Annotated in this window: 52 protein-coding genes, 1 tRNA gene and 1 pseudogene (2 of these 54 running past the window's edge); 22 read left to right on the top strand and 32 right to left on the bottom strand. The window is 61.2% G+C overall.

The window, feature by feature from the left end; genetic code table 11:
- On the bottom strand, positions 1–747 hold the 5' portion of the coding sequence (locus tag QNM96_RS07655; protein WP_283835480.1) for an MBL fold metallo-hydrolase. 21 nt of this gene lie to the left of the window's left edge; 747 of the gene's 768 nt are visible here — the first part of the coding sequence; it begins with the start codon at positions 745–747; the stop codon falls past the left edge of the window.
- Between the two features lie 62 nt (positions 748–809).
- On the bottom strand, positions 810–1,547 hold the full coding sequence (locus QNM96_RS07650; protein WP_283835479.1) for a fumarylacetoacetate hydrolase family protein: 738 nt from the start codon (positions 1,545–1,547) through the stop codon (positions 810–812).
- A gap of 663 nt (positions 1,548–2,210) precedes the next feature.
- On the opposite strand from QNM96_RS07650, the gene QNM96_RS07645 reads away from it, so the two are divergent.
- Positions 2,211–4,556, top strand: a complete 2,346-nt coding sequence (locus QNM96_RS07645; RefSeq protein ID WP_283835478.1) for a PQQ-dependent sugar dehydrogenase — start codon at positions 2,211–2,213, stop codon at positions 4,554–4,556.
- 44 nt (positions 4,557–4,600) lie between these two features.
- On the opposite strand, the gene QNM96_RS07640 is transcribed toward QNM96_RS07645, so the two are convergent.
- Positions 4,601–5,449, bottom strand: a complete 849-nt coding sequence (locus tag QNM96_RS07640; RefSeq protein WP_283835477.1) for a sugar phosphate isomerase/epimerase — start codon at positions 5,447–5,449, stop codon at positions 4,601–4,603.
- Between the two features lie 258 nt (positions 5,450–5,707).
- Between QNM96_RS07640 and QNM96_RS07635 the strand changes: the two genes are divergently transcribed.
- Positions 5,708–8,038: a PQQ-dependent sugar dehydrogenase gene (locus QNM96_RS07635; RefSeq protein WP_283835475.1), complete on the top strand. Its 2,331-nt coding sequence runs from the start codon at positions 5,708–5,710 to the stop codon at positions 8,036–8,038.
- A 158-nt stretch (positions 8,039–8,196) separates the two neighbouring features.
- On the opposite strand, the gene QNM96_RS07630 is transcribed toward QNM96_RS07635, so the two are convergent.
- From QNM96_RS07630 to QNM96_RS07620, 3 genes are all read right to left on the bottom strand, one after another.
- On the bottom strand, positions 8,197–8,604 hold the full coding sequence (locus QNM96_RS07630; RefSeq protein ID WP_283835474.1) for a hypothetical protein: 408 nt from the start codon (positions 8,602–8,604) through the stop codon (positions 8,197–8,199).
- Positions 8,601–8,951 carry a hypothetical protein gene (locus QNM96_RS07625; RefSeq protein ID WP_283835473.1) on the bottom strand — a complete coding sequence of 117 codons (351 nt, stop codon included), beginning with the start codon at positions 8,949–8,951 and terminating at the stop codon, positions 8,601–8,603. Before QNM96_RS07625 ends, QNM96_RS07630 begins: the two co-directional genes overlap by 4 nt.
- A 301-nt stretch (positions 8,952–9,252) precedes the next feature.
- Positions 9,253–10,053, bottom strand: a complete 801-nt coding sequence (locus tag QNM96_RS07620; RefSeq protein WP_283835472.1) for a TatD family hydrolase — start codon at positions 10,051–10,053, stop codon at positions 9,253–9,255.
- A gap of 250 nt (positions 10,054–10,303) precedes the next feature.
- Here QNM96_RS07620 and QNM96_RS07615 point away from each other — a divergent pair.
- From QNM96_RS07615 to QNM96_RS07605, 3 genes and pseudogenes are all read left to right on the top strand, one after another.
- Positions 10,304–11,671: pseudogene (locus QNM96_RS07615) on the top strand (inositol-3-phosphate synthase).
- 160 nt (positions 11,672–11,831) lie between these two features.
- Positions 11,832–11,906 (top strand) — tRNA-Glu (locus tag QNM96_RS07610).
- A 454-nt stretch (positions 11,907–12,360) separates the two neighbouring features.
- Positions 12,361–12,630 carry a helix-turn-helix transcriptional regulator gene (locus QNM96_RS07605; RefSeq protein ID WP_283835471.1) on the top strand — a complete coding sequence of 90 codons (270 nt, stop codon included), beginning with the start codon at positions 12,361–12,363 and terminating at the stop codon, positions 12,628–12,630.
- Positions 12,631–12,758: 128 nt separating this feature from the next.
- Here QNM96_RS07605 and QNM96_RS07600 read toward each other — a convergent pair whose 3' ends face one another.
- Positions 12,759–14,780 carry a PAS domain S-box protein gene (locus QNM96_RS07600; RefSeq protein WP_283835470.1) on the bottom strand — a complete coding sequence of 674 codons (2,022 nt, stop codon included), beginning with the start codon at positions 14,778–14,780 and terminating at the stop codon, positions 12,759–12,761.
- Positions 14,781–14,932: 152 nt separating this feature from the next.
- Here QNM96_RS07600 and QNM96_RS07595 point away from each other — a divergent pair, with 152 nt between their 5' ends.
- A complete protein-coding gene (locus tag QNM96_RS07595) occupies positions 14,933–15,160 on the top strand; it encodes a DUF5795 family protein (RefSeq protein WP_283835469.1) in 228 nt (75 codons plus the stop codon).
- Between the two features lie 68 nt (positions 15,161–15,228).
- Here QNM96_RS07595 and QNM96_RS07590 read toward each other — a convergent pair whose 3' ends face one another.
- Positions 15,229–16,065 carry a UbiA family prenyltransferase gene (locus QNM96_RS07590; protein ID WP_283835654.1) on the bottom strand — a complete coding sequence of 279 codons (837 nt, stop codon included), beginning with the start codon at positions 16,063–16,065 and terminating at the stop codon, positions 15,229–15,231.
- Positions 16,066–16,482: 417 nt separating this feature from the next.
- Here QNM96_RS07590 and sucC point away from each other — a divergent pair, with 417 nt between their 5' ends.
- Both sucC and sucD read left to right on the top strand, forming a co-directional pair.
- Positions 16,483–17,634 carry an ADP-forming succinate--CoA ligase subunit beta gene (gene sucC / locus QNM96_RS07585; protein WP_283835468.1) on the top strand — a complete coding sequence of 384 codons (1,152 nt, stop codon included), beginning with the start codon at positions 16,483–16,485 and terminating at the stop codon, positions 17,632–17,634.
- The gene (sucD, locus tag QNM96_RS07580; RefSeq protein WP_283835467.1) at positions 17,631–18,503 is read left to right on the top strand and encodes a succinate--CoA ligase subunit alpha; all 873 of its coding nucleotides are present in this window, start codon (positions 17,631–17,633) and stop codon (positions 18,501–18,503) included. Before sucC ends, sucD begins: the two co-directional genes overlap by 4 nt.
- Before the next feature lie 24 nt (positions 18,504–18,527).
- On the opposite strand, the gene QNM96_RS07575 is transcribed toward sucD, so the two are convergent.
- On the bottom strand, positions 18,528–19,019 hold the full coding sequence (locus tag QNM96_RS07575) for a pyridoxamine 5'-phosphate oxidase family protein (RefSeq protein ID WP_283835466.1): 492 nt from the start codon (positions 19,017–19,019) through the stop codon (positions 18,528–18,530).
- Positions 19,020–19,348: 329 nt separating this feature from the next.
- On the opposite strand from QNM96_RS07575, the gene bioB reads away from it, so the two are divergent.
- Both bioB and QNM96_RS07565 read left to right on the top strand, forming a co-directional pair.
- The gene (gene bioB, locus QNM96_RS07570; protein ID WP_283835465.1) at positions 19,349–20,515 is read left to right on the top strand and encodes a biotin synthase BioB; all 1,167 of its coding nucleotides are present in this window, start codon (positions 19,349–19,351) and stop codon (positions 20,513–20,515) included.
- Positions 20,516–20,545: 30 nt separating this feature from the next.
- Positions 20,546–21,640: a transcriptional regulator gene (locus QNM96_RS07565; protein WP_283835464.1), complete on the top strand. Its 1,095-nt coding sequence runs from the start codon at positions 20,546–20,548 to the stop codon at positions 21,638–21,640.
- Between the two features lie 77 nt (positions 21,641–21,717).
- On the opposite strand, the gene QNM96_RS07560 is transcribed toward QNM96_RS07565, so the two are convergent.
- Together QNM96_RS07560 and QNM96_RS07555 are read right to left on the bottom strand one after the other, a co-directional pair.
- Positions 21,718–21,891, bottom strand: a complete 174-nt coding sequence (locus QNM96_RS07560; protein ID WP_283835462.1) for a DUF1059 domain-containing protein — start codon at positions 21,889–21,891, stop codon at positions 21,718–21,720.
- Between the two features lie 547 nt (positions 21,892–22,438).
- Entirely contained in the window at positions 22,439–22,702 is a 264-nt protein-coding gene (locus QNM96_RS07555; protein WP_283835460.1) for a glutathione S-transferase N-terminal domain-containing protein, read from the bottom strand.
- Positions 22,703–22,898: 196 nt separating this feature from the next.
- Here QNM96_RS07555 and QNM96_RS07550 point away from each other — a divergent pair, with 196 nt between their 5' ends.
- From QNM96_RS07550 to QNM96_RS07540, 3 genes are all read left to right on the top strand, one after another.
- Positions 22,899–24,533 (top strand): hypothetical protein, encoded by a 1,635-nt coding sequence (locus QNM96_RS07550; protein ID WP_283835459.1) that lies wholly within the window; start codon positions 22,899–22,901, stop codon positions 24,531–24,533.
- Between the two features lie 106 nt (positions 24,534–24,639).
- Positions 24,640–25,395 (top strand): ABC transporter ATP-binding protein, encoded by a 756-nt coding sequence (locus QNM96_RS07545; protein WP_283835458.1) that lies wholly within the window; start codon positions 24,640–24,642, stop codon positions 25,393–25,395.
- 71 nt (positions 25,396–25,466) lie between these two features.
- Positions 25,467–25,772 (top strand): hypothetical protein, encoded by a 306-nt coding sequence (locus QNM96_RS07540; protein WP_283835457.1) that lies wholly within the window; start codon positions 25,467–25,469, stop codon positions 25,770–25,772.
- Positions 25,773–25,788: 16 nt separating this feature from the next.
- Here QNM96_RS07540 and QNM96_RS07535 read toward each other — a convergent pair whose 3' ends face one another.
- The 3 genes from QNM96_RS07535 to QNM96_RS07525 form a co-directional block, all read right to left on the bottom strand.
- Positions 25,789–28,458, bottom strand: coding sequence for a cation-translocating P-type ATPase (locus QNM96_RS07535; protein ID WP_283835456.1), 2,670 nt, complete (start codon positions 28,456–28,458; stop codon positions 25,789–25,791).
- 95 nt (positions 28,459–28,553) lie between these two features.
- Positions 28,554–29,354: a sulfite exporter TauE/SafE family protein gene (locus tag QNM96_RS07530; RefSeq protein WP_283835455.1), complete on the bottom strand. Its 801-nt coding sequence runs from the start codon at positions 29,352–29,354 to the stop codon at positions 28,554–28,556.
- A 122-nt stretch (positions 29,355–29,476) separates the two neighbouring features.
- Complete coding sequence (locus tag QNM96_RS07525) at positions 29,477–30,130, bottom strand: helix-turn-helix domain-containing protein (protein WP_283835454.1); 654 nt, start codon at positions 30,128–30,130, stop codon at positions 29,477–29,479.
- 84 nt (positions 30,131–30,214) lie between these two features.
- Here QNM96_RS07525 and QNM96_RS07520 point away from each other — a divergent pair, with 84 nt between their 5' ends.
- Both QNM96_RS07520 and QNM96_RS07515 read left to right on the top strand, forming a co-directional pair.
- Positions 30,215–31,117: a ribonucleotide-diphosphate reductase subunit beta gene (locus QNM96_RS07520; protein ID WP_283835453.1), complete on the top strand. Its 903-nt coding sequence runs from the start codon at positions 30,215–30,217 to the stop codon at positions 31,115–31,117.
- Positions 31,118–31,312: 195 nt separating this feature from the next.
- Complete coding sequence (locus QNM96_RS07515) at positions 31,313–32,734, top strand: MATE family efflux transporter (protein WP_283835452.1); 1,422 nt, start codon at positions 31,313–31,315, stop codon at positions 32,732–32,734.
- Positions 32,735–32,765: 31 nt separating this feature from the next.
- On the opposite strand, the gene QNM96_RS07510 is transcribed toward QNM96_RS07515, so the two are convergent.
- Genes QNM96_RS07510 through QNM96_RS07500 form a run of 3 tightly spaced genes read right to left on the bottom strand, consistent with a single transcriptional unit; the run spans position 32,766 to position 36,737 of the window.
- Positions 32,766–33,599, bottom strand: coding sequence for an undecaprenyl-diphosphate phosphatase (locus tag QNM96_RS07510; RefSeq protein WP_283835451.1), 834 nt, complete (start codon positions 33,597–33,599; stop codon positions 32,766–32,768).
- Positions 33,600–33,657: 58 nt separating this feature from the next.
- Positions 33,658–35,562, bottom strand: coding sequence for a glutamine--fructose-6-phosphate transaminase (isomerizing) (gene glmS, locus QNM96_RS07505; protein WP_283835450.1), 1,905 nt, complete (start codon positions 35,560–35,562; stop codon positions 33,658–33,660).
- A gap of 2 nt (positions 35,563–35,564) precedes the next feature.
- Positions 35,565–36,737: a sugar phosphate nucleotidyltransferase gene (locus tag QNM96_RS07500; protein WP_283835449.1), complete on the bottom strand. Its 1,173-nt coding sequence runs from the start codon at positions 36,735–36,737 to the stop codon at positions 35,565–35,567.
- 119 nt (positions 36,738–36,856) lie between these two features.
- Between QNM96_RS07500 and QNM96_RS07495 the strand changes: the two genes are divergently transcribed.
- From QNM96_RS07495 to QNM96_RS07475, 5 genes are all read left to right on the top strand, one after another.
- The gene (locus tag QNM96_RS07495) at positions 36,857–37,708 is read left to right on the top strand and encodes a TatD family hydrolase (RefSeq protein WP_283835448.1); all 852 of its coding nucleotides are present in this window, start codon (positions 36,857–36,859) and stop codon (positions 37,706–37,708) included.
- A gap of 131 nt (positions 37,709–37,839) precedes the next feature.
- A complete protein-coding gene (locus tag QNM96_RS07490) occupies positions 37,840–38,418 on the top strand; it encodes a DUF2150 family protein (RefSeq protein WP_283835446.1) in 579 nt (192 codons plus the stop codon).
- Between the two features lie 104 nt (positions 38,419–38,522).
- Complete coding sequence (locus QNM96_RS07485; RefSeq protein WP_283835445.1) at positions 38,523–39,149, top strand: GNAT family N-acetyltransferase; 627 nt, start codon at positions 38,523–38,525, stop codon at positions 39,147–39,149.
- Between the two features lie 179 nt (positions 39,150–39,328).
- Positions 39,329–41,011 (top strand): methylmalonyl-CoA mutase family protein, encoded by a 1,683-nt coding sequence (locus tag QNM96_RS07480; protein WP_283835443.1) that lies wholly within the window; start codon positions 39,329–39,331, stop codon positions 41,009–41,011.
- A gap of 75 nt (positions 41,012–41,086) precedes the next feature.
- Positions 41,087–41,407 (top strand): hypothetical protein, encoded by a 321-nt coding sequence (locus tag QNM96_RS07475; RefSeq protein ID WP_283835440.1) that lies wholly within the window; start codon positions 41,087–41,089, stop codon positions 41,405–41,407.
- 57 nt (positions 41,408–41,464) lie between these two features.
- On the opposite strand, the gene QNM96_RS07470 is transcribed toward QNM96_RS07475, so the two are convergent.
- Together QNM96_RS07470 and QNM96_RS07465 are read right to left on the bottom strand one after the other, a co-directional pair.
- Entirely contained in the window at positions 41,465–42,037 is a 573-nt protein-coding gene (locus tag QNM96_RS07470) for a hypothetical protein (RefSeq protein WP_345782527.1), read from the bottom strand.
- Positions 42,038–42,239: 202 nt separating this feature from the next.
- Complete coding sequence (locus QNM96_RS07465; protein ID WP_283835436.1) at positions 42,240–42,824, bottom strand: thymidine kinase; 585 nt, start codon at positions 42,822–42,824, stop codon at positions 42,240–42,242.
- 135 nt (positions 42,825–42,959) lie between these two features.
- Here QNM96_RS07465 and QNM96_RS07460 point away from each other — a divergent pair, with 135 nt between their 5' ends.
- Positions 42,960–43,616, top strand: coding sequence for a hypothetical protein (locus QNM96_RS07460; RefSeq protein ID WP_283835434.1), 657 nt, complete (start codon positions 42,960–42,962; stop codon positions 43,614–43,616).
- A 96-nt stretch (positions 43,617–43,712) separates the two neighbouring features.
- Here the strand turns inward: QNM96_RS07460 and QNM96_RS07455 are convergent, their stop codons facing one another.
- Positions 43,713–44,648, bottom strand: coding sequence for an A/G-specific adenine glycosylase (locus QNM96_RS07455; RefSeq protein WP_283835433.1), 936 nt, complete (start codon positions 44,646–44,648; stop codon positions 43,713–43,715).
- Positions 44,649–44,756: 108 nt separating this feature from the next.
- Between QNM96_RS07455 and QNM96_RS07450 the strand changes: the two genes are divergently transcribed.
- Positions 44,757–45,080, top strand: coding sequence for a hypothetical protein (locus QNM96_RS07450; RefSeq protein ID WP_283835432.1), 324 nt, complete (start codon positions 44,757–44,759; stop codon positions 45,078–45,080).
- Between the two features lie 24 nt (positions 45,081–45,104).
- Here QNM96_RS07450 and QNM96_RS07445 read toward each other — a convergent pair whose 3' ends face one another.
- From QNM96_RS07445 to QNM96_RS07390, 12 genes are all read right to left on the bottom strand, one after another.
- Entirely contained in the window at positions 45,105–45,929 is an 825-nt protein-coding gene (locus QNM96_RS07445; protein WP_283835431.1) for a cohesin domain-containing protein, read from the bottom strand.
- A gap of 278 nt (positions 45,930–46,207) precedes the next feature.
- Entirely contained in the window at positions 46,208–47,044 is an 837-nt protein-coding gene (locus tag QNM96_RS07440; protein WP_283835430.1) for a class 1 fructose-bisphosphatase, read from the bottom strand.
- Between the two features lie 79 nt (positions 47,045–47,123).
- A complete protein-coding gene (locus QNM96_RS07435; RefSeq protein WP_283835429.1) occupies positions 47,124–47,585 on the bottom strand; it encodes a PTS fructose transporter subunit IIB in 462 nt (153 codons plus the stop codon).
- The gene (gene ptsP, locus QNM96_RS07430; RefSeq protein ID WP_283835653.1) at positions 47,582–49,282 is read right to left on the bottom strand and encodes a phosphoenolpyruvate--protein phosphotransferase; all 1,701 of its coding nucleotides are present in this window, start codon (positions 49,280–49,282) and stop codon (positions 47,582–47,584) included. Before ptsP ends, QNM96_RS07435 begins: the two co-directional genes overlap by 4 nt.
- Positions 49,283–49,286: 4 nt before the next feature.
- Positions 49,287–49,577, bottom strand: a complete 291-nt coding sequence (locus tag QNM96_RS07425) for an HPr family phosphocarrier protein (protein ID WP_283835428.1) — start codon at positions 49,575–49,577, stop codon at positions 49,287–49,289.
- The gene (locus QNM96_RS07420; protein WP_283835426.1) at positions 49,574–50,050 is read right to left on the bottom strand and encodes a PTS sugar transporter subunit IIA; all 477 of its coding nucleotides are present in this window, start codon (positions 50,048–50,050) and stop codon (positions 49,574–49,576) included. Before QNM96_RS07420 ends, QNM96_RS07425 begins: the two co-directional genes overlap by 4 nt.
- A 41-nt stretch (positions 50,051–50,091) precedes the next feature.
- Positions 50,092–51,291 (bottom strand): PTS fructose transporter subunit IIC, encoded by a 1,200-nt coding sequence (locus QNM96_RS07415; protein ID WP_283835425.1) that lies wholly within the window; start codon positions 51,289–51,291, stop codon positions 50,092–50,094.
- Between the two features lie 230 nt (positions 51,292–51,521).
- Positions 51,522–52,448: a 1-phosphofructokinase gene (gene pfkB / locus QNM96_RS07410; protein WP_283835424.1), complete on the bottom strand. Its 927-nt coding sequence runs from the start codon at positions 52,446–52,448 to the stop codon at positions 51,522–51,524.
- The gene (glpR, locus tag QNM96_RS07405; protein ID WP_283835423.1) at positions 52,445–53,212 is read right to left on the bottom strand and encodes an HTH-type transcriptional regulator GlpR; all 768 of its coding nucleotides are present in this window, start codon (positions 53,210–53,212) and stop codon (positions 52,445–52,447) included. The genes pfkB and glpR overlap by 4 nt, the downstream gene beginning before the upstream one ends.
- 141 nt (positions 53,213–53,353) lie before the next feature.
- The gene (locus tag QNM96_RS07400) at positions 53,354–54,142 is read right to left on the bottom strand and encodes an aldolase (RefSeq protein ID WP_283835422.1); all 789 of its coding nucleotides are present in this window, start codon (positions 54,140–54,142) and stop codon (positions 53,354–53,356) included.
- A 436-nt stretch (positions 54,143–54,578) separates the two neighbouring features.
- Positions 54,579–56,483, bottom strand: coding sequence for an OB-fold nucleic acid binding domain-containing protein (locus tag QNM96_RS07395; RefSeq protein ID WP_283835421.1), 1,905 nt, complete (start codon positions 56,481–56,483; stop codon positions 54,579–54,581).
- Positions 56,484–56,601: 118 nt separating this feature from the next.
- Positions 56,602–57,671 carry the 3' end of an NADP-dependent malic enzyme gene (locus QNM96_RS07390; protein ID WP_283835420.1) on the bottom strand. Its footprint extends 1,183 nt past the window's final position, so 1,070 of the gene's 2,253 nt are visible here — the last part of the coding sequence; its start codon lies off the right edge, out of view; the stop codon is at positions 56,602–56,604.

Raw genomic sequence — 57,671 nt, 5'->3', positions numbered from 1 at the left:
CTCGAGCGCGACAGCCGACCGCTCAGGATCCTCGAGAACCACGGGAACGTTGCGAGTCGCCACGTCGACGACGAAGGCCTCCTCGTCCGTCTCGATCGAATCGAACGTATCGTAGTGAATCGGACAGACGAGCCGTGGGCTCATCCGCTCGGCGAGCGCCGCGGCCTCGCGTCTATCCATCGTGACACCGCCGCCGATCGGCGGGAAAAAAACGTCGACCTCCAGTTCCTCGTGGTACTCGAGGGCGTCAGTATCGCCCGGAACGAACGCTTGCACGCCGTCGATGGTGACCGCGTAGCCACAGCCTTCTCCCTCCGGATGGGGCGGCGACCCGTCTTCGAGCGTGTGAGGGCCGTCCGGTTCGTTGTAAGCAGGCGTCGTAAACAGATCGAGAGGTCCAAGGACGAACGATTCGTCGGCGCGGACCCGTTCGACGTCACAGGGGAGCTTCGCCGGGCGATCGACGGTCCCACGGCGTCTCTCGCCCTCGCACCGGTCGTCCCCCTGGCCGTCTATCGACTCGTGGATAACGACCATCGCGTCGTCGCGAGCGACCCGCCGGATCGCGTCCGGATCGTAGTGGTGCTCGTGTGTGACCAGAATCAAATCGCCGTCTCGCGGGTCGGCCTCCTCGAGCGCGCCATCCCGAACGGGGTCGACGTAGATAACCGCGCCCGTCCGCCCCTCGAGTCGCACGGTCGCGTGGCCGAGCCAGTCGATCGTCACCGCGCCGTAGCTGACGGTCATGAACGGGTGTTCGGCCGACGCGTCGAAAAACGTTCGTCTCCGAATGTATTCCGTCGTCCGGGTTAGGGAATTCGAACCGAGTGCGAGAGCGTTCCGACGCCTTCGACTTCGATTTCGACCTCGTCGCCGTCCGAGAGCGCGCCGACGCCCTCCGGTGTTCCGGTCGCGATCACATCGCCTTCCTCGAGCGTCTGGTAGGTCGTGATTTCGGCGATTAGCTCCGGAATCGGGAAGATGAGCTGATCGAGCGAGCCGTCCTGTTTCAACTCTCCGTTGACTCGCGATTGAACCGACGCGTCGTCGGGCACCTCGTCCGGCGTCGCGAGAACCGGGCCGATCGGGGCGGCTCCGTCGAAGGCCTTGCCCCGGACCCAGTTGCGCTCTTCGGACTGATCGTCTCGGTTCGAGAGATCGTTGACGCAGGTGAACCCTGCGACGACATCCATGGCGTCGGATACCGGGACGTGCCGGCACTGCTCGCCGATGACGACTCCCAGTTCGGCCTCGTGGTCGATCCGGTCTTTCCCCGCCGGGACGGTGACGGTGTCGCCGTGGCTCGAGACCGTGTTCGGCGGCTTCAAGAAGAGCATCGGACGATCCGGGAGATCCGATCCCATCTCGTCGGCGTGGTCGGCGTAGTTGCGTCCGATGCAGACGATCTTCGAGGGGTCGGTCGGCGGGAGGATGTCGATCTCCTTGGCGTCAAAATCGTAGCTCTCGTTCGCGAAGTGGACGGTTCCGTTCTCGAGTTCGCCTCTTCGAACTGCACCGGCCGGGTCGCGGAATCGGACGTATTTCATACGCCGAGGTTCGGCGTAGGGATAGAAAAACGTTGAGAAGCCGGACGTTCGTCGAGACTCAATTCGGAGTGGTAATTGACGGGGCCAGAGCAGGGGCCGAGGATACGTCTCGCAACGCTCGCGAGACGTGCGACCCACCGGAAGAGCGCGCTCTTCCGACCTCGTACTCGCTTCGCTCGCGCGAACGAGGAGGCGGGCCTGCGTTGGATGTTGTGGTGTGGCCTAGCGGAAAACGGGCGAACCCGCTGGCGCTTGCTTGGGCACCACAGCGAACTGAGAACTTTCGTCATCATTGCGGTCTCTCGAGTGATCAGAACGCAGTTTCGATACCCCTCGAGAACCTGCGTGAGATCCCTCATCGACCGGGAGTATGCACCGCCTGACGATCACTCAATCCGGACGTGCGAGACGAAAACCAGCCGTTAAATCGGTGAAGTATCCACAGCGACGCTGTTACTCGCGAAATCGTTGTCGTATCTTATTGGCCTCCCCGGAGACTGCGCGCGTAGGACGGGTGGACTCGCGGCGGGAGCCGGGCAATCGAATCAGGGCGAGACAACGATTTCACGATTGCTCCGGATCCGACTGCACGAACGCGATTCCAGTTCGACGCGCGGCTGTTTCAGTTGTCTGCGTCGCCCGTCCACCACTTCACGAGAGACCATGAATCCACCAACCGAACGTACCAACAGCGAGCACGCCAGGAGCACGGCACAGACGCGACGAACAGTTCTTTCGGCGTTGGCAGCCTCCGGAGCCGCGGCCGGCCTCGGAAGCGTCGTCAGCGCGCAGGAAGCCGAGGCCGAACAGATTGTCCTTCTCGGGCCGACGCCGGGATGGATCGGCGTCGAACCCGACGAGATCGAGGATGAGGAGAACCCGACCCTCGAGCTAGAGGCGGGCCAGACATACGAGGTGACGTGGGAGAACAGCGACGGCTTGCCCCACAACTTCGCCATCCTCTCGGCGGACGGCGAACAACTCGTTCGCAGCGAGATCACCGAAGAGACTGGCGAGGTACAGACCGTCGAGTTCGAGGCCACCGAAGAGATGGCCGAGTACTACTGCGAGATGCATCCGGATACGATGCGCGGCGACCTCGTCATCGGTGACGCACAACCGGAAGACGAGGATCCGGAACCGCTCGAGGACATTCCCGTCGCCGGCAATTTCCCCGAGGGCGAACGCATCGGCCTCCAAAAGGTCGCGGAGGATCTCCCCGGCTTGACCGGCATGGAGTACATCGAGGGCGACGAAGAAAACCGGAACTTCATCGTCACACAGACCGGTCAGGTCTATATCCACTACGAGGACGAAGCGGCGGTCGACGACGACCTTGACGACGAGGCGGAAGACGACGTCGAGGTGGACGACGAGGAAGACGAGTACGAAACGGACGACGATCTCGAGGAAGACGCCGACGAAGAACCTCGAGATCCCGATGAGGACGAAGAACCGGTCTTCGAAGACGATGAGAACGACGAAATCGACGAAGACGACGACGTTGCGATTGACGACGATGACGACGTTGAAGTTGAGGAAGATACCGACGTTGAAATCGACGACGAGGACGACGAAACCGACGACGAGACGGATCCAGAGGTCGCGACGCCGGATGACATGGAGCTGTTCATCGACCTCAGCGACCGCATCGTCGACCTCGGTATTCTCGACCTACAGGACTACGACGAGCGCGGACTCCTCGGGCTGGCGTTCCACCCCGACTTTCAGGAGAACGGCCAGTTCTACGTCCGATACAGCGGCGAACTTCGCGAGGGAACGCCGGAGGACTACAATCACACCGACGTCCTCGCGGAGTTTCAGGTGAACGACGACGGCGAGGCAGACCCCGACTCCGAGCGGATCCTGATGGAGATCCCACAGCCCCAGGATAACCACAACGGGGGCGCGCTCGCGTTCGGCCCCGACGGCTACCTCTACGTCGCGATCGGCGACGGCGGCAACGTCCACGATATCGGACTCGGCCACGTTGAGGACTGGTACCCCGAAAACGAGGGCGGCAACGGACAGGATACCCAGGAGAACCTCCTCGGCGGGATTCTCCGTATCGACGTCGACGCGGAGACCGAGGCCGAAGCGAACGGACCGGACGACGGTGCGTACGGCATCCCCGACGACAACCCGCTCGTCGAACTCGACGATCAGCTCGACGAGTACTACGCGTGGGGCTTCCGGAACCCGTGGGGGATGACGATCCAGGACGACGGCACGATATTCGTCGCCGACGCCGGCCAGCACCTGATCGAGTCGGTTTACATCGTCGAGTACGGCGGCAACTACAGTTGGAACGTCAAGGAGGGATCGATCTGTTTCAGTCCCGAAACGCCGATCGACCCGCCCGCAGAGTGTCCCGATGAGACGCCAGAGGACGTCCGTGGCGGCGAACCGCTTCGGAACCCGATCGCGGAGTACCAACACCAGCGCGGCACGGAGGCATTCATCGACAGTTCGGTCGTCGTCGGCGGCTACCGCTACGACGGCGAAGACATCCCCGAACTACAGGGTAAGTACGTCTTCGGCAACTGGAGCGCCGAAGGCGTCGTCGCCGCGGACGGCGAACTGTTGACCGTCACGCCACCGGGCGACGAGGAACCCGAAGAAGTCGAACCCTTCCCGGAGCGCTGGGATCTCGAGGAGCTGGTGATCGAAAACGCCGAGAACGAGTCGCTCAACCGGTACGTCTACAACGTCATGCGCGACGAGGCCGGCGAGTTGTACGTCCTCACGAACTCGGACTACCGACCGGACGCCGAAACCGGAGAGATCTACAGAATCGTTCCCGAGGACGAGGGCGAAGATGTTCCGGCACCCGAAGACGCCGAAACGGTCGACGAGGACGCGATGCCCGACGAAGATGAAACGCCCGAGGAAGCCGACGACGAGACCCCCGAGGACGAGGAGATGCCCGACGATGAAGAAGTAGCCGAGCCGGACGACGACGCCGAAGACGACTACGAGGCAGACGACGGCAACGAGAGCGACTACTAACTGCCAGCCTCGCTCCGTTCCGCTGTCGGTCCCGTTCGACGTTGCTACACGTACTCCTTGAGCGCCGCGTACGCCTCCTCAGCCGCCCGATCCGGTTCGTCGGGATAGGTGTACAGCTCGAGGGTGGCGAACCCGTCGTAGCCGACGTCGTCGAGCGCATCGAAAATCGCGCGAAAGTCGAGGTCGCCCTCCCCGGGGATCCGGTGGTAGTGTTTCCCTCGTCTGCCGCCCACGATGTCCTCGAGGTGAATTCCCGTAATCGATCCGGCGCAGTCGTGGATGCTCTCGACGACGTCTTCGCCGTAGACGGCGGCGTGGCCGAGGTCGAGGTTAACGCCGAGGGACTCGCGGCCGACCTCCTCAATGAGCTCGAGCGTTTCCGCCGTGTTCTCGATCAGCAGCTCCGGTTCGAACTCGATACCTACCTCGACCCCGTTAGCCTCTGCATACTCGAGTATTTCCTCGAGCGACTCGAGGAGTAATGCCCGAGCGTCTTCTGGGAGTGTGCCGGGGAGCGGGCGACCCGTCGCGAGACAGACCGCCGGCGCGTCTACCGTACTCGCGAGGTCGATCGCTCGTTCGGTGTACTCGATGCGCCAGGTTCTCGCCTCCTCGTCGGCTCGGATGACGCTCGGTTCGAAAAACGACGACGGCGGCGCGTCGTCGTAGTATCCCATCGCCGTGTTGGCGTTGATATTCGAGACCGCGAGGTCGGTTTCCTCGAGTGTCTCGAGGAGCGACTCCCGGTCGGCGTCGGTAAAGTGTGGAAAGTAGGCGTGGGGCTCGTCGCCGAGGATTTCGACGCCATCGTAGCCGTACGCCCCGATGCGGCGAACCGCTTCGGGGAGGGGAAATCGCGTATAGGCGTTCGTCGAAAAAGCGAGGTCGGTCATATCACCGGTACCACGGTGAGATACTAATTCGTTGGCCCGAAATCGCCTATTTCGTCGTGGAACGACAGTTCCGACCGGCGACACGTGGCCAAACCCACCACTGGGGCCCGATCCGTGGTCCGAACGAACGAAAATGCACAGCGAGCGGTAATAAGCGATGTATACCGTTCGAGTGGTTCCCGATTGTGGAAGTCTGCGTTTTCGTTCCAAAACGATGGCTCCGCTTATTCTGCCAGTTATCTATTGCTAACTGGCATCATGGCACAACGAAATAGCGATGCAAACAGTGAGAGCACGTGGGACGGCGTCCCGTTCGCCCCGACGCGGCGGACGGTGCTGAAATCCGCCGCGGCAACGGGCGTAGCCGCGTCCTTGGCTACCGTCGGGACGGCACAGGAGGGCGAAACGTTCGAACTCGACGGATTCTCCGAGGGCTGGGTGGGCCAGGCTCCCGACGAAATCGCCGAGGAGGAGAACCCAACACTCCAGCTCGAGGTGGGACAGACCTACGTCGTCGAGTGGACGAACGCTGACGGAACACCGCACGATTTCGTCATCTTGAATGCGGAGGGTGACGCGATCGACGGCACCGAAATCGTCACGGAGCAAGGAGAGGTCGTCACCTTCGAGTTCGAGGCGACCGAAGAGATGGCGGAGTATTATTGCTCGGTTCACCCGGCCGAGATGCGCGGCGACATCGAGCTGGCCGACGTCGAGGAACCCACCCCGGACGAGGAACCCGACGATGAGCTTCTCATCGAGAAGGGGCCGACGGTCGGCCTCGAGACCGTTGCAGAGGGACTCGACTCCCCGATAGATTTTCAGGTCGCGAACGAGGAAGCCGACCGGCGGTTCATCGTCGACCAGCCCGGACAGATCTACGTCCACGGCCCAGACGGCCTCGAGGACGAACCGTTCCTCGACATCGCGGATCGAGTTTCGATCGACGTCGACGATTTCGACGAACGCGGCTTGCTCGGCATCGCGTTCCACCCGGAGTTTCAGGAGAACGGGCGATTCTTCCTCCGCTATAGTGGCCACCGCGGGACGGTAACGCCCGCTTCCTACAGCCACACGTTCGTGGTTTCCGAGTTCCAGGCCGGCGAGGACCTCGAGTCGGCCGATTCCGACTCCGAACGCCGACTGATGGAGGTTCCCGAGCCACAGTTCAATCACAACGCCGGGCCGCTCGCGTTCGGCCCCGACGGCTATCTCTACGTCGCGATCGGCGACGGCGGCGACGGAGACGATACCGGACCGGGCCACCCGGAAGACTGGTACACCGAAAACGAAGGCGGGAGCGGACAGAACACTCGAGACACGCTCCTGGGCGGGATGCTCCGGATCGACGTCGACACCGAGGAGTTCGACAAGCCCTACGGCATCCCCGAGGACAACCCGCTCTACGAGATGGACCTCGAGGAGACGGAGGACGAAGAACCCGAAGAGGAAGAAGGCGTAGACGAGGAGGTCGACGAAGCTGATGAGGAACTCGAGGATGACGACGAACTCGAGGATAACGGGAACGGTCTCGAAGACGAGAACGACGAGGAAGTCGAGGTGGACGAGAACGGCCGCGGGGATGAAGTCCAGGAAGAGACGACCGATGAGGAGATCGAGGTGGACGAAAACGGTCGAGAAGACGAAGTAGAAGAAGACGACGAGGAGGTCGAAGACGAACCCGAACTAACTGGCGAACCTGGTCACGCGGAGTACTACGCCTGGGGAATGCGCAATCCGTGGGGAATGTCGTTCACCGACGACGGCGAACTGCTTGCCGCCGACGTCGGACAGCTGCTGTTCGAAATCATCAACCACGTCGAGCGCGGCGGCAACTACGGCTGGAACGTCAAGGAAGGCGTTCACTGCTTCAGCACCGACAACCCCGGCGAGCCGCCCGAAGAGTGTCCCGACGAGACGCCCGAGGACGTACGCGGCGGCGAACCGTTGCTTGATCCCGTGATCGACTACCCGCAAGAGTACGACATCCAGAACATCGGTAGCGCCGTCGTCGGCGGTCGAATGTACACCGAAGGCGGCCTCGAGGACTTGCAGGACGGATACATCTTCGGCGACTGGAGCGAGAGCTTCGAGGAACCGCTGGGCAAACTCTTCGTCTCGCACCCGCCCGACGGATGGCAAGACGGGGACCGGCCGACGGACGCCGGAGCCGAGTCCTTCGCCGATCAGGTTCCCGAAGGCACCGACCATCCGCTGTACGAGGAGGAACTCTGGGAGGAACTCTGGCCTGTCGAACAACTTCGTATTGACGCCGACGACGACCTCGTCCGCGACGAGGACGAACTCGACCGGTTCGTGCTCGCGTTCGGCCGAGACGCGGAGGGCGAGATATACGTCCTCACCACCGAGGAAAACTTCCCGAGCGGCGGCACCGGCGAAGTCCACCGTCTCGTTCCAGCCGACGAAGACCCAGCGGAACCGGTCGACGAAGCACCAGATGACGAAGATCCGGTCGACGAACCCGAAGCGCCGGAAGACGATGAAATAGATCCTGAGGAGGATCCCGAAGACCCAGACGAGGCTCCCGGTGAAGACGACGAAACGGAAGGATCGGACAACGGTTCCTGATTACCCGGCCACATTTTCTTTTGGAACCCGCCGAAATCGCCAACCAGGTATTTGTGCGTCACCGTGTCGCGAGCGGTTAGTACGATCCCGACTCCGCATTTCGGTATTCGAACCAACGCGCCCAACGAGCGAGAAGGCAAACCGGTCGACCGTCGATGCTACGCTGCGATAAATCCGAGGGAGTAGAGTTGCCAGACGAAGCCGACGCCGAGGGCGGCCAAAAACGTCTGGTGGACACGAGCGCGGAGCGACCAGTACCGGTATCTCCAAGCGAGTAACGCCCCGACGGCGGTCGAGAGAGTGAAGACGACGAGCAGAGACGGGAGCGCGAGCGCGATTCGCATCGGGACCGGTCGCGTGATGAGCGTGAGCTCACCGCCTCGTTCGATGACGGAGACGAACAGGAGGACGAATCCGATGGACCCGAAACACAGCCCGACCCCGGACGCCCTCGCGATCCACGAGAGGCTGGTGATGCGGCGCTCAATCCCGTCGATAATCAGCCTCCGAAAACTCGAGTCGATCGCTCGAGTTGCCGCGTTTTCCACGCCGGATCGGTCCGTCATTCGGACCTCCCCGTCCCGCTTTCGTCGCCATCGACGGGCCCGCCCCATCTTCGCCGTGCTCCCGTCACACCCCAGCCGACGAGCGAGAGGGCGAACCCGGCCAAGGAGACACCGACAACGACGCCGCTGACAAGCTGCCGTTCGTGGATCGGGACCGGCTGGTAGACGCCGGCCGGTTCGCTGCTCATGTGCATCGCCGTCACACCGTCATCTCCGACCTCGAAGGCGATGGCGTCGTGTCCGTCGACATCACGAAACACGTGCGGTTCAGTTTCGACCCACTGCCGAGTGTCGCCGTCTAAAGACCCGGTCGAGATTCGCCCGTTCCCGGCCGGCTCGACGGACACGCGTTCCAGGCGGTCGACTATCTGGAGCGGACCGCTTTGGGGGAGGAACGAAACGCCGTACTCGCCGGCGACCGCATCAGCTCGTTCTCTCGAGCCCGGTTGCGGTGTCGAACTCGGCTGTGGTGTCGAGTCCGACGTCTTCGTCGCCGTCCTCGCCGGACTCCGTCTCGAGGCCGCCGCCGGCCACGCTATGTCCACCCGCGTTCCTCGAGGGGCGACATCGCGTCGCGGGCCGTCTCGACGGGCGTTTCCCCGAGGGCGTCCGCTCGAAACGCGTTCGTAGTAAAGCCGAACTGTATCCTTATGGTTCGTACTCGAAGTTCGGCGACTGGTCGAAGAACTCGTAGGGATTTTCGAAGACGACTTTTCGGACCTCCTCGCGATCCCAACCGCGGTCGATCATCTTATCGCGAGCTTTCGGCACGGCGAGCGGGTCGGAGGGATCCCAGTCGGCCGCGCTGTTGAAGATCATCTTGTCGGTGCCGTACTCCTCGAGGAGATCGATCGCCGCCTCGTCCTCGATCTTTCCGGGGTAGAGGGTAAAGCCGATCCAGCAGTCCGAACGCGTCGAAATGTCGATCGTGTGTTCGGTATTGTGATCGATGATAATGTTGTCCTCGGTGAGCCCCATTTCGTCGATGATCTCGACGATTCGTTCCGTCCCCGCGGGCTTGTCGGTATGGGGCGTGTGGATGATGACCGGTAGTTCGCGCTCCTCGGCCATCTCGAGCTGTCGGCGGAACGCCCACTCCTCGTCGTCGGTGACCTGGTCGAAACCGATCTCGCCGACGCCGACGACGGGGTCGCGGTCGAGATACTCCGGCACCCGTTCGAGGACCTCCTCCGCCATGTCGCGGTAGTTCGCTTCCTTGGGCTCGAGGCCGATCGTGACGTAGTGGTCCATTCCGGCGGTTCGGTCGGCCCGGTCGGTTTCGTGTTCGATGATCTGCTCGAAGTAGTCGAAGAACGCGCCGGCGTTGTGTTTGTCCTGCCCGCTCCAGAACGCCGGTTCGACGCAGCACTCGATTCCCGCTTGTCGCGCTCGCTCGTAATCGTCTGCCGAGCGCGATACCATGTGCATATGTGGGTCGATAATTCGCATATCCGTACTCGCTGTCGGCCCCGCTTTGAGGTGTGCCTTCGTTCGATCGAAAACGTGCAATTGCACGGCGATTTTCGCGGGAAAAACGACTTTACTCGCGCTATGTCGGCCATAACAGAATCCGTTCGGTCCCGACCCTTCTCGAGATGCCCAGTAGCCACTCCACGATCAGTCGCTACTCCGAATTGGGGCCGGAGAAACCGGTCGAATGCTCCTCGAGAACCGCTTCGAATTCACTTCGTGATCTGCGATGATACGGCACTCGGCGACCGATGGCGCTTCGAATGCCGCGGATCGGACCCGAACCGGCGTCTGGCTCGTCGGCGCTCGAGGCAACGTCGCGACGTTGTCGATCGTCGGCGCACGCGCTATCGCTTCCGGCGAAACTGCAACGACGGGAATGGTGACTGAGACAGCTCCTGTGTCCAACCTCGAGCTTCCGCCAGTTGACGAACTCGTCTTCGGCGGCCACGACATTAGCACCGACTCGCTCCCCGAGCGCGCTCGCCGCCAGTCCGAACGAAACGGCGTTCCCGACGCGGGGACGCTCGAGTCCGTCGAAGCCGACCTCGAGGCGATCGACGACCGGGTGGCGGTCGGAACCGCGATCAACTGCGGCGCGGCCGTCTCCGAAGGGAGCGAGCAACTGGATGAACAGCTCGCGATCCAGGAAGTAATCGAGCAGATGAGATCCGACTACGTCGCTTTCGAGGATCGGCACTACCTCGACCGAGTGGTCGTCGTCAACGTCGCCTCGACGGAACCGGAACTCGAGGACCCTGACGCGTACGAAACGCAAGCCGCGCTCGAAGGAGGTGATCGACGCGGACGACCGCGACTTGCCCGCCAGCATGCTCTACGCGTACGCCGCGCTCGTCGACGGGCACCCGTACGTCAACTTCACGCCCAGCACCGGGAGCGCGCTCGGCGGCCTTCGCGAACTCGCGGCCGAAACCGACGTCCCGCACATGGGACGTGACGCAAAGACCGGCGAAACGCTGGTCAAATCCGCGTTCGCACCGATGTTTGCCGGCCGGAACCTCCGCATGCTCGCCTGGGAAGGCCACAACATTCTCGGCAACGAAGACGGCCTGGTGCTCGAGGATGAGGCGAACAAGGCCGGCAAACTCGCGAGCAAGGGCGATGTCCTCGAGTCGATCCTCCCCGATATCGAGCACAACCGCGTTCGGATCGACTACACGCCCTCGCTCGCGGACTGGAAAACCGCCTGGACTTCATCCACTTCGAGGGCTTTCTCGAGACGGAGATGAAGATGCAGTTCACCTGGGAGGGATCCGACTCCGCGCTGGCGGCGCCGCTCGTGCTCGATCTGGTTCGGCTGATCGCCTTCGCCGACGAGCACGGCGAAGGGGGACTCCAGCCCCACCTCGCCTTGTTCTTCAAAGCCCCTCTCGGCGACGACGAACACGACCTCTCGAGAGTCAGCGGCTCTCACGGACGGGTCGACGAAGCCGCCTACGGCTGTTACGGGTTCGGCGGTCCGGCCGCACCGACGATCGACCCGGACGAGACGGTGGCGGTGACCGCCGTCGCGCCGACGATCGCGAAGTTGCTCGGGCTCGAGGAGGACGCCCTCCCGCGTTCCGTCGAGGACTGATGGTGTGTGACTCGCGACGTTCGGCCTCGGACGAACTCCCGGTGCGTCACTCCCTCCCATTGGAGGAGCGGAACGGAACGCTTTTTACTAGGCCCCGGCAACGATTGGGTGTAGCTTCACGAGGCCGCACCGAACGACGGTACGGTGACGAAGCGACAGAGCTCCGTTGGTGTAGTCCGGCCAATCATTTCGGCCTTTCGAGCCGATGACCAGGGTTCAAATCCCTGACGGAGCATTTTCGACGAACAAATTCGTGACCCGATACTGTGACACAGGGTTTGAATGAGACCAGTCGCGCGGAGCAGGCGGTGAAACTCGAACCACCTGATTCCGAGACGACTTACATCCCGTTGCAGTGTTGATTGTACAGGTCAATTCCCCTACGTTATTCCTTCGAACCAGTTTCTGAACGGACTGTATGACCACGACACGAATCGTCGGCCCCTAAGCACGGGCTATCCAACGCACCTGCGGAGTAAAGAGTACCTAACCGGGGTTGACAGTAATGGAGGAAGCAACGAACTTGCCCACAGATCGATAATATGGATGCGCCGAGATGGGATCCAATCACACAGTCACTGTCAGCGTAGATTACCCGTTGATGTGCTGTGCTTAACAACTCGAACGATTCCCTACGATCCCGTACGAAAATAATAACAAATACTAGATCAGTGGCAGGGATTCGTGGAATGAACGATCTCACCGGGTTTCAACGAGACTTGTTGTACGTAATCGCCGGCGCCGATCAACCGTCAGGTCAGGATATCAAAGAGGAAATCGAGAAGTATTACAGCTCAGACATTAATCATGGTCGACTGTATCCGAATCTCGACACGATCGTCAATAAAGAACTCGTCGAGAAAGGGCAACTCGATAGGCGAACGAACTACTACGCCATTACAGACGCTGGTGAACAGGAGATAACCGAGCGCCGCGAGTGGGAATCACAATTCATGTGAGAGATCGTTCCAGTCGGTGATAGCCCATTCGCCGATCGGTCTTCCCACCGGTAGTCCCGTTAGTGAGTGGAGTCTCTGGAGAATCCTCTGGTGTGCCAATCTAGTCGACCCTGTACGAATGCGTTCCGTCAGTCGTCCCGCTTTGGAATCGTAACGGAGAACGTTGACCCGGTTCCCGAAACGGATTCGACTCGAATGTCCCCGCCGTGGCGGTCGGCGATCTTTTGACAAAGCGAGAGGCCGATACCCGTTCCCGAAAACTCCGCATGCGAGTGAAGTCGCTCGAAAATATCGAACACTTGATCGACGTGTTCGTCACTAATACCGATCCCGTTATCGTCGATCGATATCCGCCACGCCGTCGATCGTTCCGAAGCCGTGATCTCGATGCGGACCGGCTGTTCGTCCTGATAGGTCATGGCGTTCGAGAGCAGGTTCTGAAAGAGCGCCTCGAGTTGTTTTTCGTCCCCGACGACCGTCGGAAGCGGTTCGACGACCATCTCCGCATCGGTTTCTTCGATTTGTACCGTGAGGTTCGTCCGAATCCGATCGATGACCTCGTCGAGATCGACGGCTTCGAACGGGTCACCGCGCGTCTCCACGCGGGAGTACTCGAGGAGTCCGTCGATCATGCCTTGCATTCGTTCCGCACCGTCGACGGCGAACTCGATGAACTCGAGCGCCTCTTCGTCCAGTTCGTTCTCGTATCTCGACTCGAGAAGCGTGAGATAGCTCGAGACCATGCGAAGCGGCTCCTGAAGGTCGTGAGACGCGACGGAGGCGAACTGCTCGAGTCGCTCGTTCGACGCCGCGAGCTCCTCAACGGTTTCGTTGAGCCGGTACTCGTACTCGGCGCGTTCGATTGCCGACGCGAGAATCGTCGCGACGCTCTGGACAAAATTAATGACGTGGTGGGTAAACCTCCGAGGTGCCGTGTCGTGGACGCCGAAGACGCCCCACGGATCGTCAGACGGGCCGATTACGACGGTTATTCCGCTTCGAATGTCGTGATCGGAAAGCAAGGGGTTGTCATCGAACCGATCCTCCTCTTCGAGGTCCTCGACGATGATTGGCCGAGCAGTATCCAGCGTGTAGCCCGCCTGTGAATCGGCGGGAAGGGGGGAGAGCGTTTCGGTTCCGACGAGGCCGTCGTCCCAGCCGGCTCCGTCGCGAAGCACCAGCGTGTCATTGTCTGTATCTAACTCGAGGACTTCACAGTGAGACGTGTCGAGTGCCGCCGTAACGAGGTCGACGGTTTTCTCGAACAACTGGTCGAGTTCCGAGGACTCGAGGGCTCGCTGGCCGAGCAAGGCGACCGTTTCCTGTTGGACCGCTTTCGCCGAGAGTTCGCGTTCAGCCCGCTTGCGATCCGAAACGTCTCGAAAGAGGCCGACGAAGTACCGATCCCCGTCGTACATAAAGTCGTTTAGCGAGATACCGAGCGGAATCTCGTAGTCGTCTTTGTGCTGGCCGGGTAGTTCGACGTACGTCCAGTTGATGTGTTTTTCACCGGTCTCGAGGTATCGACTGAGCGCCGTGAGGTGATTCTCGCGGAGACGTTCCGGAATGATCTCGACCTTGCTGGCACCGACGAGCTCTTCGGGTGTGTACCCCAGAATCCGTTCGACAGCCGGGTTCGCGTACTGCAACACGCTGTCCGAATCGAGGACGATGATTCCGTCGGGCAAGGCTTCCGCCAGCGCCGCGAACGTCTCGCCGGACGCGAGTTCGATCTGGGACGGCGAACCGGCCTTTCCCTGGCGTTCCGTGATTGCACCGAGGACCGCTGGGCGACCGCCTTCGGACGTGCTATCTACCCGACGGAGAGAGAGGGTACACGGAAAGACACCGTCGACCGTCTCGAGTCTAACCGTCGTCGTTACCGACTCCCGAAATTCGGAGACGAGTTCGTCAATCGTCCGCCGGTCGGTAAAATCGCCGTTTTTAACGAGGGAGGTGAACGGATTCCCGACCAGTTCGCTCGCTGTCTCCCCGACCATCGAACAGAACTGACGGTTGACCGTTGCGATCGTTCCGCGCTCTGTCAACTGGAAGCTGGCGACATCGATATCCGAGAGAAGCCCTTCGATAACGTCGCTCGGACGACCGGTTGTAGAACTGTTATATGAATTGAAAGAACCCGGGCCCATTATCTAATCTCGAGCAGTAGCTGGCTTAAGAACTCCGATATGGGGACATAATACATAGAATTATAATGATGATATTAGTGTATAGTTAGTGTCTCTGACGAATCGGTCGGGGCGTTGAAAAGCTTACGGGCCTCGCACACAGACGAGTGAGCATGGCTGCAAATCGAGTCGTTCAAGGACGAATGGTCAACGCACAAAAACTGGCGGAACTGATCGAGGACGACTCCGTGATGGAAACCGATTCCATCGAAGAGGCGGACCGGTCCTGTCCGGAATGCGGGGAAAACGTCCTGAAAGTCGGCTACATGCCCTCGGTCACGGAGTTCGTGACCGGCTGGAAGTGCCAGGAGTGTGACTGGAGCAACACCGACAGGGACTGATCGAGTCGACTGTCGAACACACTAACCTCGGGCGCTCTCGTCGAGGTAGCACTCGTAGAACGGAACACTCACCAGACCAGAATGTCTAGAACGAGCACGCAACAGACGAGAACAATCTGTTCGCCGTCGACGACGAACCCGTAAAAGAGCGGCCCTCGATCGCGGGTTGCAAACGGAATGTAGCCGCCCACGTAGGCGTTAAAGGCCAACAACACGAGAAACGTCGAGGGGATCAAAGCGGCGAGCGCGGCGACGAGAACGCTCGAGGCGATAGCGATGTTCAATCCCTGTGAGATGAGTCGAGTTCGCTCCGGGTTGAACACGACCGGAACCGTTCTGATCCCTTCCTCTCGATCGCCCTCGATATCCTTGATGTCGAAGATGATGGCCGCGACCGTTAACATAGCGGTCACGTAGCCGGCGAGAAAGAGAAGTTCGGGTTCCTCAAGGACCTCGTAGTAGACGCCAACGCCGAGCGGAATGAGCCCCCAGGCGAGGCCGACGGTCAGGTTTTTTACGAGGAAGACTTTCTTGAGCCGAAAGTGCGAGTACGCGATCGCGACGAGCAACGGGATGACCATGTATCCGGCACCCGGGAGATCGAGGACGACCGCGACGCCGATTGCGACGAGGTAGAGTCCGACCCCGAGCGTCAGCAGGAGCCGTCCGTACCGTTTCGTAAACGCCGCGCGATCGGGGACGTTGCGTTCGTCCTCCTCGAGATCGGTGAATCGATTCAGGCTGTAGACGAACATGGTCGCGGCGAAGACGATGAACAACGGGATCGGATCGATCCGCAGGTCCAACAGGACCATCGTAACGAGTGCGATGCTCGTCGCAGAAAGCGAGATGTGAACGTTGCTGTGAACCAGCAAGAGAGCGAGTGCTTTCGGCTCGGAAAGGATCGAACCGAACCGCTCGAACGCCGTAGAGCGCGTCACGTTCTCGAGTAGATGCCGGTGAGGAGAACTGATTAATGCTGGGGTGATGGCAGGCTCGAGGCGGCCTATTTTCGTTCGGTGGTGTCCGATGATCGGGGACTAATTGTAGTGCGCTCCCAGTCGGCGCCGAACGCAAAATTGGCCGGTTTCGAGACAATTCGTGTCCAATGATAACAGGAATCTTCCGCAGGATCGTCCTCCCTCATAAATCCAAAAACGTGGTTCACACAATCAGATGACCGGTATCTTTTAGAATATCTCGGCGTGGAACCGATGGTATTGGCCTAATATAAACTTACGTGGGTGCGTGACAGGGCAACGGCTCTCGCGAGTGGAAACTGCCATGATTTAAGCGACGTGGGAACAGCCGTTCGAATGGATATGAAGCTACACGAGTATCAGGCGAAGCAAGTCTTCGCCGACGCCGGGGTCCCGACGCCGGAGTCGAAGCTCGCCTCCGACGTCGACGGCGTCGTCGCCGCGGCCGAGGAGATTGGATACCCAGTCGCGGTCAAAGCGCAGGTACAGGTCGGTGGCCGCGGGAAGGCAGGGGGAATCAAGCTCGTCGACGACGAGCAGGAAGCCCGCGAGGCTGCCGACTCGATCCTCGGAATGGATCTCAAGGGCTACCACGTCGACCGCGTCCTCGTCGAGGAGGCAGTCGACTTCACGAACGAACTCTACGTCGGCATCACGATGGACCGGGGCGAGGGCAAACCCGTCGCGATGGTCTCGACGAAAGGCGGCGTCGACATCGAAGCCGTCGCCGAGGAAACGCCGGAAGCAATCGCGCGCGAACACATCGACCCCTCGTTCGGGATGCATCCCTACCAGGCCCGGAAGGCGGTCTACGACGCCGGCGTTCCCGGCGAGATTGCACGTGATGTCTCGAGCGTTCTTACCACCCTCTACCAGCTCTGGTCGGACCGGGACGGTGCCGACGCGGAGATCAACCCGCTGATGGTCACCAGCGACAACGACGTCATCGCGGCCGACGCCGTGATGAACATCGACGAGGACGCGCTGTTCCGACAGCCCGAACTCGCCGAGATGGAAGACGAGGCAGCAAGCGGCGACGCGCTCGAGCAGAAAGCCGACGAGTACAATTTCGACTACGTTCGACTTGAGGGCAACACGGGGATCATCGGCAACGGTGCCGGCCTCGTGATGACCACACTCGACCTCGTGGATCACTACGGCGGTGAGCCCGCCAACTTCCTCGACGTCGGTGGTGGCGCGAAAGCGGACCGGATCGCGAACGCGCTGGACATGGTGTTCTCCGACGAGAACGTTGATTCGGTCGTGTTCAACATCTTCGGGGGCATCACCCGCGGCGACGAGGTCGCCAAGGGGATCAACGAAGCCCTAGAGCAGTTCGACGAGATCCCGAAGCCGGTCGTCGTTCGACTGGCCGGGACAAACTGGGAGGAAGGCATGGAAATTCTCAACGAAGACCTCGTGACGGTCGAGCAGACCCTCGAGGACGCGGTTCAGCGTGCCGTCGAGTACGCTGATGAGGTGAACGAACAATGAGCGTATTAGTCGACGACGACACGCGCGTGGTGGTACAGGGCATCACCGGCGGGGAAGGCAAGTTCCACGCCGAACAGATGATGGAGTACGGGACGAACGTCGTTGCCGGTGCGGTTCCCGGCAAAGGCGGTCAGGAAGTCGCCGGCGTTCCTGTCTACGACACCGTCGATGAAGCGGTCGAAGTGGAGAACGCCGACACGTCTGTCATCTTCGTCCCGCCAGCGTTCGCCGGCGACGCGATCTTCGAGTCCCTCGATACGGACCTCGACCTTGCGGTCGCGATCACCGAGGGAATCCCGACCCAGGACATGGCTCGAGTGAACAAGCGACTCACCGAGACCGACACCCGACTCATCGGCCCGAACTGTCCCGGTCTCATCACCCCCGGCGAGGCCAAACTCGGCATTCTGCCGGGCAACATCTTCGCCTCGGGCGACGTCGGACTCGTCTCCCGTTCGGGGACGCTAACCTACCAGGTCGTCGATAGCCTCACCAACCGCGGTATCGGCCAGACCACCGCGATCGGCATCGGCGGCGACCCGATCATCGGCACCGATTTCGTCGACGCCCTCGAACTCTTCGAGAACGATCCGGACACGAAGGCAATCGCCATGTGCGGCGAGATCGGCGGCGAGGACGAGGAGGAGGCCGCGGCCTATATCGACGAGCACGTCGACACGCCTGTCGCTGGCTTCATCGCTGGCCGAACGGCCCCGCCAGGAAAACGCATGGGCCACGCTGGTGCGATCGTCTCTGGCTCCGGTACCGGCACCGCAGAGAGCAAGATCAACGCGCTCAACGACGCCGGCGTTCCGGTCGGCGACACGCCCGAGGAAGTCGCAGATCACGTCGAGAGCTTCCTCGAGTAATCCGGACGGCTCGTTCGCGATTTTTCATTCGGTCTTTTTCACACTGTTTTCGAACTCGCGCATTCGCTGAGAGAAATCCCAGCCATAGACCACCGACGGCTCGATGGTGATCGTCACTTCCTCGCGGTCCCCGCTGAGCAGGGTTTGGGCGAGCGTCGATTTGGGCCCGCCGAGATATCGGTTGACGAGCGATCGGAGGACGTCCTTTTCGGGGTCGGGCTCGATCGTTGCGGTCCCGCGGCCGCGGACACCCGTGTACGGAGGCTGGTTCGTGGATATTTCGAACGAAACCTCGGGATTTTCGGTGAGGTACGTAACTACCTTCGCCTCCGCCCCGGTCGCACACTCGAGAACCCACTCGTCACTACCGTCGTCGCCGGCCGCTCGAGATCGGTACCACATCGAGAGCATCCACGGATGTCCCGACGGTGTCCGACAGCCGATTCGAATCGGGATCGTCTGCACCGAAAGGAAGCGCGCAATCGTCTCTCTCGAAAGGGAGCCGCGGACGTTCATACCTACTCCGACGACCAAGAAGGGTATAGAATTCGTCCCTCAAAAAGTAGGCTTACTCGCCTCGATCCGACGGCGTCGGCGACTCCGAGTACACTCGAGCGAGCAGTTACCGGTTTCCGTTTGGGCCTCCCGCCACGCATAACGCGTCCGAATCACAAATTTCACTGAGGGGGTAGATAGTTGGAGGGTTCTCTGTTTGGACGCGTACGGTTCAACAATTCACCGACTCGTTCGTTCGGACCCGCAATCAAACCCACAGACCGCAGCCCACATTTCTCGAGAGACGACTGTCCCCAAGAATTATATCTTCGTCAACCGTCCTAGAGATCGTGGTTTACGAGACGCAGAATCAGACGATCGACGACGCACTCGAGCGGGTGTTCGCCGGCGAGCGCCTCGATCGAACCGACGGACTGGCACTGATCGCACAGCCGGTCGAACCGCTCGCGGAGGCGGGGGCCGCAGTGCGAGATCGCTTCGGCGACGGCACCGTCGACTCCTGCTCGATCGTCAACGCGAAGGCGGGCAACTGCGCGGAAGACTGTGGGTTTTGCGCGCAGTCGGTCCACTTCGACACCGGCATCGACACCTACGACTTCCTCGGCCCGGAGAAGATCCTCGAGGCCGCCAAACGCGCCGAGCGCGACGGCGCACAGCGGTTCGGGATCGTCGTCGCCGAACGCGGCGTTTCGAAGGAACACCGTCCGGAGGAGTGGTCGGAGGTCATAGAGTCGATACGCGCTGTTCGCGACGAGTGTGCCCTCGAGGTCGACGCCTCGCTGGGAATTCTCACACCCGAAGAGGCCGAGATCCTCGCCGAAGAGGGGATCAATCACTACAATCACAACATCGAGACCTCGCCGCGATACTTTCCCGAGATCATCGATTCACATAGCTTCGAGGAACGGGTACACACCCTCGAGGTCGCCAAGGAAGCGGGGATGGACCTCTGTGCGGGAGTCATCCTTGGGATGGGCGAAACCCCAACAGATCGCGTCGACGCGGCGATCTCGCTCCAGGAAATCGGCATCTCCTCGCTCCCGGTCAACGTGCTCAACCCCGTCGCGGGGACCCCACTGGCCGAACAGGGCGTCGAAATCAGCACGGAGGAGATCATCAAAACCGTCGCGGTTTACAAACTGCTCCACCCCGAGTCCCGGGTTCGGCTCACGGGCGGGCGCGAGGTCAACCTCGAGCCAGAGGAACAACACCTCCCGCTCGAGGCCGGTGCGGACGGCCTGCTCACCGGCGATTATCTGACCACCGAGGGACAGTCGGCCGGCGAGGATATCGAAATCATCGAGCGGGCGGGACTCGAGCCGAATCAGTCCGTCAACGAGTTCGATCCGGCGGAAGTGAAAGCTCGAGAGCGGCGGGCGACCGAGGAATCCGTCGCTGAGACGGCGGCAGGGACGGCCACCGAGGCGGCGGCGGGAACGACCACGAGCGCAACGACCGAGGCGGACGCGAGGAACGCAGAATCGAGCGACGACTAAGAGACGACCGACCACACAACATACTCAACGATGAACGACACGACGTTTGCGGTGCTCGGAACGGGAGGAATCGGCCGACGAACGCTCGAGGTGAGCCAGCACAAAGACGGACTCACGCCGGTCGCGGCGTGTGATCGTCACGGCGTCGCGATCGACTTCGACGGATTAGACGTCGACGAACTGCTCGAGGCGACGGAGGGGAACATCGACAGTGGGCCACAGAGTACTACTTCTCGAGACGACGACTCGCGAGACGAGACCCTCGAAACCGACGGCGGGGCAACCGCCACTCCCGGCGTCAAACAACACGGCGAGAACGCGGGCGTCGTCGCCTCCGAGCAGGCCCGCCCCTCGGAGGATTCGATCCAGGATATCATCGACCACGGCGACGGCATCGACGCCGTCCTGCTCGCGCTGCCGAACTACGAACACGACTTCATCCCACGGGTCGCCGATCGGTTCCTCGAGGGCGGGTACTCCGGCGTCATGGTCGACGTACTCAAGCGTTCTCGAGTCATCGGAATGCTCGACGACCGTACAGAAGCGTTCGAGGACGCCGGAATCACGTTCGTCTGCGGGGCAGGTGCAACACCGGGGCTTCTCACCGGGGCAGCGGCGCTCGCCGCACAGTCGTTCGTCGAGATCGAGTCGGTCGACATCTGGTGGGGCGTCGGCCTGAAGTCAGGGTACGAAGACAATCGCGGAACGGTTCGCGAGGATATCGCCCATCTGCCGGAGTACGATATCGAGACTGCACGCGAACTCTCGGAAGAGGAAATCGAGGCGATCATCGACGACCACGACGGCGTCATCGAGTTTACGGATATGGAACACGCGGACGACGTCTTGCTCGAGCGTGCCGGGATCTGCGACGCCGAAGACGTCACCGTCGGCGGTATTCTCGATGTCGAACACGACGAGAAACCGACGACGACGACCGTCTCGGTGACCGGAACCACCTTCGATGGCGAGACGGGAACCAACACGTTCGAACTCGACGACGCCACGAGTATGGCGGCGAACGTCAACGGGCCGGCGATTGGTTACCTGAAGACGGGTGTTCGTCGAAACCGATCCGGTGAGTACGGCGTTTTCGGCCCGGCTGAACTGATGCCCGGGTTTTGATCGGGATTCAAGTAGCTGTTCAAGACCACTATAGCGAAGAGAGAAGAGAGACCTCGTGAACCGACTTTGGCCGGTCGTTAGACAACTTGTAGATGGTCCTCGTGAAGTTCCTCGTCCGAAAATTCCTGTCCGTGGACCTCCTCCATGTGTTTCTGAGCCAATTCGACCGCTTCCTCCTCGTTTTCCGACTGGATGATGAACCGGCACGTGTCCGATACCGACTCGCAATCGAGTTTGTGTGCTTTTGCCATCGAAATCACTTCCACTCTTTCCGCGTAGAGCGCTGATCGGTACTTGTAGTGTGTTCACTGGCACCAAGTACCAATGAACCTAGCACGAGCGATTACTTAATTATTGCTGACAGAGGTATTTCACGTCCAGATCAATATATTCATTGATCATAATGGATCCAGTTGGTTCTCGGCAGCTCTCTCGTCGTCTCCTGTACGGAACGTCGAAACCGTCGCCTCGCCGGAAGTCGCATCCCTGGACAAGGTGATGGTAGTGCCTTGTCCAGGTGGAAAACCCATGGTATTCGCCCTGACGGTCTCACGGTCACATCTGGAGTTCGGGCAATTGGGTAGGGGTACCGTACCGCTATCGCGTTCTGGCCCTTTGCGGGCCATCGGAGTACACGCGAGACTATTGTAACACTGTTTGCCAAGAACTCGCAAGGGTTGGCAACTCCGTCTCGAGGAGGGAAATTCCTTTCGAGGCAGAAAACCGCGTTGCTGATTCCCGTCGGCAAGTGCCGGCTTCTCTGGCGACAAGAGTGAAGCTCAGCTACCTATAGCCCCCTCAGCTGTAGTGCGTCTCGAGGTATTCGATGATTTCGTCGCTGTCGTATCTGCTCTCCTCGCGGTCGTGATCGACGAGGTACGGGATCTGGTCTTCGTCGCCCAACTCGGTCAGCGCCCGGTACGTCTGCTCGTTGAGAACGTCGCCGCCCTGATCGCCGGGGAGTCGGGGATTGTGAGCGACGTAAGAGACACCGAGCTCAGTGAGTTTCTCGCGAACGTTCGAACTGTGCGGACAGCCTTCGGCCTGATACAACTCGAGCATTGTTCGTTGAACGTGGAGTACCCGGGTAAGCCTTGAGCAGGAAACAGACGGCAACGCGAGGGACGACTCACGCTTTCGTGTCGCTCTCGAGATGTTCTCCGAAGTCGGTCCAAATCCGATGGCAAAGAATATGTATCATTCTTCTCAATACTCCATTACACCTGACATGATCCGTCACGGGAGCCGCTGAACGATTATGAGATGGCTCCGCATCGAAGAGGGCGTCCTGATCGCGCGCACCGAGTGGAGACGCAGCCGGCGCGAATCCGACTCCGGAAACCTGTGGACGGGTCGACGCGCTTTCCTCGTGCTGGCGCTGGCTATCAGCGGAGTGCTCGGCGTGAGTGCACACGCCGTCGGAACGACGATCGCCTCGGCGCAATCAATCCGCGTCGACGAACTGGAACTCATCGCACCCATCGCGTTTGTCCTGCTCGTCTGGCGGTGCTCGGAGATCACGCACCGGCGGTTCGAACGCCTCGATGCCGACTTCTTGTTGACGACCGTCCCGGCGAGAGCGGGTGCCCTGGGGTTGCTCATCTTCGTGTTCGCTCGAGCGGCGCGTTACCTCGTCGGGCCGACGGTCGCCGTTGCAGTCGGCACCGCGATTGGGCTTCGATCGCCGCTGGTTGCGTTTACGATCACGGCGGCGATTGCCGGGCTGGTCGCGGTCGCCGTCTGTGTCGGCGTGGTCGGCAGGCTCGCCGTCGGGTTCGTCGGACAGCGATTGGCTCGAGGAGGATTCTACAGGGATTTGTTCGTCGTGTTCGGCTGGCTCCCGTTTCTCGTCGCGTGGCTCGTGCTCCAGGAGACTTCGCTGTCGCTCGTCCCGCTGTTTGCATCCCTCGAGTCCGTTCCGATAGCGTGGTTCGTCGACCTCGCGTTCTTCGGCGCGACTGGTCTGGGTGCTGATAGCGCTCGCGGGGTGGGTGCAATCGGCGCAGTCCTCGTGACAGTTCCCGCTCTCGCCGGCGCGACGACCGTCCTCGTTCGGCGCACCTGGGAGCGCGAACCGGACGATTCGACGCCGACTCACGGCTCGCGCTCGCTCGTCACGCCGGGACGACTCGAACGACTGTTCGGCGATTACGTATCGCGTCCCGCGCTCACCGTCGCCCGCGAGCGCTGGCTCATGGAGCGACGTGTTCCGCGAGGACTGCTATCGATGGGGTACACGTTTCTCTGCGTCTTTTTCCTCGCTTTGCCCGCGCTGATCCTCGGCGGGAGCGCGAACATCCCCCTGTTGTATTTCGCGCTCATGGTCGGCCTCTCGGCCGGAATCGCGTTCGGTTCCGATCCGGTCGGCACCGAGTACCGCGTCATGCCGATGCTCTTGACGACGGTCCCGGCGCGGCAGTTCGTCACCGGTCTCGTCTTGCTCTCGACCGTCGCCGGTGCTGTTTTCGCGATCCTGATCGCTCTGGTCGGATTCGCCAGCCCGGTCGGTGTTTTCGAGACGATTCTGATCGTCATCGGTACCGTCGCCTTCAGCGCGTGTACCGCTTGCGTCAGCCTCGCGGTCGGGATGGACGTCGAGCGCTACGAGTACGTCACCGTCCCGTTTTTCTTCACCGACGTGCCGATATACGCGGAAATGGGATCGAAGGGGTTCCGCCGACTCGGGAAGATCTTCGGAGTCGTGTCGCTTGCGGCGATACCGGCGTTACTGGGAAATATCGAGCCGGTCTACGAATGGACCGCAACCGTCGGAATCCCAGCGAGATTCGTGCAATTCATCTCGATACCACTGACAATCGGTCTCACTATTTGGATCGCAATGTCCGCATACCAGACCGCAATCGAGCGATATCGGGCGTATCAGATACGGTGAATCGGATGACACAAAATGCACTTCACAACAGTAGGTGGCGACGTATTTTACGAACGATCGAACAGACTCAAAAACCGGACCAACCAGTCAGGAGCCCGATACCGAAATGAGTGATACCCACGCGATCGCCACGAACGAACTGACCAAGGAGTATCTCGAGACGACGGCCGTCGACCAACTCAGTCTCGAGATCGAACCGGGAGCGATCTACGGCTTTCTCGGGCCAAACGGCGCGGGGAAGACGACCACGATCAAGATGCTGACCGGGTTGATACGACCGACCAGCGGCTCCGGCCGCGTCGGGGGAGCCTCGATCACCGACCGAGAGGCGCTGATCGACCACATCGGCTATCTCCCCGAATCGCCACCGATTCACGAGGAACTCACGGCCCGCGAGCAACTCGAGTACCACGGCGGATTGCGCGGCATGGAACCCCGGGAAATCGAGGAGCGGATCGACTCGCTGCTCGAGCGACTCGACCTCGCCGAAGACGCCGACAACCGGATCGTGACCTACTCGAAGGGAATGCGCCAGAAGACGGGGCTCATCCAGGCGATCATGCACGAACCGGACGTCGTCTTTCTGGACGAACCGACCTCCGGGCTCGACCCGCGGGCGGCCCGAACCGTTCGTGCGGTCATCACGGAGTTGGCCGAATCCGGGACGACCGTCTTCCTTTCGACGCACTTGCTCCCGGTTATCGAACACCTCGCCACCGAGGTTGGGATCCTCTACGAGGGCGAACTCGTCGAAGCGGGAGCGCCCAAGGAACTCGTCGAACGCATGGAAACCGGCGAGGATTCGACGCTCGAGGACGTCTTCCTCGACGTGACGACGACCGACGAAGAACGATCCGAGTGACCGACGCGGTCGGAAGACATGACCAAAATATAAGTTGTTGAATGGATTTTGTTCAACCAGTTGACTCGAAGATGATCGGAACGACACCGGACCGCGAAATCGTCGATTGGGAACGATCCGAGGACGATGGAACGCCGGTCTACACCATCGAATACAGCGGCCCTGTCACTGAGCCGAAGGTCCAGTCCTCGACGCTGTTCGGGACCAGTACCGGCGGCCCGGTTCCGGCCGAAGACCGCAAGATTCAGCTGCCGGACGGCGAGGCGCTCCCGGCGAACGAACTCTCCTTCGACGCCGACGGAACGACGCTTTACGTCCGTCACGGTGGGGAGTCGACACTCGGTCGAATTCGTCGAACGTTGTTTCCGTGGTTGTAAACTGAGTACGAACGATCTATTCTTCCTCGAGCAGCGCTCGAGAGGAGTTCGTCACGACGAGCAGGCTGCTCGCACCCATCGCGACCGCGGCGAACAGCGGATTGAGCAGTCCCGTCACGGCGAGGGGGATCGCGATCCCGTTGTAACAGAACGCCCAGCCGATGTTGCCCTTGACCCGCCGGTCGGTCGCTCGAGCGAGTTCGAAGACCGTCTCAACCGACGTGAGATCGTCGTCGACGAGTGCGACGTCTGCCGCGTCGGCCGCCATCGCCGTCCCCCCGCCCAGCGAGATGCCGAGATCGGCGGCCGCGAGCGCCGGCGCGTCGTTGGTCCCGTCACCGACCATGACCGTCCGCCCCGTTTGTTTCAGCCGCTCGACGGTCTCGGCTTTCCCTTCCGGCGGGACGCCCGCAAAGACCCGATCAACCGCGTCGTCCTCTCGAAATCGGCCCGCCGCTCGAGCGTCGTCGCCAGTCAAAACGACGACGTCGATGTCGGCCTCGGAAATCGCGGTCAGCGTCTCGTGCCACTCCTCGCGGAGTTCGTCGCCGACGACGATCACGCCCTCGGCTGTCCCGTCGCGACCGACTGCAACAGGAACCCGCCCCGTCTCGCGACCGCTCGCGATTCGTTCACGGATTTCCGTCGGAACGGTCCAGCCCAATTCAGCAAATAGGTCGGGGTGACCGACCACGATGTCCTCGCCGGCGACGACACCCGAAACGCCCTTGCGATGGCTTTCGAAGGAGTCGACGAGATCGTCGGACGGGTTCGTTCGGGCTGACTCGGGGTCGGAATCCGATCCCACGTCACCCTCGATCGAACCTGTCGGCTCGCCCTCTATTCGCCGTTGCTGGCGTTCGTACGCCGTGATTTCTCGCGGTCGTTCCTCCTCCGCGAGGCGCTCCTGGGACGGTCCATCATCCGGAACTTCCTCTCGAGGTGTTCCGCCGTCCGTAATCCGATCCGGCCGATCCCAGGCGGTCGCGATAGCCTGACCGATGGGATGGGCAGATCGGGACTCGAGGGCCGCGGCCTTCTCGAGGAGGTCATCGTCGATGTTTGGTCCGTCTCCGTCGCCCGAATCCGGTTCGATGACGCTCATCTCGCCCGTCGTCAGCGTTCCGGTCTTGTCGAAGACGACCGTGTCGGCGTTGCGGATGCGTTCGAAGACGCTGTCATCGAAGACGACGATGGAGTTCGCTAGCGCGTCCCGGATGCCGGCGGCGACCGCCAGCGGCGTCGCCAGTCCGAGCGCGCACGGACAGGAAACGATCAGAACGGTCAGCCCGACGAGCAACGCGCCGGCGAAGCCAGCGCCGAGTATGAGGTAGACGGCGGTGACGACGACTGCGAGGACCAGGACGAGCGGGACGAAGATCGTCGCCAGTTTGTCGGCGAGTTTCTGGATGCCGTGGGTGCCGCTCTGGAGGTCCCAGACGAGTTCGGTGATCCGGTCGAGGCTACTCGTCGCATCGGGACCGACGCGAACCGTCACCGCGCCATCGGAGACCATTGAACCGCCCACGACTGCGTCCCCCTCGGCCTTTCGAACGGGGAGGGACTCTCCGGTGACGACCGCCTCGTCGACCGATGCGTCGCCGTCGACTACCTCGCCGTCGATCGGGATCCGCTCGCCAGTTCGAACCAGCACGTGATCGCCTGCCTCGAGCTCCTCGAGCGGTACGTCTTCGGAGCGGTCCTCGAGTTGGTCGGCGTCCGTCGACCCGCCGCGGCGAACCCGTCGAGCCTCGTCGACCTGTACGGAGGTCAGATCCGAGAGCCGCTCGGTTGCCTGGCGTTTGAGCGATGACTCGTAGTAGCCGCCGACGGTGACGATGACGATGATGGCGACGGTCACGTCGTAGTAGATGTGGTCGCCGCCGACGATGATCGAGAGCGTACTGTAAAGGTAGGCGCTGAGTGCCGCGATGGCCACGAGCAGGTCCATATTTGGTTGACGGGTCTTCGCGCTGACGTACGCACCCTGTAGGATCGGCTTGCCGGTGATCGCTAGAATGATCGTCGTCAGCGCGGCGATGACGAGGTAGAACACCGTCGCGCTCTCGCTGGCCAGCGCGCTCTCGATGAACTCCGTCGTCTGCTCGTCGTAGAACAGCCCGCCGAAGTAGACCGGATAGATGAGGACGATGTACTGGAGCATCACCATCATCCCCATCAACACGCCGACGATGACCCGTCCCATCGCCCAGTTGTCCGCCTGCCGACGGCTGAACGCGTCGTCGCGGGAATAGGCGCTGTAGCCGAGCCCGCTGATGGCGTCCTGTAGCTCTTCTTCGGAGACGGCATCGGGGTCGTGGTCGATCCGAACCGTGTCCGTCACGTAACTCGAGCTGGCCCCGCTGACGCCGTCGGTCGACATGGCCGCCGATTCGATGAACGCCTCGCAGGTCGCACAGTGCATCCCGTCGACCTCGAGAAACGTCGCATCGTGGTCGTCCGGTATCTCTGTGCCGGGCTCGAGTTCCTCCCCGCCTTGTTCAGCCTCGTTCCGCCGTTCCCGAACGTCGGCGGCGTCGACGTCCTCGAGATCGCCGAGCGCGTCGTAAACGTCTCGACAGCCGACACAGCAGAACTGGTTGCCGTCGCCGTCGCTGACATCGACTCCCTCGGTCGGGAGGGCACAGAGCGTACAGCCGGGCGCGGATGGGTCGGTTGCTGTCATCGGTGAGTTTGCGGTTCGATTAGTTCGTGGTGATTCGATCAGTTTGCGGTTCGTTGTTTCGTGGCAATTCGGTTGGTTCGTGACGATCCGATTAGTTAGTGGTGTTCGTGATCTCCCGCCCCCGGAGCGTCGATACCGTCGTAAAACGGCAGTTCCGGGTGCGGAACGGGGTAGCCGAGACTCATCAACCCGTGGGCGAGCAACACGTAGCCGAGGACGACGAACGCGACGCCAAGCAAGCGGTGGACCCGGCGTCGGTGAACCGCGTCGACGGCGTCGATGACGGTTCCGTAGGCGAACACCGCGGGGATCGTTCCAATGCCGAGCGCGGCGAGTGCGAGGCCGCCACCAAGTGGTGAGCCAGTTGCGAACGCGTACAAAAACGCCGGATAGAGGATCGGACACGGGAGCAGTCCGTGGACGGCTCCGAGCCCAACGATTCCGGGACCGTTCGCGAGCCGGTCGACGTGCGTTGCGAGCCAGGCGCTGACCCGCTCAAGGCCGGGGACCGAGACGCCGCCGGTGGTCCGACCGAGGAGATAGTAGATGCCGGTCGCGACGATAAAACCGCCGACGAGGACGCCGATACCGCCGCGAGCGAGGTCGACGACGGGCGTCAGCGAGTCGGTCGTCACGAACAACAGACTCCCGAGCGCGCCGAATGCCGCGCCGAGAAGGGTATAGCTCGCCGTTCGACCGATGTTGAACAGCGCGTGTTGACGGACTTCGTAGGTCGAAAGGTGGCCGCTCGCTCGAGTATCCGACTGCCCGTCGTCCATCTTTCCCGCATAGATCGTTACCAGTGGCCCGCACATCCCGATGCAGTGGGCTCCGGCGAGGACGCCGATGAGGAGAAACAACGCCACGTCGATGCCAAGGAATGTGAACGGGTCCATTGGAAATCCATCCTCGAGAGATCGCTCGTGCTCGACCTACCAACTGGAGGTGGTAATGGGTTTCGTTGTTTCCCATCGGGTCGTAACGATGTCGTGAGTGTCTCTTCGTCCCCGTGCTCGTGTTATACCCGTTCGCTGCTTGCGAGGGCATTCTTCAGGATTTGGTCGACGCCCCGTCGCAACCGTTCGGACGCTGAGGGTCCCGAAATCCCTAACTCCGCACCAATTTCGTCCGTCGATACTTCTCGCGGAACCGAAAAGTACCCTGCGTCGCGCGCCACAACCAGTGCTTGGTACTGCTCGTGCGTGAGCCCAAACGGCGGGTCGTCGGCCGCCGACTCCCGAGTTAATTGCTCGAGGTGGAAGGTCGCGCCTCGATCCGTACAGAACGCTCGAAACTCCGCGAGCGCCTCCCGGTCGGGGAATCGGGACCGACACCACCAGCCGTCGACGGTCACGATGGCATCGAGTGGCATCGCACCCAGATCCATATACGTTCGGTAGATCGGCACCGGCGGATCACGGAGCGTGATTCGATACAGCGCGTTCTCGTCGTATTCATCCAGCGTCACGGCCTCCGCAACCGACGGATCGTCCGCCAGTGCGTCGCGAAACTCGCTGTCGGGATAGTCGACGATTCGACAGATCATCACGGGGCGTTCGGGGTCGACGGTGAGAATTCGCTCGACGTATACCGTGACCTCGGAAACGGTTGCGACCGCGTCCGTCAACGGGAGGTCGAGCGACGTTAGCCGAAATTCCGTAATGAGACCCATACGGCTAGTTCGGCGCTAGTATTTAAAGACCCTACTCTACAAGATATAGACTCATCGGAATTCCGCCGGTACGGTAAGACGACGATGTCAACCGATAAAGAATCACAGCCCGAAATGCAACTCGACACGGCAGTTCGTTCGCACAACTACTACCGAAACGCCGTCGAAAAGCACTGGGACCCCCACGAAATATCCCTCGCGGTTGACCGTGACGGAATCGCCGACCTGTCCGATCCACAGTTTGAATCGTTCAAGGAATCTCTCGCCCTGTTCGGGGCCGGCGAGGAGTCGGTGACGGAGGACCTCGCACCGCTGGCGGTCGTCTTGGACGACATCGGCGATCAGATGTTCATCACCACACAACTCTACGAGGAATCGAAACACACCGACTTTTTCGATCGGTACTGGCGCGAAGTCGTTCACGCCGAGGAAACACGCCGCGGCCAGGAGTTGTCCTCGCCGACCGACAAGGAATGGTTCAGCGACCCCTACAACGAGCTGTTCGAGCGCAACGAACGGGCCATGGCTCGCCTCCTCGAGGACGACTCGCCGGAAAACCGAGCGAAAGCCCACTGTCATTACCACTTGACGATCGAGGGCATTCTCGCCCAGACGGGTTACTACGGACTTACTCTCGCCTACGGCGAGAGCGAATCTGATCTCCCCGATCTTCCGGGACTGGTCGAGGGGCTCAAACTGATCCGGAGCGACGAGGGACGCCACGTCGGATTCGGAATGGCCCAACTCAAGTCACTCGTGACCGGCGGCGAGGTCGATCCCGACGTCCTCCGCGAGACGGTTAGCGAACTGGTTCCACTCGTCCAGAACAGTCTGACGAACCGCGGCGTTACCGAGGAGGATTCCGGTCCAAGTCCGAGCGACCTCACGGAGTACGCTTACGACAAACACGAACAGCGAATGAACCAGATAACCACTGCGAGCGAGAACATTCCCGATGTCGAGGAGCTTACGCAACTGGACGCTTGAGACGGACGATTCGACCGTCGTTCGCTCGGTTGCGTCCTGAACGTCCGTCCGCTTTCACTACCCGTGCCGGTTCGCCCGGTACGCCGGAGCCGTAGCTGCCATGTATTTCGACGTGCGGTGATCGTCTGCGGACGGAGTCCCGGGTCACCTTTCCGCCAACTCAATACTTAATCCCCGAACGTTTGAATCCCAACCGTGTTCGTCGTCGTCCTGTCGCTGGCCAGCCACCGATTCTGGCGAGTCTGGAAACGTGTCTTTAGCCTGTCGTGGCCGGTGATGGCCGAACAGGTGCTCCGGACGTTGATGCGGACGACGGATCTGATCGTCGCGGGACTCTTTTCACCGGCCGCGGTCGCCGCAGTCGGACTCGCGGATATCTACGCTCGGTTCCCGCTTCGGTTCGGGATCGGTATCGGCGACGGTGCGATCGCCCTCTCGAGTCAGGATACCGGCGCTGACGCCGACGCCAACAGAAATCAGGCGGTGACACAGGCGCTGTTGATCGGGCTTCTCGGTGGTATCCCGTTCATCTTGTTTGGACTTTTTCTCAACGAGTACGCGATCGCTATTCTGGGTTCGCTCGCCGAAGAGGGTGCGATGGCGGACGTGATCGAGTACGGGAGCACGTACCTCATGATCATCATGGTCTCCGCGCCCGCGATCCACGTTAACTTCATCGCCGCGCGTTCGATCCACGGCACCGGCGACACGAGAACGCCGATGTACGTAAACGGTGTCGTCAACGCTCTCAACATCGTCGCGACTATCGGGCTTGCGCTTGGGCTCGGCCCGTTTCCGGAACTCGGTGTCGTCGGAATCGCGCTCGCGACAGCGGTCTCGGACACGCTCGGCGCGCTTACCTTCCTCTTGATTCTCTGGTCGCCGCTCAACGAGATCCAGTACGTCGTTCCCCGGCAGTTAGTGATCACGAAGCAACTTATCCTCATCAGTTGGCCGCGAATCGCCGAGGGTCTCACCGAGATGTTCGCCGAATTCCCGTTCAACGCGATTTTGCTGGCGTTCGGCACCGAGGTCAACGCCGCCTACCACATCGGCCGCCGAATGTACCAACAGGTCGCCTCGCCGCTCGCCCGTGGCTACGGCGTTGCGGCGAACATTATGGTTGGGCAGTCACTCGGCCGAGGCGAACCCAAAACGGCGTTCTACAACGGCGCGGCCGCAACTGCACTGAGTACGCTCACCGTCGGCGGCTTCTGTCTCTTGCTCTTTTTCTTCGCCGAGCAGTTCGTCCTCGTGTTTACCGACGATCCGGCGACGGTTGGCTACGCGAGCGGCTTCGCGCAGGCGTACGCCATTGCGGCGGTCCTGATCGCCGCCTACCTCACCCTCGCCGGCTCGCTCCGCGGGGGGAGCGAGACGGTCCCGCCCTTTATCGCACGCGTCATCGGAACCTTCGTCTTCCTGCTTGGCTTTACCTACGTCTTCGGCGTCGTCCTCGAGTACGGCGTCGTCGCGGCCTACGTCGCGGTCGTCCTCGACTTCGTCTTCCGGGTTGCCTACCTCGGCGTCGTCTTCTATCGCCGTCGATGGATCGATCGGGGAACCTCAATGATGCGAGAACGCGGCAGTATCGAAGAGAATCCGGCGGAGGACTAACACGACCTGTCCGATCTGTAGCCGCCGCTTTTCAAGCCACGAGTAGCGTCACGCCGCCACCGCCGACGATCGCCAGTCCGCCGAGGCCGAAACAGACGATCCAGAAGGGTATTCGCTCGACGATTCGCATCAGGATCCCGATCGTCGCGTAGCCGACGACCGCACTCGTGAGGACTGCGAGTGCGGCCATCTCGAGGCTCACCCCCGGGATACCTCCCTCTGTAACGAAGATCAATGCGCCCGCGCCGATCCCGGTCGGAATCGAGAGGAGAAAGGAGAGACGGAACGCCGAGGGTGCTTGATACGACCGAAAGAGGAGGACGCTCGTGGTAACCCCCGAGCGGGAGATGCCGGGGAGTATCGAGAGTCCCTGAAAGCCGCCGACGATCACGGCGTCTCGAAACGTCGGATCCTCCCGTTCCGCGAGATCCACCGACTTCGAGGCCAACTCCAGTACGCCGGTCAGGACGAGCAAGACGCCGATTGCGGCGATGAACAGGCCGCCGCTAAGTTCGCTCGCGATATCGACGGCGAGGAAGTAGATCGGAAGCCCGATCAGCCCGGTGGCAAAACACGCGACGACCACAAACGATGTCACTGCGTTCGGCCCGGTAAACGCCGACTGAGGTCGCCACTGGGGAACGGCCTCGAGGCTCTCGAGGATTTCGTCGCGGTAATACAGCGTTGCAGAGAGCGTCGTCCCGAGTTGCAAGAACAGCGCGAGTTGCAGGGCGTGATCCGGGGAGATGTCCATCAGGATGAGAAACAGCGAAAGGTTCCCCTGCGAGGAGACCGGAAGCCACTCGACGATGCCCTGGACGACCCCGGCCAAGATGGCGACGATGAGGTCCCAGTACTCGTTCATCGGAACCTTTCTCCCCGATATCGGTCCGGCTCCCACCGCCCTGCCGGCAAGTCGCCAGTCATTCGACGGTCACGCTCTTTGCGAGATTTCGCGGCTTGTCGATCGATCGCCCCATCGTGTTGGCGACCCAGTAGGCGATGAGTTGTAACTGTACGTTCGCAAGGACGGCCGCGCAGCGTTCGTTGGTTTCGGGGATTCCCAGAACGTAATCCGCGTACCGTTCGACGTCGGACGCGCCGTCGGTGACGACGACCACCGGAGCGTCTCGAGCCTCGACCTCTTTGATGTTCGAAATCGTCTTCCGTGCCGTCTGGCCGTCTCCCGTCACGACCGCGAAGACGGGCGTGTTCTCGGTGACCAGCGCGAGCGGACCGTGTTTCAGTTCGCCGGCCGCAAAGCCCTCGGCGTGTTCGTACGTAATCTCCTTGAACTTCAGCGCGCCCTCCAGTGCGACCGGGTAGTGCAAGCCGCGTCCGATGAAAAAGAACGCATCGGAGCCGACGAGTTCCTCGGCAACCTCCCGCGCGCTCGTTGTTTCGAGTATTGTCCGTACCTGATCCGGAACGCGGCGTAACGATTGGATCTCGTCGTGCGAGATCTGACTGCTCACGGCGGCGCTCAGGACCAACAGTGTCAGCTGTTGGCTCGCGAACGTCTTCGTCGCCGCGACGCCGATTTCCGGCCCCGCTCGAATGTACAGCGCGTGGTCGCACGCTCGAGCGGCGGAGCTTCCCACGGTGTTGGTCACGGCGAGGGTCGTCCCGCCGGCGCGGTTTGCCTCGCGGAGCGCACGAAGCGTGTCCGCCGTTTCCCCGCTCTGGGTGATGCCGACGACGAGCGTGTCGTCGTCGACCGGAACGCGGTCAGTCGTGTACTCACTCGCGATGGTTGCGGTCGCGTGTATTCCCCGCTGTTGCAACAGCGACGCTCCGTAGAGGGCGGCGTGGTACGAGGTTCCGCAGGCGACGAACTCTATCGGGGCGGCGAACTCCTGCTCGACGAACGTATCGAGTTCCTCGAGCGTGACGGTCCCCGCCAGTTCGTCGACTCGACCGCGGAGACACTGCCTGAGCGCCGAGGGCTGTTCGTGAACCTCCTTGAGCATGTGGTGGTCGTACCCGCTTTTTCCCGTATCCTCAGCGTCAAAATCAACCGTTTTGACCGTCTTCTCGATGGTCGTTCCGTCTTCATCGCTAACCTCGTATCCCTCACCGTTGAGGCGAACGAACTCCTCGTCCTCGAGGTACACGACGCGGTCGGTGTGCTCGATGAACGCCGGTACGTCGCTGGCGAGGTAGTAGCCGCCTTCGGCTCCGGTCGACTGCCCGTCGGCATCCCCGGCACGTCCGTCGCCGTTCTCCTCGATGCCGAGCACGAGCGGGGACTCCTTTCGCGTCGCGTAGATCGTCTCGTCGCCCTCGAAGACGGCCGCGATGGCGTAACTGCCCTCGATCCGGTCGATTGCCCGGCGGAACGCTCGTTCGTAGACGATGCTCCCCCCGTCACTCCGAACGCCGTCTGCGTTCTCGGCCGACTCGAGGTACAGACTGATAAGATACGGAACGACCTCGGTGTCAGTTTCGCTCTCGAAGGTCACGCCCTCGGCCGTTAGCTCGTCTCGAAGCGTTTGATAGTTCTCGATGATTCCGTTGTGAACGACCGCGACGCGCCCGCTGTCGTCGGTGTGGGGATGCGCGTTCGTGTCCGTCGGCGGTCCGTGAGTGCTCCAGCGCGTGTGGCCGATGCCGACCCCGGGTTCGCGAAGCTCAGATACCGAAAGCGACGAGACGAGTTCCTCGAGTTCACCCTCGGATTTGTACACGTCGAGTTCCGCGTTGGCGAGCGCGACGCCGGCGGAATCATATCCCCGATACTCGAGTTCCGAGAGCCCGTCGAGCAGGATGTCGATCGCGTCAGGCGTGTTGGCGTCCGCCGAGCCGACGTAACCGATGATGCCACACATTCCTACCGGACCTCCGTCTCGGAGTCGATCGACCCGCTCACCGTCGCCCCCGCGTGGATCGTTACCTCGGAACCGACGATGGTCCCCGGCCCGTAGGTGACGCCCCCCTGGTCTCGTGCGCGATCGGCCAGTAACGCACCCAGCCGTTCTCCCTCGTGAACCGTTGTTTCGACTCGGACGTCACCGGGCCCGCCGACGACCGTCGATCCGGTCCCGATTTTGACGCCTCGGCCGGTGACGCAGTCGGCGACCGTCGCGTTCGCTCCGATCCGGGTATCCGAATCGATGACGCTGGTTTCGAGCGTTGCGTTCGACCCAACGGTGACATTGTCGCCGAGCGAGACGTACGGCCCGACGACCGCACCGGGGCCGATCACGCAGTCCGGAGCGATAATCGACGGCTCGACGATCGTCGCCGACTCGTGAACCTGTGCCGAGGGCGCGATACAGCTCTCGACGGTCCCCGTTTCGAACAGCGTTTCGGCAACCTCAAGGAGATCCCAGGGGTACGTCGCGTCTATCCATTCCCCGCTGGTTCGGGCCGCGTTGACGGTCTCTCCCCGCTCGAGTAGGCTGGAGAATCCGTCGATCAGCGAGTACTCCCCGCGACACGAGTCGACAGTCGTCACGATGTCGATCGATTCCGGTTCCAGTACATAGACGCCCGCGTTGAGCCGATAGTTTCTGTCGTCGGTCGGATTTTCGACGAGTTCGGCAACGGTGTCGTCCGAATCGACGATGACGCCGCCGTATTCCGTAACGTTACTTGAGGAGATCACCGCGATTGTTCCGGCCGCATCCGAGTCGTGGCGATCGATCGTATCCTCGATAATCGACGCGTCGATTAGCTGGTCGCCGTTGACGACGAGCGACGTTTCGTCGACGGTCGGCAGCGCCGCTTCGAGCGCGTGGGCGCTGCCGAGTTGTTTGTTCTGGATCGCGTACTCGATCGGGACGTCCCGGTAGATCGACCCGAAGTGGGACTGAACGGCGGTCCGTCCGTAACCGACGACAACGGTCAGTCGCTCGATGCCGGCGTCGATGAGTTCGTCGAAAACGTGCTCGAGGATTGGCTTCGTCGCGGCGGGCAACATCGGTTTGGGGCGATGTCTGGTCAGCGGACGAAGACGAATTCCTTCACCCGCGGCCAGCACGATCGCGGATCGAACGCTCATTGGTCGGGTAGATGCAATCCTCGTGTGTATTTCTACTGGTTGGAATGTCGGACTGTCGCCTTCGTTCGAGTCGACAGCAAGTCGGTGACTTTTCACTCGAGGCGGGCCCATATCCGCTCATGATCGACGAGGAGACGCCGGTACTGGACAACCACATGCATCTGGATCCGGACCACGGTCGCGGTATCGACGCCGTCGAAGACTTCGCTCGACTCGGCGGAACGCATCTACTGGTCGTCAACAAACCCTCGTGGTACCTCGGCGTCGAGGCGGAAACCGGCGAGGACTTTCGCCCGGTCTTCGAGCGAACGATCGAGGTCGTCGAGGAGGCCTCCGAGGTGCTCGACGGGCGAGCTTGGCCCGTCCTCGGGGTTCACCCCGGGCTGGTCTCGCGGCTGGTCGACGAGCGCGAATACGAACCAGAAGCCGCTCGAGACGTTATGCAAGGTGGGATCGATCTCGCCGCCGAGTACGTCGAATCCGGCGACGCGCTGGCGCTGAAGTCGGGGCGTCCTCACTACGACGTCGACGACGCCGTCTGGGACGCCTCCAACGACGTCATGTGCCACGCGTTCGACCACGGCGCGGCCCTCGAGTGTGCGGTTCAGTTGCACACCGAAGCGAGCGAATCGCTTCCGGAGGTTGCCGCGTGGGCGGAAGAGGCGGGACTCCCGGCTCATCGCGTCGTCAAACACTACGCCGCGGGTCGGCTCGAGGGGCCGACGCCGAGCGTCATGAGCGAGAAGGATCGACTCGAGGTCGCGGCCGAGCGCGGCGAGCCGTTCCTGATGGAGACCGACTTCGTCGACGACCCCGACCGGCCGGGTGCCGTGCTCGGACCGAAAACGGTTCCCCGGCGGGTTCGCTGGCTGCTCGAGGAGGGCCTCGAAGATGCGGTCCGGATTGCCCACCTCGAGACGCCGGAACACGTCTACGGAATCGATACGAAGGCGACGCTCGGAAACACGTAGCAGGCGCGGGCGTGGCGCGACCGTAGTTCTGCTCGAAACGTGGGCAGCGCCCGGCAAACTCGCGGTTTGACACTTCCAGGGAACGACTGATGTAGAGAAAGGCATTTCAAGCGGCCGGTGTAGGTGTGAGTATGAGCAATCCCCCGACGGAGTTTTATTCAGCAGAACGGTGGCAAAACTGGATCGGTCGTATCCAGGACGAGGATATCGATCCGGAAGACGAATCGTCCGCGCGCCTGCTCTTGAACCTGCAGGACGACACGGCGATCGCCATCGCGAAAATTGTCTCGGCCTACGACGACGGGGAGATCGATCAGGAGACCGCACTTGAGGAGATCCAGGACGTCAGAGAGATCGTCCTTTCGGAAGTCGACATCGACGACGAAGAGAAACTGATCCTCGTCGACGGCGTCCAGACGAGTCTCGTCTGTGTCTTCTTCGCCGCCGAGGAGTACGTCGCAGACGGTCCCGCAGAGGACGGTAACGTCAACGATTACGTCGGCGCGGCGGCCGACGCCGAAGCCGAGGAGGATCTCGATGCGGCGCTTGGCTACGCCGCACAGGCCGGGACGCTGATCATCGACGGCGAAGAACTCGACATGACCATGGCGGAGGAACTCGAGTATGGTCTCGTCACCGAGTGGATCAACGGCCTCGATAGCTTACAGAGCGCGATGAGCGATCCGGAAGTCGTCGAAGAGGACGAATAGCCACTCGATCTCGTTTCGTTTTCCGATCCGCGGTCGATATCGGTTCGAATCCCGCTATTGTCCCCCCATAAACGCTTTAGGGTGCCGGTCACGTACGTCGAATCATGTACGTTCGGGACGCGAAAAACAGGGAGGAGGTCTGGCTTCTCGATCACATCGAGGCAATGGGTCTCGACGAAACGTCGTTTCGCTCTCGAGACTACGTCGTCGCGATCGACGAACAGTCGGGGGCAAAAGCGGGATTTGCCCGGATTCGCGTCCACAAAACCGACGCCGATTCAGAAGGCGGCGACACGGAGTCGCCCGAGGACGAACCAACCGAGTGCTGCGAGCTTACCAGTATCGGCGTCCTCGAGAACTGGCGCGGACAGGGCGTCGGCGCACACATCATCGAGCGCCTTGTCGAGTATGCGGGAGACGACGGCTTCGAAACCGTTTACGCCCTTACCGGCGAAGCTGACTACCTGCGGCAGTTCGGCTTCCGCCGGATCGAAGAGAGTTCGCTTCCGGAGCCGCTCGTCAACAGACTCGAGGAAAAGCGAAACGGAATCGATCCGGAGGCGATTCCACTCGTCCTTGACATCGAATCGTTCGAGCTTCCGGAACGGCTCAGGGAGGCGTTCAAGCGGGCAACCGAACGCGACGAATCGGCGGAGTCGACCGAAGAGTCCCCCGAAGACTTCGGGATCGATTCCGACTCGGCGACCTACAAGTATGATACGGGACGATAATACGCACATGAAGCAGGCAGGATCCCCTCGAAAGAGGCAGGAAGATTGCGCTGACGGGTCGGTTCTCGATCAAGTAGCCGAAGTCTTCGACCGGGATCGAACAAAGCGAACCGGAACCGCGAGCGGCAAGTCGCGCGCGTTTATTAACCTTCAAGCCCTCCCCCGCCAAGGAATCCATAATGTTCGACCCTGACGATCTCGAGGAAATCCGCGCCGGGCGCGAAGAGTGGCAGGAAACCGAAGTCGAACCGGTGATCGAACGGTTCGGTGAGCGAAAAGAGTCGTTTACGACGGATACGGGCGGACAGGAGGTCGATCGACTGTACACGCCCGAGGACGTCGCAGATCTGGATTACCAGGAAGATATCGGTTATCCGGGCGAACCGCCGTACACGCGGGGTGTCTACTCGACGGGCCACCGAGGGCGACTCTGGACGATGCGCCAGTACGCCGGATTCTCCACTCCCGAAGACACGAACGAACGCTACCACTATCTGCTCGATCAGGGCCAGACCGGACTCTCGATGGCCTTCGACCTGCCGACCCAGATGGGCTATGACTCCGACGCCGGGATGGCCGCAGGAGAGGTCGGCAAGGCCGGCGTGGCGATCGACTCTCTCGAGGACATGCTCACCGTTTTCGACGGGATTCCGCTCGACGAGGTGAGCACCTCGATGACGATCAACGCCCCGGCATCGGTGTTGCTCGCGATGTACATCGCGGTCGGCGACCACCAGGGCGTCGACCGGGAAGAACTCCGCGGGACGATCCAGAACGACCTCCTCAAAGAGTACATCGCGCGAAACACGTACATCTACCCGCCCGAGCCGTCGATGCGAATTATCACGGATATCTTCGACTTTTGTGCCGCGGAAACGCCGAAGTTCAACACGATCTCCATTTCGGGCTATCACATCCGCGAGGCAGGCGCGACCGCCGCCCAGGAACTCGCGTTCACGCTGGGCGACGGCATCGAGTACGTCGAGGCCGCGATCGACGCCGGACTTGACGTCGACGACTTCGCTCCCCAACTATCCTTTTTCTTCAACGGCCACAACAACATCTTCGAGGAGGTCGCGAAATTCCGCGCGGCCCGGCGAATGTGGCACGATATCATGGACGAGCGGTTCGATCCCGACGATCCGAAATCCAAACAGCTCAAGTTCCACACCCAGACGGCGGGATCGATGCTCACGGCCCAGCAGATCGAGAACAACGTCGTTCGGGTCGCCTACCAGGCGCTCGCCGCGGTTCTGGGCGGAACCCAGAGCCTTCACACCAACGGCAAGGACGAGGCGCTTGCCCTCCCCACTGAAGAATCCGTCCGAACTGCACTCCGAACCCAGCAGATCCTCGCCCACGAGTCCGGCGCGGCCGACACCATCGACCCGCTCGCGGGTAGCTATTACGTCGAGAGCCTGACGGACGACGTCGAACAAGAGGCCTACGAACTGCTCGAGGAGGTCGACGAACGCGGCGGCATGCTCGAAGCGGTCGAACAACAGTGGGTCCAGCGCCAAATTCAGGATACGGCCTTCGACCGACAGCGCGAAATCGAGGAGAAAGAGCGAATCATCGTCGGCGTCAACGAGTTCGAGGTTGACGAAGATCCGGCGATGGATGTCGAGGAGGTCACCGAGGAAGACGAACGCCGAAAGGTCGAGGGGCTCGAAAACGTCCGTTCTGAACGCGACGACGAAGCGGTCGAGGCGACCCTCGAATCCCTTCGCGAGGCGGCGAACGGTGACGAGAACATCATGCCCTACATCATCGAGGCGGTCAAATCCTACGCGACCGTCGGCGAAATCTGCAACGTGATGCGCGATGAGTTCGGCGAGTACCAGGCCGGCGGCGCGGTATAAATCGGTTTCCCCTCTGATTATAGACCATGGACAGGGCCCCGTAATGGCTTTCACCGATCAGGTTCGATGTGGTGTATGTCCAATAGTGATGGCCTTTCGATATTGCTCGAGGATTTGGAATCGACGAACTCGCTCGAGGAGCTACAGGCACACGTCATGCTGGCGAACGCCCACTTCGAAGACCAGCCGTCGATCGAACTTCCCGAGACGACTGCCAAAGCCAGCCCCCAAATTGCAGGAGACCTCGAGCAGTGGCTCGAGCGGCTTCGGGAACGACTCGACGACCTCGCGAGCGCACAGTCAGCCGCCAGCTATTCGATATCGATGAGCGGGGACTTGACCGGGCCGTCCGTTTCGGTGTCGGTCACGTTTCAGGTCGAACCGTCGACGGAATAGGGACTGTCGAATCTCGTCGGTTCGCTCGAAATAATCCACTCGAATAAATCACGCCAGCTATTCTTCGACCGCTTCGTCAGTGTCGTCGTCCTCACCGTCACCGGCCGTCGCTTCTTGCTCGTCCTCGCTTTCCGATTCGTCGTCGAACGACGCACTCGTCGCCGGTTCGAACTCCTCGATCGGCTCCCACTCTTCGTCGTCGTCGGATCCTCGACGGCGGCGCAACAACTCGAGGCCGACGATCCCGGCGATCAGGAGAAAGATCCGCGGCAATCGACTCGATCCGCCTTTTTCGTCGGCTTCGGACTCGGATTCCACTTCGGATTCGGAGCCGGTCTCTTCTATCGTTTCACTCACCTCTTCGGTCGCCTCGCTGAGTGGCCCTGGTTTCTCGATATCCTCGAGCGGCGTCTCGTCGGTATCCAACTCGCCGCTACCGATGAGGTAGCCGATCGCGACACCCAATCCGATCAGCCCGCCCGCCAGCGGGAGCACCCGGCCACCCATCGACCCGGACCCCTCGGATTCCTCGACCGCCTCGAGAATTGGTTCTCGCATCGGGGAATCCATTCCTTTACTGACTGCTTCCTTGACGAGGAGAGTCGATAGCGACTCGTCCTGTTGTTCCATGTCGGGCATAATTTGGCCGACAACATCCCCCTAAATAGTTCTGTCCAACGTTCCGATCGCATCACCGTTTTCGGGCCACCGTAGCGCCCACGTACTCGACCGGAGTCGCGAGTAAGACGTGCTTACTCGAATTTGTTCGAGGTTGGGATGGCTCGAGTTCGGGTTCCTCCAGGGGTTTGCTCGAGAACATCGATTTCAGCGTTTAGTCGTCTCGAAGCGTGTGACAGTGACGACAACGTGCCTCGTAGGACTCTTCGGCACCCACGAGAATGGTCGGGTCGTCGACGTGTGCGGGCTCGCCGTCGACGAACCGTTGATTTCTCGTTGCGGGTTCGCCACAGACCGCACAGATTGCCTGAAACTTCTCTACATACTCGGCCACGGCGATCAGTTGCGGGAGCGGGTCGAAGGGTTCTCCGCGGTAGGTCTGATCGGTGCCGCTGACGATCACGCGTCGGTCATCAGCCGCGAGTTCTTCGCAGATATCAACCAGCGAGTCCGAAAAGAAGTTGGCCTCGTCGAACGCGACGACCGCCTCCCCGTTGCACTCCGCAAAAATTTGCTGGAGGTCCGTCTCCGGATCGATCGCTGTCGCATCCCAGCTCCGGCCGTCGTGGGATCCGATAACGTCGTCTCCGTATCGATCGTCAATAGCGGGGGTGAACACCGCAACCTCCTGGCCCGCGATCTCCGCGCGGCGCAATCGGCGGAGGAGTTCCTCCGTTTTGCCCGAAAACATGCTCCCCGTGATGACTTCGATCCACCCGCTGTTCGTGATCGCGTGCATCGATTTCAACGGGGAAACGCGTCGTTAAGTGTGTTGTTAATTCGGTCCGCCCGGAACGTCCTGTAATCCGAATTAGCCCAAGATGAATAAAGCCTCACATAACGAAACCGGAACATCCCGAACCCAGTGATTGCCATGAGCGTCATCCGGCAACCCGAGGTTCTCGGTCAAACGACGAGACGACGGGTTATCGGGGTGACCGCCGCAATTTTCACGACTGCAATCGAAGCCATCGCGGTCGGATCGTGGTTCCTTCTCGTCGTCCTCGAGACGCGGACCGTCTCGACGGCCCTCGCCGGCATCGGGATTCTCTTCTGTGGCTCGCTTGTGCGGGCGTCCGTTTTCGGAGCGACGACGAGCGAACTCGGGGATATCATCCAACCGCGTCGGCTCGGTACCGCAGTTTTCGTCACCGCCGGGTGGACCCTCTGGTTGCTGGTCGCCGAGTGGGTTGGCGGCGTCACCGGCGTTCTCGCGGCCGGTATCCTCCTTGTTGCGATGTTGACAGGTCACTTTTCGCTGGAACGGCGAGTGTTTCACGGAGCCCGCCCCTCCAGTCGGCTCCCCCGCGTTCGGTGTGCCGTCGTGCCCGCATTTCTCATCGCGACGGGTGCCACAGCGTTGCTGTCGTCGGTCTGGTTCGTCGACTGGTCGGTCGTCTCACCGCCGATATCACTCGAGACGACACAGATCATCCTCCACATCGAGGCCGTTCAGGTCGGGTTTGCACTGTTCGCACTCGTCATGTTTCTTGCCCACCAACAGCGATTCACGATCACTCTCGAGCCGTGAGTCCGTGCGGATAGTCGGATCTTGCGCAGTCTGCGCTCGAGCGCCCAACGCCCGAACGTCCGTGGAACGCCCGTGTTCTACCGCGCTTCGGTCGACCTACAGTCGCGCGACGAGACCGTCCTCACCCTGTTCGAGTTCGACCAGTCCGTCGCTTTCGAGGTCAGTGAGAATTCCCTCAAGCCACTCCCGTCCGTGCTCTCCGTCGGGTGTGTAGTCGACGCGGATCCGGTGGCCGAGCGTGTCGATTGCGAGTTCGTCGTACTCCTGTAACGTCCCGATCACTCGCCCGCGAAACTGCCGTCGACTGCCGTCGAACGACGGCTGTGTGGGTACGTCGGGTGCCGTAAAGTCCCCTGTCGCGTACGCACCACATCGCTCTCGCCACGGACAGCCGGCTTCGTCACATCGCGGGGTCTGCCCGCAGGCGACCCCGCCGAGTTCCATGATCGCGTTGTTCCAGACCCGCGAACGGCCCTCGGACATGAGCTGATTCGCCGCCTCCTCGAACGCGTCGTCGTCGTCAGGAATACCGAACGCTCGGTACGCGACACGCTTGACGTTCGTGTCCACCACAGCGTCGCCGTTGTTGAACGCGAAGCTCGCGACCGCGTTCGCGGTGTAGGGACCGACTCCCATCAGGTTCTCGAGTTCGTCGGGCGTCTCCGGAAACTCGCCGTCGTACTCGTCTTCGACCTGGCCCGCGGCTTCGTGGAGGTACTTCGCTCGGTTGTTGTAGCCGAGACTGTGAGACGTCCAGAAGCCGACGACCTCCGAGCGATCCGCGGCCGCGAGATCGGCTGTCGTCGGCCAGCGCTCGAGAAACTCTTCCCAGGCCTCGACGACGCGTCCGAGTTGGGTTTGCTGGCTCATCACCTCGCTGACGAGGATCTCGTAGGCGTCGTCGGTCTCGCGCCAGGGGAACGATCGGTGGTCGTCCTCGTACCACTCGATCAAGGCCGATCGAACGGCCGCTCTGTCGTCGGGAAGCGTCCACGCAGACTGTCGGTCCTGATCCGCTTCCGCGTCTGTCATCGCCGGTGGTTAGGGAAGGGACGGCTTAGGCGTGGTGATCTTCGGCCCGCTCGGCGATTGCGAGGCGAGCACGAAAGCCATATACGGCGTTCTCGAGTCCACCTGCATATGAGCCTCGACGATCTGAACGACGAAATCACGGAATCGTACTCGGAGCTGGGAGACGACCTCGACATTGCGCTGGATCGCGAAACCAGAAACGAACTCGCACTGCTCGAGACCGCCTTAGAACCCGAAGCAACGGACGAACTCGTTCGCCGTGCGGTTCACATGCTCTTTCAGTCGACCGTTGAAACCGGAACCCTCGATTTCCACCTGCGCTCGGGTTACGATGTGACCTACGACGAATATCTCTCCGGAATGACCTTCGAGGAGATGACCGGCGCGGACAATTATCCCTCCATGGACGACGAACGACGGTACCAGTTCTGACGTCGGTCCAAAACGGTTTGCGAGTCAAAGACGCGACCGCACGACGACTGCAATAATACCCAAAAGCGCCGCCAGTCCTACACCAACACCGGTGAACCCCGGAACCGAATCGCCGCCATCTGACCCTCCGTCGTCGCTCGCATCCTCGTCCTCGGATTGGGATTCCGGCGGCGCGAGTTCGGTCGGAATCTCCTCGCCGCCGCCCGTTTCGGCGAACGTCTCCGCGTGACCGAATGCCTCGAGATCACCGTGGTCGTACGCGACGTGGTGTTCTCCACCGCCATCGATCTCGACAGTGAGATCTGTTCCGGTAACCGCCTGCGGATAACTGTCCGTGAGCATGACGCCCGTCTCGTCGAACTCGAGCGTGGCCTCTGACGGCGGCGCATCCTCGGCGACTCGAACGGTGAGCGTGGCGTACTCGCCGTCGTTCGTCGTCCCGCCCGCCGGCGGATCTCGATACTGAACCGCCTCGGCGATCGACCCGTCGTCGGCGATTTCTGTCCCCGTACGGACCTCGGTCTCTTCTTCCTCAAGCCACGTCCCGGCCTCGATATCGGTAACCTCGAGATAGTCCGGGTGGGCGAGTGCAAGCAACCGAACCGATTCGACCTGCGACTCGAGTCCGTAGCCGCCGTGGCTCTCGAGGTTGACGGTCACGTCGAACTCCTCGCCGGGTTCGGCCTCGACCGTTTCCGGTTCGGGCGTCACGACCGCAGGACCGTCTCCGGCCGACGCGGTTCCCGCGAGTGCGCCGACTCCGAGCGCGATACCGAGAGTCATCGCCGTTCCGACTGCGGCCACGAGAACCCAGGTGCCGGCCACTCTACCGTCGCCGAATCCGTTCATTGCTCAGTCACTCGATCTGTCACGATAAACTGATTGTCTCGTTTTGCAGACGATGAAGTCGGCGGCCTGATTCGATCGAGGTTCAGGGGTCTCGAGTCTCGGCGAGTGCTCGGAACTGGGGAAGACTAGTCGGGAGCAGAACAGTTGAGACACGACCCATTTACGCCGACTATACGAGGAACTACATTCGACGGCTTGGAGGGTATTTCTGCTCGTACACAGTCCTCACGACTCGCAAGAATATGCGTCCAAAAAGACAACTCACGGTGGCGAGACTGTCACGACAATGTTGACTCCAGGAAATCGATCTGCTCGGCATTGCCGAAGTAGGCTGGGGTATGCTGGTGGAGCTCCTCAGGACTACGATCGAGGATCGATCCTCGACCCGTTGAAGAACGCCCACCAGCGGTCTCGACGATATATGCGATCGGGTTGGCTTCGTACTGGAGTCGGAGGTCGCCGTGAGGACTCGAGGAGCGCTCGGGATAGCCGAGCAGTCCACCGTTGACGAGCAAATGGGTGATATCTGCAACCATTGCACCCGTATATCGAAGTTTGTAGTCCCGGTGCAGGTCGTCCCAGCATTCTCGGACAGGTTTTGGCCACTCGTTCGTCGCGCCCGCAAACCCGCAAATATCGCTCTCGTCGGGAATGATCACCGGATTTGCGTCGACGATTTCGCCATCGTCGACGACGTACCGAGTTACCGATTCGTCGACGGCAACGGTAACCGTTGTAAACGGTCCATAAAGGACAAACAGACCGGCGACGAGATCACGACCGCTCGCTGGAAGTGGTGCGTCGTACACACCGACCACCGTTCCAACGATGTTGTTCGATTGAAGGTTCGACGATCCATCGAGCGGATCGATGGCAACGCTGAACCCTTCACCGACGTTCTCAACGCCTTCACGTTCTTCGCTGGCGAACGTCCCGACTGCGTCGAGCGACGCGAGCTTGTCACGAAATAGTCGATCGATCTGTCGATCCGCAGACGACTGGATGTCTCCACTTGGGTTTTCCGTCGCCGTCTTCCCGCGAGCTTCCCGAAACTGCTCGCGAACTTCGGGTATCACTGCCGCGATCGCATCGACGAGGTGGCGTACGTCGGTCATCGAGACCACCCGCTCAAGGACAACCTGCTCGTCGAGGCCGTTACTGGACTCGTGTTCGATCCAAGTCGGCGCGGTGTATTCACGAGAATAGCCTCCGAAGACGGGCGAAGAGCCCCTTCGATGGGTCACCTCCGAGCTGTTCGGTTTCGGTATCGCTCGCCGAGGTTGTGGTAGTCTCCCCGCTGTTCCCCGAGGCAGCGTCGCTTTCGGAAACCCCGGTAGCACCGGCTTCGCCACCTTCGGCCCGTTGAAGCGCCTGCTCGATCAGCCCCTCGGCGTCGTTAACCGCGTCCTTGACGGTTCCCTTGACGAGCGGTTTGCCTTCGAAGCGGTCTTGATTGACCGCCGTATCCGCGGCGATGACGACCGCCTCGGCAGCGTCGATTTCGTCGGCCGTTAATTCGTTTTCGGCGCCCATCGCGCCTTGGACCTCGACTTTGATGTCGTGGCCCTGCTCCTCGGCAGTCGTCTCGAGGTTCTCTGCTGCCATCTGGCTGTGTGCGATACCGGTCGGACACGACGTGATTGCGACGAGTTTCATTGGTTGGCGTTGTTGCGTTGAATTCGGTCGATAACGTGTTCTCTGGTCGTTGCCTCGAGCGCTCGCGACGCGTGCTCGGCCGCCGCATCGGTATCGATCGATTGGACGGCCGCTTTGACGTCCGGGACGGTAACCGCACTCATGCTGAGCTCGTCGAGACCCAGTCCGACGAGGAGTTCGGTCAGTTCCGGATTACCGGCCATCTCTCCACACATCCCAACCCACGCGTCGTTTTCGTGGGCGGCTTCGATGGTTCGGGAAATTGCCCGCAACACGGCCGGTCGGCGTGGATCTCGGAGATCCGCGACGCGTTCATTTTCACGCGCCGCGGCCATAACGTACTGGGTGAGGTCGTTCGTCCCGATACTGAGAAAGTCCACTTGCTCGGCGAGTTCCGGTGCGGCAAACACGGCTCCGGGCGTTTCGATCATGACGCCGAGTTCCGGGACCGCGTAGTCGATTCCTTCCTCCTCGAGCGCCTGCGCGACCGTACTGACTGTCTCGAGCGCGGCGGAGAGTTCCTCGGGTGTCGCGACGACCGGGAACATAATCGACAGTTGGCCCTCCCCGTTTGCAGCCGCCCGAAACAGTGCGCGAAGTTGCGTCTCGAAAAGGTCGGCGTCGGGCCCAAGTGATCGGCGAATCCCTCGCTCGCCGAGGAACGGATTCTCCTCCTCGGGCAGGTCGAGGTAGGGAATCGGCTTGTCGCCGCCGATGTCGAGCGTTCGGACGACGACGCGGCCGTCCGGGAACGTCTCGAGGGCCTCCGTATACGTTTCGTACTGCTCGTTTTCGTCGGGTGCTTGCTCGCGATCGAGGAACAGGAATTCAGTGCGGTAAAGGCCGATGCCGTCGGCCCCCTGAGCCTTCGTCCCCTCGAGCTCGGCGGGCTGGCCGACGTTGGCCGCGATTTCGATTTCGGTTCCGTCGGCGGTCGTTACCGGCTCCTCGCGGACTTCCACCTCGCGAGTGGCCCGTGCGGACTCGCGGCGCTCCTCGCTCGGCTCAACGACGAGTTCACCGGCCTCTCCGTCGACGACCACTGTCGCGTCGGCGGCGATATTGTGGAGTTCCTCGCCGATGCCAACGACAGCGGGAAGGGCCAGTGAGCGAGCGAATATCGCCGCGTGGGACGTCCTGCCACCGGTCACGGTAGCGAACCCGGCGACGCATTCGGGATCGAGCTGAGCGGTGTCACTCGGCGTGAGCCGTTCGGCGAGCACGACCGTCCCTTCGGGAAGGCCACCAAGATCAACGTGTTCGCCGTCGATGAGGAGCCGAACGAGCCGATCGCGAACGTCGCGCAGATCATCGGCCCGCTCGGCCATCCGCCCGTCCATTCCCTCGAACTGTTTGATCGGATCGGCAAACGCCCGCTGGACGGCGTGTTCGGCCGGTAGACCGTCCTCGATCGCACTTTCGACACCATCTTCGATCTGTGGATCCTCGAGGAACTGCACGTGCGCGTCGAAGACTTCGGCCTCCTGCTCGCCGACGCGTTCGGCAGTCCGTTCCCGTTCGTCCTCTAATTCGTCTCGAGCGGTTTCGCGTGCGTCCGTGAACCGTTCGCGCTCGACGTCTGGCTCGACAGTGCCGTCGTCGGGGTCGGGAAGTTCGGCGGTGGAACTGTACCAAACGACCGTCCCCACGTCGGAGCGAGGCGTCGCTCCAGTACCGGTAAGCGTGCGTTCCGACATCTGTTCAGGTGTCGACATTGGCAATCTCGTCCTCGGGTTTGGTCAAGACGCGCTCGAGGGCGTCGAGCGTCGCTTCTTCGTCGGGACCGTCCGCGAGAAGCCGGATCTCTTCGCCGGCTTCGGCACCGAGGCTCGTGACCGCGATCATGCTCCCAGCCGAAATGAGGTCATCCTCGTCAGTATGGCCGACCTGAACGTCCGACTCGTGATCGTTGACTGCCTCGACGAACGTTGCGGCCGGTCGAGCGTGCAATCCGGCCTCGGGGACGATCGTCACGGTTCGTTCGGTGCTCATGCTACCGCCTCCTTGAGAACGGCCTGTGCGTCTTCCGGCGTCTCCGCGTCATAAAGTCCATCCCGTGTTTCATCGTGCATGAGTGCTCGCGAGAGCGTACTCAGGATGGAGAGGTGATCGTCAGCGCCGGATTCGGGAACGAGAATCATGAAAATGAGCCGTGCGGGCTCGCCGTCCATCGAGCCGAAGTCGACGCCTTCCTCCGAGCGAGTAAACGCCACGGACGGCTCGCTAACGGCGTCAGTTTGTGCGTGGGGGATCCCGATTCCCATGCCGACGCCGGTCGTCGTCTCCGCTTCTCGAGCGAGCAGTGCCTCGAGAGCCGTCTCGCGGTTCTCGACGCGGCCAGCATCGACGAGTAGATCCAGCAGATATTCGATGCAGGCCCGTTTGTCGGCGGGTGCCGAGTCGAGCGTGATCTGATCGGTTGCGGCGAGCGTCTCGATGCGATCCTGGGTGAGTGTTTCCGTCATAGTGAGTGTGTGGTGGTGAACGGTAGTTAACTATCGGTGGCTTAGTCGTTCGCTTGCGTCGCCTGAGTGGCTGTGCTAGTTTCGGTTTCAACGTCGGCAACTGTCTTTTCGAAGTCCGGCTTGATGGCCGTCGCGACGGCCGCGGTTACGATCGTCCCGAGGGCGATACAACCGAGGAACAACAGCGCGCTGTTCGACAGGAGGAATACGAAGATACCTCCGTGGGGTGCGGGCATCGTAACCCCGAGCCAGAGCGCGGCTGCTCCGGCGGTCGCGCTGCCGATCATACAGCTCGGAATGACGCGAAGGGGGTCGGCTGCGGCGTAGGGAATCGCGCCCTCGGTGATGAACGACAGGCCAAGCGGCACCGCCGCTTTGGCGTTCTCGTACATCTCGGCTGAGTACTTCTGGGGTGCGATGAAGTTCGAAAGCGCCAGTCCGAGCGGTGGCGTCATGCCGGCGATCATCACCGCGGCCATCGGCCCGAAGATCTGGTCACCGACGAGCGCAGCGCCGAACACGTACGCGACCTTGTTGATGGGGCCGCCCATGTCGGCCGCCATCATCGCCCCCAGAATCGCGCCGAGAAAGAGCGCGTTTGCTCCTGTCATTCCCTCGAGGAAACTCGTCAGCGCATCATCGACGATTGCAATGGGGACTCCCAATCCGACGATCACGAGCGGCGCTAACAGCGCCGTAGTGAACACCGGGATAATCAACACCGGCATCATCGGCTCGATAACCGAAGGTACCGCCCAACCTTTCATCCACCGTGCAACGTAGCCTGCCAGTAGGCCCGCAACCAGCGCGCCGAGGAACCCGGCGACGGCGCCGTCGGCCGTAAAACCGACGAGCGAGCCCGCTGCCTCGATTATGTGTTCCTGCTGGATCACCCACGATAGCATAAATCCTGGTGCTAGTCCCGGTCTATCTGCGATCGCGTACGCGATGTACGCTCCCAGAATAGGGACCATGATCGTCAGACCGAGATCCCCGATCTCGGCCATATACCAGGGGAGCGTCCCGGTTTCCTCGAAGACTGACTCCGTCGTCGTCCCTGCACCGGGCATCGAGAACCCGAAGACGGTATCGGGCAGTTCGGCGATCATGAACGCCACTGCAAGGAATATCCCCCCGATTGTGACGAACGGGATCATGAACGACACGCCGGTCATCACGTGTTCCTTGACGGAGGTGATGTGTGAACGGAGTGCGTCCTCTGCTTTGTCTACTGGTGGCATGCTCTGCTATATATCCTCTGTATTATTCAATATAGTCTTCGAATATGATCTTTTCTGATTTTTAAATATGGATTAAATATGGACGTGTTCATTCAAATCGTTGTATTGTATAACGAGAGGCACGGATATACAAGCTACAAAGGGAAGACAACTAAATCGAAAGTAAAAGAGTAACCGATCACAGACGAAAACACTCCGAGGAATATGTAGTAATCGATCACAAGCAGTCGCTACCCATCCGGGCTGATCCCCCGCGCCGAGATGGAGACGCGATTGGTTGTATCCGCTACGTCATCAAGCGGCGGAATGTCCGTTCCAGGGACCGAGACGACGCGTGAAGCGACCGCCATTCCAGCCCGAAGGGCCTCCCGATCCGTCGATCCTCGATCGAGTGCAGAGAGGACGCCTGCCAACAGCGAATCGCCAGCACCGACCGTGTCAACGACCTCGGTATCGACTGCCGCGGCGTGGAAGCAATCATCGGATGTTGACATGATCGCCCCATCGGAACCCAACGACGCAATCACTCGATCGTAGCCCATTCGACGAAGCGCTTCGACTGCGTCGTAGCACTCCTCGAGAGAGCTAACCGAACTTCCAGTCGCCGCAGCGAGTTCCTCACGATTTGGTTTGCATAGTGCGTACGATGCGTTCAGCTCTTCGAGAAGGGATCCACCGACATCGACTACTGTCTCCCAGTCTCCAGCTCGAGCGATCCGATCGATAGTGTCAGAGCCGAGACCTGGCGGGAGACTGCCGCCCACGACAACGGTATCGGGACTTTTGTGCTCGACCGTGTCGAGAAGGTCGTCAATCGCACTTTGGGACACTGTCGGTCCATCGTGATTGATCTTGAACTCGGCGTCGTCCGCCAGTATCGTGGTATTGAGTCGTGTTCGTCCATCGATTTCCACGAAGTCACCGTTGATCTCGCCAGCGGCCAAGCTGTCGCGGACGAATTTCCCGAGGAAGCCACCGACGATGCCCGTAGCGACCGTTTCCGTCTCTAGTTCGACGAGATACTTCGAGACGTTGATCCCCTTTCCGCCGGGATCAACACGCGCGGCGTCTGCCCTCGCGACTCGATCAGGAACGGGGAAGCGATCTACTTTGAGCGTGTGATCGACCGCGGGGTTGAGCGTCACTGTCAGGATCACTGCTCGACCTCCTGGATGACTTCCACGGTAGCAGATTCGAACGGCTCGTACTGTTCATCGGACAGCGTCGTATCCGTTATAAACATGTCTATGTCCTCTAACTCGGCAAATTTCACGAAACTCTGTTTCCCGATTTTGGAACCATCGGAGACGAGCACGACTCGGCCCGCGTTCTCGATCATCAGCGACTTCAGCCGGGCTTCGTCCTCGTTCGGTGTCATTAACCCATCGGACGGTCCGATCGCATTCGTTCCTAAAAACAACACGTCGAAGTTCGTTCGCTCCATGAACCGTTCTGCACTCGGCCCTGTAAGCGCGCGAGTCTCGTGGCGGAGCGATCCACCGGTGAGTTTTACGTCGTTGGCCTGCTCTCCCAGTTCGATAGCTAAAACCGGCGAGTTAGTGACTGCAAGGAACGACCTGTTCTCGGGTGCGTTCTTGGCTACTTGCATCGTCGTCGAACCGGAGTCGAAGAACACGACCTGATTCTCGGTGATCTCCTCGGCTGCTCGTTCCCCGATTCGCATCTTTCCGTCGAGATTTTGCACCTCCTTCTGACCGTAGGTCTGTTCGTTCCCGACGGTCGTTACCGGAACTGCGCCACCGTGAGAGCGCTCGATAAGCTTCCTGTCCTGGAGATCGCTGAGATCGCGACGAATCGTCGCCTTCGAACAATCCATCTCTGCAGCGAGTTCGGCGACGGAGCATTCACCCTGCTCGGAAACTAACTCGACGATTTCGCGTTTTCTAACTGCTGGGAGCATAGCGGTTTGCGTACCCACCGATAGTGCAGCGGCGTTCATATTTCTATCTGATTGTGAGCGTTTTTGATCGGGTCCGCGCGACGAGCAATGCGGTGCTCGTGGTAGTGATATTCGACTGGTCTCTGGGTTTCGAGCCGGGAATCACTCGGCGAGTGCCTCGTCGGTAGTCGCTCCCTCGAAGACGACCGCCTCGAGCGCGTCAAGGATCTGTTCGGGATTCTCCCGTTGCCAGACGTTACGACCGACCGCTAGACCGCTCGCACCCGCGTTCATCGCGGTTTCGACCAGCGAGAGGAACTCACGATCATCGGCTTTGGATCCGCCGCTCAGAACGACGTTGACGTCACCCGCCGCGGCGACAGCGTCGGCCATCGCCTGCCCGCTGCGCGGATACTTCACCTTCGCGATGTCCGCGCCGAGCTCGAGGGCGATTCGAGTCGCGTACGAGATGACCTCCGGGTGACGATGTTCCTTTAGCGCTTGTCCACGCGGATACGACCACATGGCTACCGGAACGTCGTGCTCGCGAGCGCGCTCTTGGACGTCCCTGAATTCCTCGAACATCTCCGTTTCACGGTTGGTTCCTGGGTACACCGTGTATCCGATGGCATCTGCACCGAGCTCGAGCGCGTACTCTACCGAACACGTTTGTGGCGAGTACGGTTCGCCCATCCAGAGACTGCTGGTTCCGTTGAGCTTCGCCAACAAATTCACGTCATCGTCGTAGGAAGGGTAGTATGTCTCCGCCAATCCCTTCTGGACTGCAAACCCGGTCACGGCGTCGTGGGTTGCCATCTCGAAGACCGTCCTCGGATCCAATCTCTCAGGCACGTCGTCGAACGCAGCGGGTCCGTGTTCGAGCCCGTGATCGTGCGCGAGAATGATTGACTTTCCATCCCGTACGAGCGGTGTCTCGGTGAGTTGTCGCATCCAATCAGAAATGAGTATTCAATGTGGCTAAGTAGTACCGTTTATGATTGTTTAGTCTTGTTTAATATTGTAAAAACAGTCTGACGAACACAGTCCATCATCGCTTCGGTGGTCTTCGAGAGGTTGCTACTGTCTAGCCTGTCGAACCAGCCTCCGTGAACAGCCTATTCAATCCGTTGCTCGTACAGAGACAATGCAATCAGTGTCTGAGGCGGATCCGATCGAGACTATCTTCGATCGCTCGAGTTCGAGGCGGTCGTCCCATCTTCTCGCAAGCGATGACAACAGGTAGCCGCGAGCGCTAACAGTGACTCGAAAGCGGCTCTCGACGGGTCCGGCCCAGCCGTCCTCCGATTCTAACCAGCCCTGTCTCACTAACGCGTGCGAAAACTGTCGTCTGAAAACAACACAAAAAGAACAACCGCGAGCGGCGTCGTTAGTCGTCGATCGGTGCCGCGGTCGAAAGCTCCTCGTCGATGTCGGCCTCGGCCATCTTCTCGACGAGCGCGTCGATCACTTCCTCGCGTTTTCCCTTGACGAACTTGATCGAGCCGACGACGAGGTGGCCGCCGCCGGAGACGCCGCCACCCGGCACCTCCTCCTCGAGTTCCGAAACCATAACGGGAATATCGAGGCGGACACCGTCGCTTCGGAGGACGGCGAAGTCCGGTCCGTAGCCGACCGTGATGACGGGATCGCCCGTCTCTTCGATCTTGCGATCGTGAATCTCGCCCGTCGTTTTACCCGGCGCGGGATAGGTAAACCGGTGGGCGTAGTTCTCGACGTCGATCCGGTAGAGGTGCGCGCCGTTATCGAGGTCCTCGTGTTCCAAGTGAGCCATCGCAGCGTCGAGTTGGTCGTCGACTTCGTCGCGTGCTCGGTCGGCGAAGAATTCGACGAGCTCTCGGTGGCGCTCCTCGTCGTCGCTGCCGATCTGGAGTAAGTCCTGAATCAGCTGGTCGCCGGAGTTGTATCGGAGCCAGAACGCGGCGTAGTCGAGTGCCTCACTTAGATCCTGCAGACGACCTTCGTCGTAGCCCTCCTCGTCAGCGAGCGCGAGGTAGTCGGTCATCGCGTCGGCTTTCGACCGGTCCGAGAGTCCGGCAACTGCGGGGATGTGGCGGAGTTCGTCGGTCATCTCCGGGTAGATCATCCGCGCGAGCTCCACGCAGAGCATTCCCGTCGTGATCCGGTAGTCCTCGTCGTGGAGGTACGGATTGACGTGGGCATCGAGCAATCCCTCGACAGATTCGGGGTCGGGGTGGTGGTGATCGATCGCGACGATCGGGATATCGTAGTGAGCCAGCGTCTCGTAGGCGGGAACGTCCTCCGCCGTCGAGCCGTTGTCGAGCATCAACAGGAGCGGAAGTTGCTGGCCGTGTTTCTCGCGGTCCTCGAGCGCGAAGTTGAGGTCCCGCGTGGCGTCTTCCATCTCGTAGAACGGCGCTTTCGCGGGCAGCCGTTTGATCAGGTGCTGTGGCGCGTTGTCGTCCTCGTGGACATCGGTGATGAACCGCTCCAGTGCGAGCTGGACCGGAACGGCCGCACACATGCCGTCGCCGTCTGCGTGGTGGCGAACGCGGATCGGCCGTCCTTCGAGAACCGTTCGGCGGAGCTTCGTCGCGACCTCCTCGAGGTTCGGTCGGAGCTTCTCGAATGCCGGCCAGTCGATAAGCGGTTCGACCTCGTGCGGTTGGGATCGCTCTTCGAGGGCCTCTTCGAGGCGTTCTCGGGCGTCGGCTTCGATCTCACCGTCGAGTTTGGTGAGGCCGTCGACTTCGATCTGAACCGCGTCCTCGCGACGCTCGGGCGTGCCGGTGACGCGAACGATGTCGCCGACTTCGACTTGCGGGTAGGCCCGGACGCCGGCTTCCTCGAACGCCGCGCAGGGAACGACGCCGAATTCGTCCGTGACGTGGAAAATCGTCGGACCGCCGGTCTGTTTGACCTGCACGACCTTTCCTTCGAGGTGGATCTGGTCGCCGACGTTGGCCTCGAGTCGGTTGCTTCCGGTGAGCGTGTAGTCGTGGGAGACCTCCTCGAGCGTGTAGGATTCGAAGTCGGCCGGCTCGAAGGCGATGTCGCCGTTCTCTCGAACGCTCTCGAGTTCGACGACGATCTCGTCGCCGACGCGGTAGGTACCCTCGAGGACGGATTCGTGGACGAGCCCGGAGACGGAATCAGAGACATCGACGAAGACGCCGTAGTCGACGATACCGTTGATTTCGGCCAGATATGGGCTTCCTTCTTCGAGATCCTCAGCGGTGCAATCAGCAGCAAGATCGTAAACGACGGAATCCCCGTCGTCGTCGCCGGGGACCCCGGCAGACTCGCGTGTCATCTTGACCCGGTATTTGAGATGGGAGCGTATAACCCTTGTCAAGACACGATACCCTCAGTGGCAATCTGCGTTCGACGAATTGTTCCGAGGACGTATTCTCGGGACGGGAATCGTCCAGTTACTGCCGTTGTGCGTCGACGGTCGCGACTGCTGCGAGATTGACGATATCTTTCACCTCGTCATCCCGCTGCAGGACGTGGACCGGTTTGTCCATCCCGACGAGCATCGGACCGATCGCTTCCGCGCCGCCCAGTCGCTGGAGCAACTTATAACAGATGTTTCCGGCCTCGAGGTTCGGCAGGACGAGGACGTTCGCCGGCTTCTCGAGGTCGGTGAACTCGTAGGTATCGGTCAGCATTTCTTCGACGACCGCGGTATCTGCTTGCATCTCACCGTCGACAGGGAACTCGACGGCCGGATCGTCCCGAAGCAGTTGAGCGGCGCGGCGCGGTTTTCGGGTCCCTTCGTTGTCCACGCTTCCGAAGTTCGAGTACGACAGCAACGCGGCGCGCGGTTCGACGTTAAACCGTTCGGCGAGCGACGCCGTGTGTCGGGTCACTTCGGCCAGCACCTCCTCGTCGGGGTTCTGGTTGACGGTCGCGTCGGCGAGGAAGACGACCCGATTTTTGAACGCGAGCAGGTAGACTCCCGCGGCGTAATCGGCGTCCGACGCCGTTCCGATGACCTGCAAGGGTGGTCGAAGCGCCGAGGGGTAGTGATGGGTCAATCCGGTCAACATCGCATCGGCGTCGCCGCTTTCGACCATCACGGAGGCGAAGTAGTTGCTCTCGCGGATCATCTCTTCGGCCTCGTTTCGGGTGACTCCCTTTCGTTTCCGTTCCTCGTAGAGGGTTTCGACGTAGTGGTCGTACGAGCCGTCCGTCGGATCAGCAACCTCCGGCTCGAAGTCGAGCCCGAGGTTCGCCGCGGTCGACCGGATCTCGTCCTTATCGCCGATCAAAACCGGTTCGGCGATCTCTCGCTCGGCGATCTGGTAGGCCGCCCGAATGATCTTCTCGTGTCCGCCCTCCGCGAGCGCGAGCCGTTTCGGCTCGCTCTGGGCCTTGTTGAGGACGATCCGCATCATCTCGCGGGATTTTCCGAGACGCGCCTCGAGCCGTTCGACGTACGCCTCGAGGTCGATATTCGTTCGTGCGGCACCGGTTTCCATTGCCGCGCCCGCGACCG

Source organism: Halostagnicola sp. A-GB9-2, from assembly GCF_030068615.1.
In the GTDB taxonomy this organism is placed as follows: Archaea; Halobacteriota; Halobacteria; order Halobacteriales; family Natrialbaceae; genus Halostagnicola.
This window is presented reverse-complemented; position numbering and strand designations above follow the sequence as displayed.

Coding starts and splice junctions, on each gene's coding strand:
- QNM96_RS07460 (WP_283835434.1), top strand. CDS start 42,960: ATGAGCGTCATCCGGCAACCCGAGGTTCTCGGTCAAACGACGAGACGA.
- QNM96_RS07530 (WP_283835455.1), bottom strand. CDS start 29,354: ATGGACCCGTTCACATTCCTTGGCATCGACGTGGCGTTGTTTCTCCTC.
- QNM96_RS07565 (WP_283835464.1), top strand. CDS start 20,546: ATGAACGACACGACGTTTGCGGTGCTCGGAACGGGAGGAATCGGCCGA.
- QNM96_RS07395 (WP_283835421.1), bottom strand. CDS start 56,483: ATGACACGCGAGTCTGCCGGGGTCCCCGGCGACGACGACGGGGATTCC.
- QNM96_RS07650 (WP_283835479.1), bottom strand. CDS start 1,547: ATGAAATACGTCCGATTCCGCGACCCGGCCGGTGCAGTTCGAAGAGGC.
- QNM96_RS07455 (WP_283835433.1), bottom strand. CDS start 44,648: ATGACAGACGCGGAAGCGGATCAGGACCGACAGTCTGCGTGGACGCTT.
- sucC (WP_283835468.1), top strand. CDS start 16,483: ATGAAGCTACACGAGTATCAGGCGAAGCAAGTCTTCGCCGACGCCGGG.
- sucD (WP_283835467.1), top strand. CDS start 17,631: ATGAGCGTATTAGTCGACGACGACACGCGCGTGGTGGTACAGGGCATC.
- QNM96_RS07620 (WP_283835472.1), bottom strand. CDS start 10,053: ATGCGAATTATCGACCCACATATGCACATGGTATCGCGCTCGGCAGAC.
- QNM96_RS07450 (WP_283835432.1), top strand. CDS start 44,757: ATGAGCCTCGACGATCTGAACGACGAAATCACGGAATCGTACTCGGAG.
- QNM96_RS07440 (WP_283835430.1), bottom strand. CDS start 47,044: ATGACCGACGTACGCCACCTCGTCGATGCGATCGCGGCAGTGATACCC.
- QNM96_RS07435 (WP_283835429.1), bottom strand. CDS start 47,585: ATGAAACTCGTCGCAATCACGTCGTGTCCGACCGGTATCGCACACAGC.
- QNM96_RS07535 (WP_283835456.1), bottom strand. CDS start 28,458: ATGACAGCAACCGACCCATCCGCGCCCGGCTGTACGCTCTGTGCCCTC.
- QNM96_RS07550 (WP_283835459.1), top strand. CDS start 22,899: ATGAGATGGCTCCGCATCGAAGAGGGCGTCCTGATCGCGCGCACCGAG.
- ptsP (WP_283835653.1), bottom strand. CDS start 49,282: ATGTCGGAACGCACGCTTACCGGTACTGGAGCGACGCCTCGCTCCGAC.
- QNM96_RS07415 (WP_283835425.1), bottom strand. CDS start 51,291: ATGCCACCAGTAGACAAAGCAGAGGACGCACTCCGTTCACACATCACC.
- QNM96_RS07425 (WP_283835428.1), bottom strand. CDS start 49,577: ATGAGCACCGAACGAACCGTGACGATCGTCCCCGAGGCCGGATTGCAC.
- QNM96_RS07510 (WP_283835451.1), bottom strand. CDS start 33,599: ATGAACGAGTACTGGGACCTCATCGTCGCCATCTTGGCCGGGGTCGTC.
- QNM96_RS07540 (WP_283835457.1), top strand. CDS start 25,467: ATGATCGGAACGACACCGGACCGCGAAATCGTCGATTGGGAACGATCC.
- QNM96_RS07525 (WP_283835454.1), bottom strand. CDS start 30,130: ATGGGTCTCATTACGGAATTTCGGCTAACGTCGCTCGACCTCCCGTTG.
- QNM96_RS07490 (WP_283835446.1), top strand. CDS start 37,840: ATGAGCAATCCCCCGACGGAGTTTTATTCAGCAGAACGGTGGCAAAAC.
- QNM96_RS07520 (WP_283835453.1), top strand. CDS start 30,215: ATGTCAACCGATAAAGAATCACAGCCCGAAATGCAACTCGACACGGCA.
- QNM96_RS07500 (WP_283835449.1), bottom strand. CDS start 36,737: ATGAGCGTTCGATCCGCGATCGTGCTGGCCGCGGGTGAAGGAATTCGT.
- QNM96_RS07465 (WP_283835436.1), bottom strand. CDS start 42,824: ATGCACGCGATCACGAACAGCGGGTGGATCGAAGTCATCACGGGGAGC.
- QNM96_RS07485 (WP_283835445.1), top strand. CDS start 38,523: ATGTACGTTCGGGACGCGAAAAACAGGGAGGAGGTCTGGCTTCTCGAT.
- QNM96_RS07605 (WP_283835471.1), top strand. CDS start 12,361: ATGAACGATCTCACCGGGTTTCAACGAGACTTGTTGTACGTAATCGCC.
- QNM96_RS07480 (WP_283835443.1), top strand. CDS start 39,329: ATGTTCGACCCTGACGATCTCGAGGAAATCCGCGCCGGGCGCGAAGAG.
- QNM96_RS07575 (WP_283835466.1), bottom strand. CDS start 19,019: ATGAACGTCCGCGGCTCCCTTTCGAGAGAGACGATTGCGCGCTTCCTT.
- QNM96_RS07445 (WP_283835431.1), bottom strand. CDS start 45,929: ATGAACGGATTCGGCGACGGTAGAGTGGCCGGCACCTGGGTTCTCGTG.
- QNM96_RS07545 (WP_283835458.1), top strand. CDS start 24,640: ATGAGTGATACCCACGCGATCGCCACGAACGAACTGACCAAGGAGTAT.
- QNM96_RS07555 (WP_283835460.1), bottom strand. CDS start 22,702: ATGCTCGAGTTGTATCAGGCCGAAGGCTGTCCGCACAGTTCGAACGTT.
- QNM96_RS07595 (WP_283835469.1), top strand. CDS start 14,933: ATGGCTGCAAATCGAGTCGTTCAAGGACGAATGGTCAACGCACAAAAA.
- QNM96_RS07420 (WP_283835426.1), bottom strand. CDS start 50,050: ATGACGGAAACACTCACCCAGGATCGCATCGAGACGCTCGCCGCAACC.
- QNM96_RS07640 (WP_283835477.1), bottom strand. CDS start 5,449: ATGACCGACCTCGCTTTTTCGACGAACGCCTATACGCGATTTCCCCTC.
- QNM96_RS07645 (WP_283835478.1), top strand. CDS start 2,211: ATGAATCCACCAACCGAACGTACCAACAGCGAGCACGCCAGGAGCACG.
- QNM96_RS07495 (WP_283835448.1), top strand. CDS start 36,857: ATGATCGACGAGGAGACGCCGGTACTGGACAACCACATGCATCTGGAT.
- QNM96_RS07475 (WP_283835440.1), top strand. CDS start 41,087: ATGTCCAATAGTGATGGCCTTTCGATATTGCTCGAGGATTTGGAATCG.
- glmS (WP_283835450.1), bottom strand. CDS start 35,562: ATGTGTGGCATCATCGGTTACGTCGGCTCGGCGGACGCCAACACGCCT.
- QNM96_RS07400 (WP_283835422.1), bottom strand. CDS start 54,142: ATGCGACAACTCACCGAGACACCGCTCGTACGGGATGGAAAGTCAATC.
- QNM96_RS07600 (WP_283835470.1), bottom strand. CDS start 14,780: ATGGGCCCGGGTTCTTTCAATTCATATAACAGTTCTACAACCGGTCGT.
- QNM96_RS07560 (WP_283835462.1), bottom strand. CDS start 21,891: ATGGCAAAAGCACACAAACTCGATTGCGAGTCGGTATCGGACACGTGC.
- QNM96_RS07470 (WP_345782527.1), bottom strand. CDS start 42,037: ATGGAACAACAGGACGAGTCGCTATCGACTCTCCTCGTCAAGGAAGCA.
- QNM96_RS07635 (WP_283835475.1), top strand. CDS start 5,708: ATGGCACAACGAAATAGCGATGCAAACAGTGAGAGCACGTGGGACGGC.
- QNM96_RS07630 (WP_283835474.1), bottom strand. CDS start 8,604: ATGACGGACCGATCCGGCGTGGAAAACGCGGCAACTCGAGCGATCGAC.
- glpR (WP_283835423.1), bottom strand. CDS start 53,212: ATGCTCCCAGCAGTTAGAAAACGCGAAATCGTCGAGTTAGTTTCCGAG.